The organism is Sorangium sp. So ce726, assembly GCF_051521405.1.
Classification (GTDB): domain Bacteria; phylum Myxococcota_A; class Polyangia; order Polyangiales; family Polyangiaceae; genus Sorangium.
The window spans coordinates 10,907,501-10,965,171 of record NZ_CP150349.1 but is presented as its reverse complement, the minus strand read 5'-3'; the positions used below and the strand labels follow the sequence as shown (position 1 = coordinate 10,965,171).

General features: G+C 71.6%; 45 protein-coding genes (2 of these 45 running past the window's edge). 28 read left to right on the top strand and 17 right to left on the bottom strand.

Annotated elements, in window-relative coordinates; translation table 11 throughout:
- A protein-coding gene (locus WME79_RS40775) for a hypothetical protein (RefSeq protein WP_437526223.1) crosses the window boundary here: on the top strand, window positions 1-1,415 show its 3' portion. It extends 1,360 nt beyond the left edge of the window; the window shows 1,415 of its 2,775 coding nt (coding positions 1,361-2,775); the start codon falls outside the window, past its left edge; the stop codon is at window positions 1,413-1,415.
- Window positions 1,416-1,490: 75 nt separating this feature from the next.
- Here the strand turns inward: WME79_RS40775 and WME79_RS40770 are convergent, their stop codons facing one another.
- Window positions 1,491-2,843, bottom strand: coding sequence for a PAS domain-containing protein (locus WME79_RS40770; RefSeq protein WP_437526221.1), 1,353 nt, complete (start codon window positions 2,841-2,843; stop codon window positions 1,491-1,493).
- A gap of 778 nt (window positions 2,844-3,621) precedes the next feature.
- Here WME79_RS40770 and WME79_RS40765 point away from each other — a divergent pair.
- From WME79_RS40765 to WME79_RS40705, 13 genes are all read left to right on the top strand, one after another.
- Window positions 3,622-4,836: an ATP-binding protein gene (locus WME79_RS40765; RefSeq protein ID WP_437526219.1), complete on the top strand. Its 1,215-nt coding sequence runs from the start codon at window positions 3,622-3,624 to the stop codon at window positions 4,834-4,836.
- Window positions 4,837-4,927: 91 nt separating this feature from the next.
- Entirely contained in the window at window positions 4,928-6,301 is a 1,374-nt protein-coding gene (locus WME79_RS40760) for an MEDS domain-containing protein (protein WP_437526216.1), read from the top strand.
- Between the two features lie 32 nt (window positions 6,302-6,333).
- Complete coding sequence (locus WME79_RS40755) at window positions 6,334-6,741, top strand: response regulator (RefSeq protein ID WP_437526214.1); 408 nt, start codon at window positions 6,334-6,336, stop codon at window positions 6,739-6,741.
- A gap of 289 nt (window positions 6,742-7,030) precedes the next feature.
- On the top strand, window positions 7,031-8,590 hold the full coding sequence (locus WME79_RS40750; RefSeq protein ID WP_437526211.1) for a cation:proton antiporter: 1,560 nt from the start codon (window positions 7,031-7,033) through the stop codon (window positions 8,588-8,590).
- 1 nt (window position 8,591) lies between these two features.
- Window positions 8,592-9,296, top strand: a complete 705-nt coding sequence (locus WME79_RS40745) for a potassium channel family protein (RefSeq protein ID WP_437526209.1) — start codon at window positions 8,592-8,594, stop codon at window positions 9,294-9,296.
- 17 nt (window positions 9,297-9,313) lie between these two features.
- Window positions 9,314-9,478, top strand: a complete 165-nt coding sequence (locus tag WME79_RS40740; protein ID WP_437526207.1) for a hypothetical protein — start codon at window positions 9,314-9,316, stop codon at window positions 9,476-9,478.
- A gap of 318 nt (window positions 9,479-9,796) precedes the next feature.
- Window positions 9,797-10,225 (top strand): hypothetical protein, encoded by a 429-nt coding sequence (locus WME79_RS40735; protein ID WP_437526204.1) that lies wholly within the window; start codon window positions 9,797-9,799, stop codon window positions 10,223-10,225.
- 217 nt (window positions 10,226-10,442) lie between these two features.
- A complete protein-coding gene (locus WME79_RS40730; RefSeq protein WP_437526201.1) occupies window positions 10,443-10,832 on the top strand; it encodes a nuclear transport factor 2 family protein in 390 nt (129 codons plus the stop codon).
- Between the two features lie 54 nt (window positions 10,833-10,886).
- Window positions 10,887-11,561 (top strand): hypothetical protein, encoded by a 675-nt coding sequence (locus WME79_RS40725; protein ID WP_437526198.1) that lies wholly within the window; start codon window positions 10,887-10,889, stop codon window positions 11,559-11,561.
- Window positions 11,562-11,743: 182 nt separating this feature from the next.
- Entirely contained in the window at window positions 11,744-15,940 is a 4,197-nt protein-coding gene (locus WME79_RS40720; protein ID WP_437526195.1) for an nSTAND1 domain-containing NTPase, read from the top strand.
- Between the two features lie 130 nt (window positions 15,941-16,070).
- Window positions 16,071-17,069, top strand: a complete 999-nt coding sequence (locus WME79_RS40715) for an ADYC domain-containing protein (RefSeq protein WP_437526192.1) — start codon at window positions 16,071-16,073, stop codon at window positions 17,067-17,069.
- 242 nt (window positions 17,070-17,311) lie between these two features.
- Complete coding sequence (locus WME79_RS40710) at window positions 17,312-18,475, top strand: ferritin-like domain-containing protein (RefSeq protein ID WP_437526189.1); 1,164 nt, start codon at window positions 17,312-17,314, stop codon at window positions 18,473-18,475.
- Window positions 18,476-18,763: 288 nt separating this feature from the next.
- Window positions 18,764-19,954: a hypothetical protein gene (locus tag WME79_RS40705; protein ID WP_437526186.1), complete on the top strand. Its 1,191-nt coding sequence runs from the start codon at window positions 18,764-18,766 to the stop codon at window positions 19,952-19,954.
- A 16-nt stretch (window positions 19,955-19,970) separates the two neighbouring features.
- On the opposite strand, the gene WME79_RS40700 is transcribed toward WME79_RS40705, so the two are convergent.
- Entirely contained in the window at window positions 19,971-20,117 is a 147-nt protein-coding gene (locus WME79_RS40700; protein ID WP_437526183.1) for a hypothetical protein, read from the bottom strand.
- A gap of 480 nt (window positions 20,118-20,597) precedes the next feature.
- On the opposite strand from WME79_RS40700, the gene WME79_RS40695 reads away from it, so the two are divergent.
- Window positions 20,598-21,068: a hypothetical protein gene (locus WME79_RS40695; protein WP_437526180.1), complete on the top strand. Its 471-nt coding sequence runs from the start codon at window positions 20,598-20,600 to the stop codon at window positions 21,066-21,068.
- Window positions 21,069-21,195: 127 nt separating this feature from the next.
- Window positions 21,196-21,891: a hypothetical protein gene (locus WME79_RS40690; protein WP_437526178.1), complete on the top strand. Its 696-nt coding sequence runs from the start codon at window positions 21,196-21,198 to the stop codon at window positions 21,889-21,891.
- 51 nt (window positions 21,892-21,942) lie between these two features.
- Here WME79_RS40690 and WME79_RS40685 read toward each other — a convergent pair whose 3' ends face one another.
- Window positions 21,943-22,524, bottom strand: a complete 582-nt coding sequence (locus WME79_RS40685; RefSeq protein ID WP_437526176.1) for a peroxiredoxin — start codon at window positions 22,522-22,524, stop codon at window positions 21,943-21,945.
- 372 nt (window positions 22,525-22,896) lie between these two features.
- Here WME79_RS40685 and ypfJ point away from each other — a divergent pair, with 372 nt between their 5' ends.
- From ypfJ to WME79_RS40670, 3 genes are all read left to right on the top strand, one after another.
- Window positions 22,897-23,739 (top strand): KPN_02809 family neutral zinc metallopeptidase, encoded by an 843-nt coding sequence (gene ypfJ / locus WME79_RS40680; RefSeq protein ID WP_437526173.1) that lies wholly within the window; start codon window positions 22,897-22,899, stop codon window positions 23,737-23,739.
- Between the two features lie 138 nt (window positions 23,740-23,877).
- The gene (locus WME79_RS40675; protein ID WP_437526170.1) at window positions 23,878-28,515 is read left to right on the top strand and encodes a capsule biosynthesis protein CapB; all 4,638 of its coding nucleotides are present in this window, start codon (window positions 23,878-23,880) and stop codon (window positions 28,513-28,515) included.
- Between the two features lie 71 nt (window positions 28,516-28,586).
- Entirely contained in the window at window positions 28,587-29,192 is a 606-nt protein-coding gene (locus WME79_RS40670) for a Uma2 family endonuclease (protein WP_437526167.1), read from the top strand.
- A gap of 98 nt (window positions 29,193-29,290) precedes the next feature.
- On the opposite strand, the gene WME79_RS40665 is transcribed toward WME79_RS40670, so the two are convergent.
- From WME79_RS40665 to WME79_RS40645, 5 genes are all read right to left on the bottom strand, one after another.
- Window positions 29,291-30,031 (bottom strand): 2OG-Fe(II) oxygenase, encoded by a 741-nt coding sequence (locus tag WME79_RS40665; protein WP_437526166.1) that lies wholly within the window; start codon window positions 30,029-30,031, stop codon window positions 29,291-29,293.
- Entirely contained in the window at window positions 30,028-31,101 is a 1,074-nt protein-coding gene (ada, locus tag WME79_RS40660; protein WP_437540041.1) for a bifunctional DNA-binding transcriptional regulator/O6-methylguanine-DNA methyltransferase Ada, read from the bottom strand. Before ada ends, WME79_RS40665 begins: the two co-directional genes overlap by 4 nt.
- 186 nt (window positions 31,102-31,287) lie before the next feature.
- Complete coding sequence (locus tag WME79_RS40655; protein WP_437526163.1) at window positions 31,288-32,046, bottom strand: NAD-dependent deacylase; 759 nt, start codon at window positions 32,044-32,046, stop codon at window positions 31,288-31,290.
- Window positions 32,047-32,231: 185 nt separating this feature from the next.
- Window positions 32,232-32,594, bottom strand: coding sequence for a GFA family protein (locus WME79_RS40650; protein WP_437526160.1), 363 nt, complete (start codon window positions 32,592-32,594; stop codon window positions 32,232-32,234).
- Window positions 32,595-32,816: 222 nt separating this feature from the next.
- Window positions 32,817-33,584 (bottom strand): SDR family NAD(P)-dependent oxidoreductase, encoded by a 768-nt coding sequence (locus WME79_RS40645; protein WP_437526157.1) that lies wholly within the window; start codon window positions 33,582-33,584, stop codon window positions 32,817-32,819.
- Between the two features lie 73 nt (window positions 33,585-33,657).
- On the opposite strand from WME79_RS40645, the gene WME79_RS40640 reads away from it, so the two are divergent.
- Together WME79_RS40640 and WME79_RS40635 are read left to right on the top strand one after the other, a co-directional pair.
- Window positions 33,658-34,611, top strand: coding sequence for an ABC transporter substrate-binding protein (locus WME79_RS40640; protein WP_437526154.1), 954 nt, complete (start codon window positions 33,658-33,660; stop codon window positions 34,609-34,611).
- 121 nt (window positions 34,612-34,732) lie between these two features.
- A complete protein-coding gene (locus WME79_RS40635; RefSeq protein ID WP_437526151.1) occupies window positions 34,733-35,146 on the top strand; it encodes a hypothetical protein in 414 nt (137 codons plus the stop codon).
- A gap of 67 nt (window positions 35,147-35,213) precedes the next feature.
- Here the strand turns inward: WME79_RS40635 and WME79_RS40630 are convergent, their stop codons facing one another.
- The 3 genes from WME79_RS40630 to WME79_RS40620 form a co-directional block, all read right to left on the bottom strand.
- On the bottom strand, window positions 35,214-36,398 hold the full coding sequence (locus tag WME79_RS40630) for an aldo/keto reductase (protein WP_437526148.1): 1,185 nt from the start codon (window positions 36,396-36,398) through the stop codon (window positions 35,214-35,216).
- A 30-nt stretch (window positions 36,399-36,428) separates the two neighbouring features.
- On the bottom strand, window positions 36,429-37,742 hold the full coding sequence (locus tag WME79_RS40625) for a putative metal-binding motif-containing protein (RefSeq protein WP_437526145.1): 1,314 nt from the start codon (window positions 37,740-37,742) through the stop codon (window positions 36,429-36,431).
- A 239-nt stretch (window positions 37,743-37,981) separates the two neighbouring features.
- On the bottom strand, window positions 37,982-38,443 hold the full coding sequence (locus WME79_RS40620; protein ID WP_437526143.1) for a PIN domain-containing protein: 462 nt from the start codon (window positions 38,441-38,443) through the stop codon (window positions 37,982-37,984).
- A gap of 238 nt (window positions 38,444-38,681) precedes the next feature.
- Here WME79_RS40620 and WME79_RS40615 point away from each other — a divergent pair, with 238 nt between their 5' ends.
- From WME79_RS40615 to WME79_RS40605, 3 genes are all read left to right on the top strand, one after another.
- A complete protein-coding gene (locus tag WME79_RS40615; RefSeq protein WP_437526140.1) occupies window positions 38,682-40,076 on the top strand; it encodes a hypothetical protein in 1,395 nt (464 codons plus the stop codon).
- Between the two features lie 160 nt (window positions 40,077-40,236).
- Entirely contained in the window at window positions 40,237-40,794 is a 558-nt protein-coding gene (locus tag WME79_RS40610) for a hypothetical protein (RefSeq protein ID WP_437526138.1), read from the top strand.
- Between the two features lie 105 nt (window positions 40,795-40,899).
- Entirely contained in the window at window positions 40,900-41,208 is a 309-nt protein-coding gene (locus tag WME79_RS40605) for a hypothetical protein (protein ID WP_437526135.1), read from the top strand.
- Window positions 41,209-41,262: 54 nt separating this feature from the next.
- On the opposite strand, the gene WME79_RS40600 is transcribed toward WME79_RS40605, so the two are convergent.
- Window positions 41,263-42,660, bottom strand: a complete 1,398-nt coding sequence (locus WME79_RS40600; RefSeq protein WP_437526132.1) for a cytochrome-c peroxidase — start codon at window positions 42,658-42,660, stop codon at window positions 41,263-41,265.
- A 480-nt stretch (window positions 42,661-43,140) separates the two neighbouring features.
- On the opposite strand from WME79_RS40600, the gene WME79_RS40595 reads away from it, so the two are divergent.
- Both WME79_RS40595 and WME79_RS40590 read left to right on the top strand, forming a co-directional pair.
- Window positions 43,141-45,930, top strand: coding sequence for a protein kinase domain-containing protein (locus WME79_RS40595; RefSeq protein ID WP_437526129.1), 2,790 nt, complete (start codon window positions 43,141-43,143; stop codon window positions 45,928-45,930).
- A gap of 5 nt (window positions 45,931-45,935) precedes the next feature.
- Window positions 45,936-47,783, top strand: coding sequence for a PEGA domain-containing protein (locus WME79_RS40590; protein ID WP_437526127.1), 1,848 nt, complete (start codon window positions 45,936-45,938; stop codon window positions 47,781-47,783).
- A 19-nt stretch (window positions 47,784-47,802) separates the two neighbouring features.
- Here WME79_RS40590 and WME79_RS40585 read toward each other — a convergent pair whose 3' ends face one another.
- Entirely contained in the window at window positions 47,803-48,294 is a 492-nt protein-coding gene (locus tag WME79_RS40585) for an FHA domain-containing protein (protein WP_437540039.1), read from the bottom strand.
- A 338-nt stretch (window positions 48,295-48,632) separates the two neighbouring features.
- Between WME79_RS40585 and WME79_RS40580 the strand changes: the two genes are divergently transcribed.
- A complete protein-coding gene (locus WME79_RS40580; protein ID WP_437526124.1) occupies window positions 48,633-50,579 on the top strand; it encodes a ribonuclease R family protein in 1,947 nt (648 codons plus the stop codon).
- 19 nt (window positions 50,580-50,598) lie between these two features.
- On the opposite strand, the gene WME79_RS40575 is transcribed toward WME79_RS40580, so the two are convergent.
- The 4 genes from WME79_RS40575 to WME79_RS40560 all read right to left on the bottom strand — a co-directional run bounded on the left by WME79_RS40575 (window position 50,599) and on the right by WME79_RS40560 (window position 56,624).
- On the bottom strand, window positions 50,599-52,464 hold the full coding sequence (locus WME79_RS40575) for a hypothetical protein (RefSeq protein ID WP_437526121.1): 1,866 nt from the start codon (window positions 52,462-52,464) through the stop codon (window positions 50,599-50,601).
- 35 nt (window positions 52,465-52,499) lie between these two features.
- Complete coding sequence (locus WME79_RS40570) at window positions 52,500-54,743, bottom strand: protein kinase domain-containing protein (RefSeq protein WP_437526118.1); 2,244 nt, start codon at window positions 54,741-54,743, stop codon at window positions 52,500-52,502.
- Window positions 54,744-54,851: 108 nt separating this feature from the next.
- Window positions 54,852-56,243, bottom strand: a complete 1,392-nt coding sequence (locus WME79_RS40565) for an ABC1 kinase family protein (RefSeq protein WP_437526115.1) — start codon at window positions 56,241-56,243, stop codon at window positions 54,852-54,854.
- 42 nt (window positions 56,244-56,285) lie between these two features.
- Window positions 56,286-56,624: a DUF3634 family protein gene (locus WME79_RS40560; RefSeq protein WP_437526113.1), complete on the bottom strand. Its 339-nt coding sequence runs from the start codon at window positions 56,622-56,624 to the stop codon at window positions 56,286-56,288.
- A 241-nt stretch (window positions 56,625-56,865) separates the two neighbouring features.
- On the opposite strand from WME79_RS40560, the gene nadA reads away from it, so the two are divergent.
- Window positions 56,866-57,671, top strand: the 5' portion of a protein-coding gene (gene nadA / locus WME79_RS40555) for a quinolinate synthase NadA (protein ID WP_437526111.1). The gene runs 154 nt beyond the window's last position; only the first 806 of its 960 coding nucleotides appear in the window; the start codon lies at window positions 56,866-56,868; its stop codon lies beyond the right edge, outside the window.

Below are 57,671 nucleotides of genomic sequence, written 5' to 3'. Positions count from 1 at the left end.
GCGGCCGCCTCTACGTGCTCACGCGCTTCGACAACTCCATCTCGGTCGTCAACACGACAACGAACGCCGAGACGGCGCACCTCGCGCTCCACAACCCCGAGCCGGAGAGCGTGGTCCGCGGGCGGAAGTTCCTCCATGACGCGAGCTTCTCGTCGGCCCACGGCGACTCATCGTGCGCGAGCTGCCACGTCTTCGGCGACGTCGATAGCCTGGCATGGGACCTCGGCAACCCCGACGGGGAGACCGTGACGAACCCTGGGCCGTTCACGAACATCAACCCGCCGTTCCCCGCCGATACCTCGCTGAAGCCCATGAAAGGGCCGATGACGACCCAGAGCCTGCGCGGCATGGCCAACCACGGCCCGATGCACTGGCGCGGCGATCGCACGGGCGGCAACGACGCGTCCACCGCGCAGCCGGACAGCGGGGCCTTCAACGAGCGCGAGGCGTTCAAGAAATTCCAGGGCGGCTTCACCAACCTGCTCGGCCGGCACGCGCCGATCCCCGACGAGGACATGGAGGCGTTCACGGACTTCATCCTCCAGCTCGAGTATCCGCCGAACCCGATCCGGAACCTGGACAACTCGCTGAACACCGATCAACAGGCCGGGCGCGATCACTTCTTCCGCGAAGGCGGCGCCGGGACCTTCTCATGCAATTCCTGCCATACCCTGGACCCGGACGGGAACGCCAGTACCAGCGATTTCCCTGGCTTCTTCGGGACGGACGGCGCGAGCATCGGCCAGGAGAACGGCCAGAGCTTCAAGATCCCGCACCTGCGCAACATGTACCAGAAAGTCGGTATGTTCGGCATGGCCCCTGTCCTGAGCCTCTTCCACCCGGGAGACAACGACTTCAAGGGTGACCAGATCCGCGGCTTCGGGTTCATGCACGACGGCGTGATGGACACGCTCTTCCGCTTCCACCAGGCGATCGGGTTCGAGCAGAGCGAGTTCTCGCCGAACGGCTTCCCGCCCGGCGCGCCTGGCGAGCTCCTCCGCGAGCAGGCCGTGGAGTTCATGCTGGCGTTCGACACGAACCTCGCCCCGATCGTCGGGCAGCAGGTCACGCTCGGCTCGCACAACGCCACGGCGGCCTGGCCGCGCATCGACCTGCTCCGCCAGCGCGCCGAGGTCGGGGAGTGCGACCTCGTGGCGAAGCTCCCGTTCCTCCTCGAGGAGACCGGCCTCCTCTATATCGGAGGTGGCCAGTTCACCACGGCGCGCGCCGCGGCCCCGCCCTTGAGCGATCTCGTCCTGCGCTCGCTCGCCGCGCTCACCGGGCACCCGGTGACGTACACCTGCGTGCCGCCGGGCTCGGGCACGCGCATCGGCATCGACCGCGACGGCGACGGGTTCCTCGACGGCGATGAGTGCGACGCGGGCACGGATCCCGCGGATCCGACGAGCCACTGAGTCGCCACGGAGTCGACCGAGTCGAGCTAGCGCCGCGCCGCACCGCGCTCCACGCGGTGCGGCCGGCGCGGCGCCTCAGCGGCGCTCCGCGCGGTACGGCGCGGCGCTTCCACCGCGCCGGGCGCCCATGCACCAGCGCAGCGCCTCTTTCAGGCTGCGCAGCGTCTTGACCTGCGAGAGATCGAAGCCGAGGCCGACCATCGTCTGCGCGACCGGCGGGCGGATGCCGGTGACCACGCCCTTGCAGCCGAGCAGCGTCAATCCATTGATGATCTTGATGAGGTGCTGCGCCGTCGTCGTGTCGACCGAATCGAGCCCGGTGAGATCGAGGATGGCGAAGGCGGATTGCTTCTCCACCACGCTCGCGAGCAGCGACTCCATCACCATCGCCGCGCGATCCGCGTCGACCGAGCCGATCAAGGGGACGATGAGCACGTCCTGCCAGACCTCGATGATGGGGCTCGACAGCCGCGCGATCGACTCCTGCTGATCCTGCGTCAACCGCAGCTGCTCCCGGAGCTGCTGCTCGACGCGGAGCTGCTGCGTGATGTCCTCGCAGATGGCGCCGACGCCGGTGGTCTCCCCGAGGACGTCCTTCTGGGGAACGAACCTCGTCCGCCAGATCCTGTCTCGCCGGAGCTGCTCGACCTGCGCGATCTCCCCGGAGAGGGCGTGCTCGAAGGCAGCGCGCACCTCCTCCGTGTCGCCGCACAGCTCGCGCATGTGCTTGCCCAGCTCGCCTCGCTCCGTACAACCGATCTGCGCGAGCGCCCCGCCCTGCGCGATCACGCAGCTGCCGGCCCTGTCGAACGCCAGGATGGCGATGGGCATGCTGTCGATGCAAGCGCGGAGCAGCTCCCCCTTCACGGCGAGCCTGACGTCGTCGGCCAGGTTGATGCCGAACGTCTGGACGCCCACGATCTCGCCGTCATCGTCCCGGCGGGGCGCGTAGTGCACGATCCAGTGCACGCCCCCGGCCACGGTGTCTGTGCGGACCGGCTCCCCCTCGAGGACGCGGTTGCACAGGCCCATGATGTCCGCGTCCGCGCCGTAGAGATCGAACATGTTCATTCCGACGAGCTGATGGCGTTTGAGCCCCATGCTCTCGAGCCCGTTGCCGTCGGAGACATGGAGCGTGCCCGCCCGATCGCACCACCAGACGATCGCATCCATCGTCTGGAACACGTCGACGAGGATGCGCGCCTGAGCCTCCCACGCCCCGCGATCGGGCTTCACGGCAGCCCAGAGCGCCGTGTCGTCGGCTCGCCACAGCGTCCAGTGCAGCGGGACGCTCTCCCCGCGGGCGCCCACGACGCGCGCCGCGGCGGAGACGCTGCCCGCGGCGGCGCGCGCGCCCGTGATCCGGGCTGACAGCTCGCCCCGATCGTCCTCGTGAACGCGCTCGAGGAGCCGCCCGGACGGGCCCACGCAGCGCTCCCAGGCCGCGTTGCAGGCGACCACCTCCCCCGCGCTGGAGAGCAACGCCAGCGGTGTAGGTGTGCCGTCAAGCAGTGTCTTACATGAGAGCGAAGCGAGCCTGTCGTCCATTGAGTCCTTGCAAGGGGCCAGAAGCGACGATCCTCGGCGCGCCAGCCCCAGACCTCTCACGGTGGGTGAACCAACGCGCTGTGAGCGCCGCCACAACACCGGGTGCGAAGAGGTGGGATGCTGCTCTGATTCTCGGCGCTGGGGTCCTCGAGCCTGGCACCATGGCGAACCGTAACGTGGTGATATCATGTGAGGGTGCCGAGACGCCAGCCTCATCGCTAGACGCGCTGCGGCGGATCGAGGCCCGCGCGACCCCCGCCGGAGAGCGAGCGCCCGCTGCCCCACCACATCGCCCCTCGGCGCTCGGCATGAAGCGATGGCCGACAGCGGTTCTGGCGGAAGGAGGGTTCTGCTGCTTGTGCGAGGACGCGAGCGGGCGGGGCGCTCGAGGACGCGCGTGCGTCCGTCGAGAGGTCGGCCTCGGGGTCGCCGCGTGGAGAGCGGCCGCCGCTGCACGGCCGCCGAGCGCGAGGCGGGCGCGCGGACACTGGCGGCGACCTGCGCTGGGGAACGTCGTTTGACGCGTCGCGCTCGCCTTGTCGTGCGCGCCAGCGCGCGTTAGACACCGTACCAGATGGAACCCGAGGGCCACGAGAGATTCGCTGACTCGGACCCGAGTTTCCGACAACTCCATCCTTGCGAGCGCCTCATCAGCGTCGTGCAGGACCTCTCGCTGGCCCGCGACCTCCAGGCGATCATGCAGATTGTCGATCGGGCCGCCCGCGACCTCACGGGCGCCGACGGCGCGTCCTTCGTGCTCCGCGACGGCGACCTCTGTTACTACGCGCAGGAAGACTCGATCGCCCCGCTCTGGCAGGGGAAGCGGTTTCCGATGTCGGCGTGCGTCAGCGGCTGGGTGATGCTGAATCGGAGGCCGGCTGTCATCGGCGACATCACGCGCGATCCCCGCGTCCCGCTCGACGCCTATCGGCCGACCTACGTGCGGAGCATGGCGATGGTGCCGATCCGCGCGCGCGCTCCTCTCGGGGCGATCGGGACCTACTGGAGCTCCCTACGAGAGATCCCGCAGAGCGAGGTGTCGCTGCTCCAGGCGCTCGCCGGCAGCGCCGCCGTGGCCCTGGAGAACGTCGCGCTCCACGACGGCCTGGAGAAGGGCAAGGCGCGGGCGCGCGAGGTCGAGGCGGCGAACCGCGATCTCGAGGAGAGGCAAAAGGCCCTGGAGGAGCTCCACCGGCAGAACGAGGCGCTGAGCGAGTTCCTCGCGCACGATCTCAGGAGTCCCGCCGCCGGCATCATCCTCGCCGCGCAGGCACGCCTGAAAAAGCAGGATCTCCCGGAGCCGGAGCGGCGCCGGTGGAGTGCCGTCCTCACCTCGGCCGAGGTCATCCAGCGCACCGCGCTGAACCTGCTCGACGTCGGGAGTCGCCAGCACGGGATGTTCGTGCTGCGGCTCGCCGAGCTTGACCCGGCGTCGCTGTTCGAAGGTGTGGCCGAGATCCTGGCGCCGCTCGCTGCGTCGCGTGGGCAGCGCATCGAGCTCTGCCCCGCCATGCCGAGCTGTCTTGTCCGAGCCGATGAGGAGCTCGTGCGGCGCGTCCTGCTGAACCTCGTCGACAATGCGCTCCGTCATAGCCCGCCCCACGGCGCGGTGCGCCTCGAGGCGCGGTGGCTCGACCCGGGCTGGGTCGAGCTCAACGTGTGCGATGAGGGCCTGGGGATCCCGGTCCACCTGCGCGACCGCATCTTCGACAAGTACGCGCGGCTCGCCGACGGGGGCGCGATCTCTGCGGCCGGCCGCGGCCTCGGGCTGACGTTCTGCCGGCTGGTCGCCGAGGCGCACGGCGGCAGGATCGACGTCAGGGACAACGAGGGGCGGGGGAGCCGGTTCTGCGTTCAGCTGCCGGCAGGCTGACAGGACGGCAGAACCAGAATCGCCCCTCGCTCGGCTTGCGGACTCTTTGCGTCGGCGCCACAGCGCATGACGTGAGGGGCGCATACGGAACATGGAAGCTGCCGGCGTAGAGAGCGGCATCCCCGGGGTCGGCCTTCTTCCGTGGGGTTCGCATTTTTGTCAGTTCTACGAGTCGCAGCGGGATCTCGCCGATGCGCTCGTCCCGTATTTCCGGGCGGGGATCCGCGGCAACGCGCAGTGTGTCTGGGTCACGGCGGCGCCGCTCCAGGCAGACCAGGCGCGCGAGCTGTTCAGAGCGGCCGTGCCCGACGTCGACGCGCTCGAGCGCAGCGGGCAGCTCGAGATCATCGATTATCGCGACTGGTACGCGAAGGCCGGCGGCCTCACCACCGAGAACCTTCACCAGATGTGGATCGAGCGAGAGAAGCTCGCGCTCCAGCGTGGCTATTCGGGGCTGCGGGGGAGCGGGAACTCGTCCTTCCTCGAGGTGCGCGACTGGAAGAGCTTCGCTGATTACGAGATGAGGCTGAACGGGGCGCTCCAGGGGCACCGGGCCATCGGCCTCTGCGCTTACTGCCTCGGCAAATGCCACCCCGAGTGCGTCCTCGACGCTGTGCGGAGCCATCAATTCGCGCTCATCCGGCGCTGCGACGCGTGGGAGCTCATCGAGAGCTCGTCGCTCAAGATCGCCAAGGAGGAGCTGCGCAAGCTCAACGAGGAGCTCGAGGAGCGCGTCCGCCTGCGCACGGCGGAGCTCGAGGAGGCCCTGCGAATGCGCGAGGATTTCATCTCGATCGCGTCCCACGAGCTGAAGACGCCGCTCACCTCGCTCCAGCTGTACCTCGAGGCCCTGCTGCGGGCCGGCGCGAAGGGGGCGTCCTCTGCGGGGCAGCTCGCCGAGCGGCTGGCGAAGGTCAAGGCGGAGTGCAGCAGGCTGGAGAAGCTCGTGAACTGCCTCCTCGACTTCTCTCGCGCCATGTCGAGCCACCTCGCGCTCACCTACGAGGAGGTCGACCTCGCCGAGATTGCGCGGACGACCGCCGAGCGCTTCTCCGAGAGCTTGTGCCAGGCAGGCTGCGCGCTGTCGCTGCGGGCGGACGCGCCGGTCGTCGGCACCTGGGACCGGATGCGGGTCGAGCAGGTGGCGGTGAACCTCCTGGCGAATGCGGTCAAGCACGCGCCAGGAGCGCCGATCGAGGTCAGCGTGGCCGAGCGAGACGGGCGCGCGGTCCTCTCGGTCCGTGACCACGGCCCCGGGATCGCGCCGGAGGATCAAGGCCGGATCTTCGAGCGGTTCGTCCAGCTCTCCCCGACGGAGCGGCACCGCGGCGGGTTCGGCCTCGGGCTCTGGATCGCCCGCAAGATCGTCGACGCGCTCTGCGGCACGCTCGACGTCGAGAGCGCGCCCGGGGAAGGGGCGACGTTCCGCGTGACCCTGCCGCGCGTTCCGGCGCCGTCGCGCTGACCCGCGCGGCCGCCGCTGTCGAGGGGGATCGCGTGAACGAGGAGCACCAGGACGCCGCGTGGGGGCCGAGCCGGTGTCACCCCGGCACGGTCCTCATCGTGGATGACGACCCGGGGGTGGTCGATGCCCTGACGTTGCTGCTCTCGGACGAGGGCTATCGCGTGGTGACCGCCTCCAACGGGCGCGCTGCGCTCTCGTATCTCGCCCAGCACGAGGCGCCCGGCATCATCCTGCTGGACATGATGATGCCGACCATGGACGGCTACGCGTTCCGCGTGGAGCAGCGCCGGCACCCGGCGCTCGCGGCGATCCCGGTCGTCGTGATGACGGCAGGCGCGCAGAGCGCGCGCGTCGACGAGATGTGCGCCACCGGCTTCTTGAGCAAGCCGGTCGACGTCGACGCGCTGCTCGCATTGCTGAAAGAGCATTGCGAGCGCTGAGATCCGGTATCGGGGATGCTGCACGATGAGGACGCGAGGACGTCGCCGATGTCGTGTTATGTGATCTGTCGATATCGCACGTCTTCCCGGGCGGCCGGGCGAGATGCGCACACGCTTGCGCGCCTCTCGCCCGGCTGCCCGGCGGTGCCTCTCGCGTCTTGCGATTCCGGAGGCGATCAGGTAGCGCAGGATCCACGGTGAGCTCTCCCGCGGACCCCGTGCACATTGCGCTACGCCCGCCGCGCGCGTCGGTCCTCTTCGTGCCGCCGCCGCGGCCGCGAGGCGCCCCATGAGGGAGCGGCTCGAGAGCCTGCTCCTCGTCCTGGCCGTCGGCTCGGCGGTCGCGATCGGCGCGAAGCGCGTCGCGATTCCCTACAACGTCGCGCTCGTGCTCGTGGGGCTGCTGCTCGTCGTCGTCGACGTGCTCCCGAAGGCGCCGATGGACCCGGAGGTCATCCTCATCGCGTTTCTCCCGGTGCTCGTCTTCGAGGGCGCCCTGTTCGCCGACGCGGACAGCCTGAGGGGCGCGAGCCGGCCGATCCTCGCGCTCGCCGTGCCGGGCGTGCTCATCTCGCTGCTCGGCACCGCCGCTGTGGCGACGCAGCTGCTCGCGCTCCCGTTCGCCGCGGCGCTCCTCCTTGGCGCGCTGCTCTCGATCACCGACACCGTGAGCGTGCTGCTCGCCTTCCGCAGCGTCCGCGTGCCGCACCGGCTGGCGGCCATCATGGAAGGCGAGAGCCTCTTCAACGACGGCACGGCGCTCGTGCTCGTGGTGCTCGCGTCGCAGGTCCTCGTGAGCGGCTCCTTCGACGGCGCCGAGAGCTTCCGCGCGCTCGCCCTGGCCATGGCCGGCGGCGCGGCCGTCGGGGGCGCGCTTGGCGCCGTCGGCGCGTCCCTCCTCCGCCGCACGCCGGATCACCTGACCGCGATCCTCGCCTCCATCGTGCTCGTCTTCGCCACGGCCCTGCTCGCCGAGCGGCTCCACGCCTCGCCGGTCATCGCCGTCGTGGTCCTCGGGGTGATCGTCGGCAAGGCCGCGCGCCGCATCCTCGAGCCCTCGCGCGTGCTCGCGCTCCAGGGCTTCTGGGAGACGAGCGGCTTCTGCCTCAACGTGCTGCTCTTCGAGCTCGTCGGCATGCAGATCCAGGCCGAGATGCTCGTGCGCGAGGCGGCATCCATCGGCCTCGCGCTGATCGCCCTGCACGCGGGCAGGGCGGTGGCCGTCTACGGCTGCTTCGGCGTGCTCCGGGCGCTCACGGGCGAGGTCGTGCCCTTCCGCTGGCAGCACGTGATGCTGGTCGGCAACATCAAGGGCGCGCTGTCGATGGCCGCCGTCCTCAGCCTCCCGAGCGGCCTGCCGTACCGCGACCGCCTGATCACGATCGTCTTCGGCGTGACCTTCGTCACGCTGGTCGCGCAGGCGCTGCCGTTCGCGCGGCTGCTCAAGGTCCTGGGGGTCGCGATCCCGACGGCGGACAGCGTGCTCGACGCCGCGAAGGCCACGCTCATCGCCGCGCGGCGCGGCCAGTCCGAGCTCGACGATCTGCTCGCGGCGGGCCTCGTGTCCCGCAAGGAGCACGCCGAGCGCCGCGCCGCGTTCCAGCGGCAGGTCATCCAGGCGGAGGTGGCGCTCCAGACGCCGCAGGGCGAGGTGGTCCGCGACCACCTCACCGATCTCGCCCTCCTCTCGGCGCAGAAGGCGGCGGTGCTCGACGCGGCGAGGCGCGGCCTCATCGCCGCCGACACCGCGCACGCCCATGTGAACCAGATCGACAGGGCCATGGTGGAGCTCCCTGGCGGACACGCCGCGCACGGCGGCCCCCCCCACGAGCACGAAGGAGAGAGCTGACATGCGCGTTCTCATCGCGGGCGCCGGGCGCGCAGGGCTCAGCGTCGCGGTCCACCTCGCGAAGATGGGCCACGACGTGACGATCGTCGATCGCGACGAGTCGATCGCGAACAGCGCCTTCGAGCGGCACGGCCTCGTCTCGCTCGTGGGCGACGCGACCGACGCCGGGCTCCTCCAGGAGGCCGAGGTGGCGCGCGCCGACGTGGTGGTGGCGATGCTCCGCCGCGACGCCGACAACCTCGCCGTGGCGCTCCTCGCGCAGGCCGGGGGGGCCAAGCGCGTCATGGTGCGCATGCGGGACCCCGCCTACAGGGGCGTGTACGTCCGCGCGGGGGTGCACAGGATCCTCTCCGAGATCGACGTCTTCATCGGCGCGATGGCCACCGCCATCGAGCACCCGGGCGTCCGCCATGCGATGGTGCTCGGCACCGGCGAGTCGGTCGCGTTCGAGCTCGACGTCCCGGTCGACTCGGTGATCGCGGGCCGCACGGTGAGCACCATCGCGGGCAGCGCCAGCTTCCCTTCGTCGTGCGTCTTCGCCGGCGTCTACCGCCCGGATGGCCGCGTCGAGGCGCCGCGCGGCTCCTCCGTCGTCGCGGGGGGCGCCACGGTGCTCCTCGTGGCCGCGCGCGACGAGCTCGCCGAGGTCATCGCGTTCTTCCTCCGGCGCGAGCCCGCGAGCGGCGGGGTCCACGAGCGCCGCTGACACTCGCCGAGCCCAAGGTGCTCGAGCCGGGCGACAAGCTGTCGATCGACTGCCACTGGGACAACACGCCCGAGAAGCAGCCGATCATCGACGGACAGCCGCGGGTCCCCAGGGATGTCGTCTGGGGAGAGGGCACGACCGACGAGATGTGCCTCGGCACGTTCTACATGACCGGGCGCTGAGCGCCGGCTTCCCGGCGGCTGGAGCCTTCGGCAGGGCTGACCAGGCTCGCGCAATTACGCGCGTCCTGCCGGAATGATTTCTCTATTTCCGCCCAGCAGAGTGGTTATTTCAAGTGCGCTTGTGCCCGAGCATCGATATCAGAGCCGTGTGGGAAAGCTGGACCGGTTCGCGAAGCAGACGTTCGCGGAGGAAGCGGCGCGGGTCACGGGCGGCGCCGCCGCATGGCAGGAGGCGCCAGAGGTTCGCCTCGATCGGGTGCAGGCCGACGGCTACCTCCGGGTGCTGCGGCCCGACGGCCTGGCTCCCCTGGCTAGCTGGTGCCGTTCCTGGTGGCGCGCTCGGGACGGGCGCTGGACGAATTCGCCCGGTGGGTCGCACCGCGGCGGGAAGTGGAATGGGTGCTCTCCATGCTACAGTACATGCCGATGTCACCGTGGACCCAGGAGGAATTGAAGCGGCGGTTCGCTCGCTCCGATGATCCGGAGATCGAGGCGCGCCGGCAGGGGATCCTGCGCACCTTGCTCGCCGATAGCCCGGAGGTGAAGGAGGAGCTCATCGAGGAGGGCCAGCAGGAAGGCCGGCTGACCGAGGCGCGCGCTGCGCTGCGCACGGTGCTGGCGCGGCGTGGGCTCGCGCTCAGTCCCGCGCTGGAGGCACAGATCGACGGCTGCGTCGACGTGGCCACGTTGCACCGATGGCTTGAGCAGGCCGTCACCGCGTCCAGCGCAGAGGAAGCTCTGACGTAGATCGCGACGCGTCGCAGCTGCTTCCTTTCACGTCTACAGGTCTGACGATCATGGCCTTGTCCTGGAGCCTGGCCGGGAGAGGGCTTCCCACCAGAGGACGAATCCACGCACTCGCGATCCAGCAGACGACGTCGCGCGCCGCAGACGTCGCGTTGGCTCGACGGGTCGAGCCCCCTGCGCGTCGCCACGCGAGCCGCGCTGCGCGCCCCGGACCCCTATGACCGACGAATACCCCGCCTTCGAGAAAGCCATCCGCGACATCATGGAGCGCCGCGCCTGCGCCCTGGTGACGCGCGACCTCGCCGAGCTCGCGCTTCTCCTCGCAGACGACTTCTCGTACGTCAATTCCCAGGGTGCCCTCTGGGGGAAGACCGAGTACCTGACGGCGGTCGAGAGGGGCGCGCTGCGCTGGAGCGCGCAGACAGCGGAGGAGGTCAGTGTGCGCAGCTACGGCGAGCTCGCCGTGGTGACCTGCGTGGTGCGCGACGAAGGGACCTGGCATGGCGAGCCGTTCAGCGCGCGGTTCCGATCCACGCAGGTCTACGCGCTCCGCGAGGGCGCATGGCGCTACATAGCGGGCCAGTCGACCGGCCTGGAGCAGGGTTGAGCGCGCAGGGCGGAGGCGGGGGGCAATGGGTTATCGTTCGCGGGTGGAGGACCCTTGTTCGTCGAGTGCGCCATCTTCGCCTTCTCCCTGACGCTGGTCATCTCCTGCCTCTGGCGCCTGGCCGACCAGCCCTCGGAGGGCGAGAAGATCCTCCGAAGGCTGCGGGCGTCTCCGCAGACACGCGTCGGCGACGTCGCGGAGCAGGAGACCGCGCGGCTCACGGGCAACGTGCGGAGCGCTGGCGAGGGGCTCCGCGCGCCGCTGTCGGGCCGTAGCTGCGTCTACTACAAGATCACGCTCGAGAAGCTGCTGGGCGGGGCCGGCTGGCACGAGATCCTCTGCGAGCAGAAGGCGGTGGACTTCCTCCTCGACGACGGGACGGGCCGCGCCCACGTGCGATCGGCGTCGATGAAGACCGCGGTGCCCGCCGACAGGGAGCAGGGATCGAGCTGGTTCAGGGACGGGGATGAGGAGCTCGAGGCCTTCCTCCGGGAGCGCGGAGACCCGAGCAAGGAGTGGCGCTACGAGAGGGTGCTCCGCTGTCGCGAGCACCTCATCGCGCCCGGCGATCGCGTGACGGTGCTCGGCGCCGTGAGCTGGGAGCAGGATCCGGAGCCGTCGTCCGCAGGGAGGGGATACCGAGACGCGCCGAAGCGGGTGGTGCTCTCGGCCCTGCCCGAGGGCAGCCTGATGGCGAGCGACAGGTCCGACCTGGTCCACGACGCCTGACACGCGCTCGAGCGTCGCGGTGGGGGGGGCCCGCGCGGGCCAGCGCCTCGGTCACGAACTGCCCGGTGGTCTTCTCGAGGAAGACCCGGTAGCCCCTCGTTGCGTGGCGTCAGGCTGCGGACCCCACGGGGAACGCTCAGCTCGAGTATAGTCCCCGGGCGCTTGGCGCGAGGCGGGCCCTCGTGAAAGAGAAGATTGCTTCAACCCTCTCGCAGGCGATCCTGCGCCCCGGCGGCGCAGAGACGCAGGCGCGGGCGGGCGACGTCCTGCCGCCGTCGAGCTTCGGCCCGGAGAGCCTCGCCCCGTCGAGCTTCGGCCCGGAGAGCCCCGGCCCGTCGAGCTTCCACCCGCCGAGCCGGTTCGAGGAGTACCGGCTCCTCCACAAGCTCGGCAGCGGCGGCATGGGCGACGTGTACCTCGCGCACGACACGCTGCTCGACCGCATGGTCGCGGTGAAGTTCATCCGCGCGGCGACCGCGGACGCCGAGGTGCGCGCGCGGCTGCTCGCCGAGGCGCGCGCGGCCGCCCGCATCCAGCACCCGAACGTCGTCGCCGTCTTCCGCGTGGGCGAGCTCCGGGGGCGGCTGTTCGTCGTCTCGGAGTTCGTCCGCGGCCAGAGCCTCGACCGCGTCGACATACCGATGCCTTCGCGCCGCGTGCTCGAGCTCGGGGCGGGCCTTGCGCGGGGCCTCGCTGCCGCCCACCGCCGGGGGGTGCTGCACCTCGACATCAAGCCGGCCAACGCGGTGCTCACCGCGGAGGGCGAGGCGAAGCTCCTCGACTTCGGCCTGGCAAAGCTCCTCGAGCCGGCCGCGCGGCCCGACCCGCGCGGGGCGCGATCCGACGTCCCAGGAGGGCGATCCGACATGCCCGGAGGGCGATCCGACGTCCCAGGAGGGCGATTCGACGTCCCAGGAGGGCGATCCGACATGCCCGGAGGGCGATCCGACGTCCCTGGAGGCCGATCCGACATGCCCGGAGGCCGATCCGACATGCCCGGAGGCCGATCCGACATGCCCGGAGGGCGATCCGACTCGCTCGGCGCGGACGCGCTCTCTGATGGCGAGGCCCTGCGCTCCTCGCAGGGCGACGCCGACGCGGCGATCGCGCCCGGCGATGAGCCGCTCGAGGGCGAGTTCCGCGAGGCGGCCGAGATGGCGGCGCGGTTGCTCGACGCGACGACGAGCGTCGGCGGCGGCACGCCCCACTACCTGCCGCCCGAGCTGTGGCGCGACGAGCTCGCGACGCGCCGCTCCGACGTGTACTCGCTCGGCGCGCTGCTCTTCGAGCTCTGCGCCGGCGTCCCGCCGCACCACGACGTGCCGATGACCGAGCTCCCGCTCGTCGTCCAGAGCGAGGCGCCCCGGCCCCTCGCCTCCCTCGCGCCGGGCGTCGACCCGCGGCTCGCGGGCGTCATCGAGCGGTGCCTCGAGATCGATCCGGCCGACCGCTTCGCCTCGGGCGACGAGCTGCGCGACGCGCTCGAGCAGCTGCTCGCCAGGAGCCGCCACGCCTCCGTCGCCCCGGAGGGCAACCCGTACCGCGGGCTCCTCGTCTTCGATCTCGAGCACCGCGCGGTGTTCTACGGGCGCAGCTCCGAGACGGGGACGATCCTCGACCGGCTCCGCTCCGAGCCCATGATCGTCGTGGCCGGCGACTCGGGCTCGGGCAAGTCCTCGCTCTGCCGGGCCGGCGTGCTCTCGCTCGTGCTCGAGGGCGCCCTCGGCGGCGGCCGCGCCTTCCAGGCGGCCATGATGGTGCCCGGCCGGCAGCCGCTCGCCGCGCTGGCCGCCGCGCTCGAGCCGGTGCTCGGCGCCCCCGCCGAGCGCATCGCCGAGGCCGTGCGCGCCGCGCCGGGCTCCCTCGCCCGCGACCTCCGCGCGCGCCTCGGGGAGCGCGGCGGGCTCGTGCTGTTCATCGACCAGATGGAGGAGCTCGCGACGCTGAGCAGCCCGGGCGAGGCGGCGCTCGTCGGCGAGGTGCTCAGCGCGTTCGCGGCGCGCTCGCCCTCCCTGCGCCTGCTCGCCACGGTGCGCGGCGACTTCCTCGCGCGCGTCGCCGGCATCTCCGGCCTGGGCGACGACATCGAGCGCGCGCTCTACCTGCTCCGCCCGATGTCGGCGGACAAGCTCCGCGAGGCCATCACCGGTCCGGCGCGGGCCAAGGGCGTCGCGTTCGAGTCCGATGCGGTCGTCGACGCGCTCGTCGAGTCCACCGCGCGCGCCGAGGGCGGGCTGCCGCTCCTCCAGTTCGCGCTCGCCGAGCTCTGGGACGCCCGCGCCGCGCCCGACGCGCCGCTCAGCAGCGCCGATCTCGCGCAGATCGGCGGGGTCGAGGGCGCGCTCGCCCGCCACGCCGATCGCGTGCTCGGCCGCATGCCGCCCGAGGTCCACGCCGCCGCGCGGCGGCTGCTCGGCGCGCTCATCACCCCGCAGGGCACGCGGGCGCGGCGCGCCGAGGGCGAGCTCGCGGAGAAGGGCGGCGACGGGGCGGCGCGCGCCGCGCTCGACGCGCTCGTGCAGGGCCGCCTCCTGTTCGCCCGTGAAGGGGAGCAGGGGACGGTCTACGAGATCGCCCACGAGGCCCTGATCCACGGCTGGGGGACGCTGCGCCACTGGCTCGAGGAGCAGCGCGAGCAGCGCGCGACGCGCCAGCGCCTCGACGCGTCGGCCGCCGAGTGGGAGCGGCTCGGCCGGCGCCGCGACGCGCTCTTCAGCGCGCGCCAGCTCAAGGAGGCGAGGGGCCTCGATCCGGCCGACCTGCCGCCGCGCGAGGCGGCGTTCCTGAGGGCGTCGCGGCGCGCCGTCCTGACGCAGCGCGCGGTCCGGTGGGCCCTCGTCGTGGGCGTCCCGCTCATCGCCGCGCTGCTCTACGGCGCGCTGGAGCTCAGGGCGGCGCGCCAGCTCGCCGCGCGTGCGGACAGGAAGATCCACGAGGCCGCGCTCACCTCGGCCGCCGCGGCGCTCGAGGGCGCCCAGGCCGAGGCGCTCCGCGTGGAGGCGCTCTCGGCGTTCGATCGCCGGCGCCGCGACGAGGGCGAGGCGCTCTGGGAGCTCACGCGCAGGCGCGCCGCCGAGGCCGAGCGGCTGCAGCTGCAGGTGAGCCAGAAGCTGGAGGCGGCGCTCACGCTCGACGGCGCCCGCAACGACGCGCGCGCGCGGCTCGGCGACGTGCTCTACGAGCGCGCGCTCGCCGCGGAAGCGCGCGGCCACGCCTCGCTGCGCGACGAGCTGCTCCAGCGCATGACGACGTACGATCCCGACGGCGTGCGCCGGCAGCGATGGAACGCGCCCGTCGAGGTCGCCATCGAGACCGATCCCCCGGGCGCGGACATCACGCTGGAGCGGTACGAGAGCGACGCGGAGGGGCGCCGGCAGCTGGTCGGACAGCACCTCCTCGGGACGACGCCCTTCGCGAGCATCGCGCTCGCGCAGGGCTCCTACCTGCTCACCTGCGAGGCGCGGAATCGCACCATCGTGCGTTATCCGTTCCTGGTCCAACGCGGAGAGTCATTGAAGCTCTCCATCCCGCTGCCGCACGCCGGGGACGTTCCTCCCGGGTACATCTACATCCCGCCGGGCCGGTTCCTCTTCGGCGCCGCCCTCGACGACATGTACCGGTGGGCGTTCCTCTCCACCGTTCCTCTCCACGAGATCCGCACAGGCGCGTACCTGATTGCGCGACACGAGACGACGTTCCAGGAGTGGCTCGACTACATCCAGGAGCTCCCGAAGGAGTCCCGCGGTAGCTCATCCATCCAGGCGGGCAACGGCGCCATGACAGGCGCCCTGGGGCTGCGCCGCCTGCCAAATGGTGTGTGGCAGCTCACGATCCAGCCCACGGTACAGGCGTACACGGCGCGCGCAGGGGAGCCGCTCGTGTACCCATCGCGGGCGGTCCGCGCGCAGCAGGACTGGCTTCGTTTCCCTGTCACGGGCATCTCCTTCGCTCAGGCCACCGAGTATGCCGCGTGGCTCCACAGGACAGGCCGCGTCCGCGGAGCCCGCCTCTGCACCGACTACGAGTGGGAGCGCGCGGCGCGGGGCGCCGACAGCCGCATCTTCCCGCACGGGGACAGGCTGTCTCCCAGCGACGCCAACTTCGATGAGACCTACGGCAAGGAGAGCTCCACGATGGGGCCGGATGAGGTGGGCTCGCACCCTGCCTCACGTAGTCCGTTCGGGGTCGATGACATGGCGGGAAACGTGCTGGAGTGGGCCATCTCTTCGATCGAGACCGACAAAGTGCTGTTGCGAGGTGGTGCTTATATCTATGATCAAACCTCGGTCCGAAGTGACAACCGGACCGTCGTTGATGGCACCTTCCTCGACCCGGTGATCGGGCTCCGCATCTGTGCCTCGTTTCCTCCACCACCGTGAAGGCGACGAGGCCTGCGGCGCTCGAGCCGACGCGGGCTTCATCGCTCGCGTGATCGGGGCCCGACCGCTCGAAGGAAGACCGTCGATGCGCAAGGCGTCACGGCTTTAGCGGCAGCGTTCGGAGGCGATCATGGTGAAGCGAGGGTTCCTGGCAGGGGCGATGGTCGTTCTGATATCGGTCGGCGCCGGCTGCGCCGCGGAGATCGACGGCGGCGAGGACGAGGAGGCGCTGGCGGAGAGCTCGTTCGCCATGAGCCGGCTCAACGGCATGAACCTCAACGGGGTCCGCTTCAACGGGGTTCGCTTCAACGGGGTCCGCTTCAACGGGGTCCGCTTCAACGGGGTCTCGCTGGACGCGACGACGCTGGTCGGGACGCGCGAGGGCGACGGCGCGCCGGTCGCCGGGGCCGACTTCATCGGCGCGGACGTCGAGGCGGTCCTGGACGATGGGTCGTCGGTGGTCGTCCGCGTCACGAACGTCGTCGAGCGCGACGGGATCCAGTACTACACGGTGAAGTACAACGCCGGCCTCGGGGTCTCGGTCAACATCTGCGGCGAGGGCCTCGACGCGATCCCGGTGAAGGGGACGTGGGACGCGGTGACGGGGGCCCACTCGGACGACGAGGGCATGTTCACGTTCGCCTGTCAGGGCGCGGCGATCGGGAAGTGCGCCGAGTGGGGCTACAGGGAATGGATGGCCGAGGCGGAGTGCAATGAGAGCGGCTGCGAGGACAGGGATCTCTCGTACTTCCATCAAGCGTGCATCCGCATGGTGCGCGCGGACTACTGCGGCGACGGCGTGCCGCACACGCAGAACGGGACGGCGATCGACGTCTGGGATGCGCTCGGCATCCAGACCGAGACGGTGGGCTCTGGCATGAGCCTCGAGGCCGAGTGGACGGTGGACGGCGCCGCCTGCATCAAGCACACCCGGTGGAACGGCCTCGGCAGCAGCAACCCGGATCGCGACTACATCCTGGCGCATTGCCCGGAGCGGTGGGCCGGGGACGATCCGAGCTGCGGCGGGAGCACCTCGACCTTCCACAAGGAGAACGGCTTCACGACGCCGCTCGGCCAGCGGCGCCTCCTGCGGAACGCGTCGTTCACGACCAACGTGAGCCCCCTGTAGGGGGCGCTGTCGCGCAGGTTCCGTCACGGTCGCGCCCGGGCGGGGGGGCCGGAGTGTGTCAGCGCTGCGGCGCGACGATCGAGGGGAGTGCGCCGCGCGCCCCGGAAAACCGCTGGTCTCGACGCGATCGAGCTCCGGCCGGCGGTGGACCATGGCTTGCGATAGCGTCCCGCACAAGCCGCCCTGCTCCGAGCTCCTCGCCGCGCGCATGAGGCAGCAGGCATGGGCTGGAGGTGCACGTCATGCTGCTCGACCGATCCTTTCGACGAACGCTCATCGCGCGTCTCCTGCAGAGCGCTGGCCCCTCGGCGGCCGCAGCGCTCCTTGTCGCAGCGCCCGGCTGCGGGGAGCCTGCGGCCGAGGCCGAAAGCGCCCCCGACATCCGCTGCTTCGAATGGTTCGACGAGCTCGGGGCGTGCCTGGACCGCGCGCAGGCGCTGGACGAGCTCAGGACCATCTACCGGAACTGCGAAGACACGAACGAAATCATCGTGTCGGTGGAGAGCGACCCGGAGCTGCGAGAGGGCGCGTGCTGCTACGAGGTGACCACCCATGTCTGCCCCAACCTGGGCCGGCCCTTCACGCTGGAGGGGCACCGGGTCACGGCGGCTCCGCGGCTGGCCGAGGCGGGGTGGCTCGCGCGCGGGCAGGCGAGCGGCGCCGGCGGGCAGCAGCCTTCGCTGGCGGATCTGACGGACGAGGAGCGGGAGACGCTCGCGGACGGCTGGCTGCGGAGCGCGCTGGAGGAGCACGCATCGGTGGCGTCGTTCGCGCGCTTCGCGCTGGAGCTCATGGCGCTCGGCGCGCCGTCATCGCTCGTCGAGGCGGCGCACATCGCCGCGCTCGACGAGGTCGGTCATGCGCGGCTCGGGTTTTCGCTCGCGACCGCGTACCGGGGCGCGCCCGTGGGCCCGGCGGCCTTCCCGATGCCGCCGGCGGTGCCGATCGCCGCGGATCTCGCGGCGCTGGCGCGCGCCGCCGCGGAGGAGGGCTGCGTCGGCGAGACCGTGGCCGCGGTGATCGCGGCGGAGCAGCGCGTCCGCGCCGAGGATCCCGCGGTGCGGGCGGCGCTCGAGGTGATCGCGGAGGACGAGGCGCGGCACGCCGAGCTCGCCTGGCTCACGGTGGCGTGGGCGATCGGGGCGGGCGGCGAGCCTGTGCGCCGCGCCGTGGCCGAGGTGTTCGAGGCCGCCGCGGCGTCGCTCGGACGCCCGCTCCCACCGGGGGCCGAGCCGGGCGGCGGCCGCGCCGTAGCGCTCGCGGCGCACGGCCACCTCGACGGCGCCGAGGCGCGCGCGCTGCAGGGCGCGGCGCTCGCGCAGGTGGTGCTGCCGTGCGCGCGCGCGCTGGGGCTCTGGAGGCCCGCGGCCGCCGCGGGGGTGGCTCGGCCGGCGGCGAGCGCGTAGCGACCTCCGGAGGCGCTCGGCCCTTCGCGGCGGCGAGGACCGCCGTCGTCGCGCTGGTCCAGGCGCGGTCACGGCAGCGCCCGGGCCGGGGAGTGCCGGAGTGTGTCAGCGCTGCGGCGCGACGATCGAGGGGAGGGCCGCGCTCCCCTGAAAAACCGCTGGTTTCGACGCGATCGAGCCCCGGCCGGCGGTGGTACATGGCTTGCGATAGAGCAGGTCACAAGCCGCCCTGTTCCGAGCTCCTCGCCGTGCGCATGAGGCAGCAGGCATGGGCTGGAGGTGCACGTCATGCTGCTCGACCGATCCTTTCGACGAACGCTCATCGCGCGTCTCCTGCAGAGCGCTGGTCCCTCGGCGGCCGCAGCGCTCCTTGTCGCAGCGCCGGGCTGCGGGGAGGCCGCGGCCGAGGCCGAAAGCGCCCAGGAGTTTCGTTGCTTCGATTGGTTCGACGAGCTCGGGGCTTGCCTGGACCGCGACGCAGCGCTGGATGAGTTCAGCACCATCTATCGACCCTGCGACGGCAAGGACACGGAGCTGGAGAAAGACACGATCGTGTCGGTGGAAAGCGACGCGACCCGCCGTGACGGTGCGTGCTGTTACGAGGTGATCGTCGAGGAGAACACCATCGACTGCGGCGCGGTGGGACGGCCTTTTTCCCTGGAGGGGCACCACCTCACGGCGGCTGCGCGGCCAGCCGAGGCTGGGTGGCTCGCGCGTGCGACGGCGAGCGGCGCCGGCGGGCAGCAGCCTTCGCTGGCGGATCTGACGGACGAGGAGCGGGAGACGCTCGCGGACGGCTGGCTGCGGAGCGCGCTCGAGGAGCACGCGTCGGTGGCGTCGTTCGCGCGCTTCGCGCTGGAGCTCATGGCGCTCGGCGCACCGTCATCGCTCGTCGAGGCGGCGCACATCGCCGCGCTCGACGAGGTCGGTCATGCGCGGCTCGGGTTCTCGCTCGCGGCCGCCTACCGGGGCGCGCCCGTGGGCCCGGCGGCCTTCCCGATGCCGCCGGCGGTACCGATCGCCGCGGATCTCGCGGCGCTGGCGCGCGCCGCGGCAGAGGAGGGCTGCGTGGGTGAGACCGTGGCCGCGGTGATCGCGGCGGAGCAGCGCGCCCGCGCCGAGGATCCCGCGGTGCGGGCGGCGCTCGAGGTGATCGCGGAGGACGAGTCCCGGCACGCCGAGCTCGCCTGGCTGACGGTGGCGTGGGCGATCGGGGCGGGCGGCGAGCCGGTCCGCCGCGCGGTGGCCGAGGTGTTCGAGGCCGCTGCGGCGTCGCTGCGGCGTCCGCCCCCGCCGGGGGTCGAGCCGGGCGGCGGCCGCGCCGCGGCGCTCGCGGCGCATGGCCACCTCGGCGGGGCCGAGGTGCGGGCGCTGCAGGGCGCAGCGCTCGCTCAGGTGGTGCTGCCGTGCGCGCGCGCGCTGGGGCTCTGGAAGCCTGAGGCCGCCGCGGGGGCGGCTCGGCCGGCGGCGAGCGCCTAGCGACCTCCGGAGGCGCTCAGCGCTTCGCGGCGGCGAGGATCGCCGAGGCGTGCTCTTTTGGAGCCACCTCGAGCCAGACCTGCTTGATCTTGCCGTCCTTGCCGACTTCTTCAAGCCTGGCAGCGAGGCGCCTCAGGGGTTGGACAAGAGCCGCCCGGTGCATCGGGCCTCGTCCCCTGACGTTCGCCCGTTGGCGCAATCCTCCTCCCGCCGGTGACCGGCTGAGAGCATGCAGGCCGTGGAGCCTGGAGGGCCACCTCGATCCCGGACGTCCCGAGAGGCTCATCGCCATTTGAGGCAGCGCAGAGCGCCGGTACAGCGAGGCCACCGCGTCGCGCCCAGCGTCAGCGATGAAAGCGGATGTTACGCCGGTGATACACCGCGTTGCGCCGCGGAAACCCCGCCGCACAGGTCCCCCCGTAACGGGTTGGACGCCCCGCCGTTACGCCGCGCAGCGCTGCACCTCCCCTCCATGGGATTCCCGTGGAGGAGATCGCGTTCCTTTCAGGGGGCGGGCGCAGGTCCTGCTCGTCAGCAGTGCCCCCACTCCGCGCCGGCGCGCGCAGGCCCGCGCCTTGCTGGATACGAGCGCGCGGCCCGCTGGACGGCCGCGCTGACGAAACGAAAACCACAAGGGATCACCATGAAGACGATGATCAAGACCCTGGGCGCGATTGCATGTCTCTGCGCGGGTTCGCTCGTGATGCTCGACTCCGGCGACGCCTCGGCGGCGGCGTTCCGGCGGCTCGGCGTTGGCTACTGCGGATACGAGGGCCCGTCCGTGGTCAACGCCAACCTCTCCGGCTCCACCAAGATCACCTGCACGCTGCCGTCGGACAGCACGCTGGAGCACTCCGACATCGTGACCCTGAAGGTGTACGTCCTCAACCCCTTGGGGAGCCTCTCGAGCGCGAGCGCATGCGTCAGGACCCCGACGGGCACGAGCTTTGTGTGCGGTGGCGACGATGATTCGAACGACGCCACCGCCATTCTGCAGCCCGCCGTCACCTCCAGCGTCCTGCTGAACCCGAGCTACGCGAGCTGGTTCCCCTACGTCAACGTGACCCTCGGCGCCATGAGCTCCCTCAACGGTATCAAGGTCACCGACTACTGAGCAGCGCGCCCGCATCCGCGGGCCGCGCCCGCTGGCCTCGCGGGCCGGCGGGCGCGGCCCCGGCTGCGCCATTCCCCCTGCATCGATTCCAGCTCGCGACCTCCGGCACGAAGGGAGAGGAACGAAGATGAACGACGAACGAACCCGCCTGCGCTCCTCGCGGACAAGCCTCGCCGTGATGGGGATCTCCACGGCGGCGCTGCTAGCCTCGCTCGTGAGCCTGCTCAGGACCGCGCCCGCCGAAGAGCAACCCCCACGGGAGGCATCCTCGCGCGGAGCGCGCGTGATCCAGGACCCGGCGCGCGAGCGCGCCGCGGGCCAGGGCGACGCCGAACGGGTGGGGCGGCTGGAGCGCCGCGTCGCCGATCTCGAGAGCGCCGCCGAGCCGCAGGAGGAGGGCTCCGAGGCCGCCCCGAGCGAGGGGCGCGAGGGCGCGGAGCCACCCGACCCCGAGGCGATGCGCCGCGAGGAAGCCGCCTGGTGGACGGGCGTCATCGAAGCGCACGCGCAGCAGCGCCGCGACCCGGGATGGGCCGGGAGGGCGGAGGAGAGCTTCCAGGCGGACCTCGGCGCGATCGCGCCGGGCCGGACGCTCGAGGTCGTGGGCGTGGACTGCCGCACGACCTCCTGCGCGGCCACGATAAGGTGGCCCGCCTACACACCCGAGGTGATGAAAGACGCGGGCTCCCTCGCCGGGCATCCCTATCGGGAGAGGTGCACGAAGAGCATCTCGGTGCCCCCGCCCGAGGACCCCTCCGCGCCCTATCTGGCGCAGATCGTGTTCGACTGCGCGACGCAGCGCGCCGGTCTCGCCCGCCGCTGAACCGCGGGAAGGCTCGGCCGGCGGCGAGCGCGTAGCGACCTCCGGAGGCGCTCAGCTCTTCGCGGCGGCGAGGATCGCCGAGGCGTGCTCCTTCGGATCCACCTCGAGCCAGACCTGCTTGATCTTGCCGTCCTTGCCGATGAGGAAGGACTGGCGCGCGGCGAAGTCGTTGCGCAGCGGCACGCGGAACGCCCTGGCGACCGCGCCTCCGGCGTCGACGACGAGCGGGAACGGGAGCTCGTATTTCTGGATGAAGGCCTCGTGGCTCTGCGCGTCCTGGGTCGAGACGCCGTAGATCTCGAGCCCGGCGCCCTGGAGGTCGGCCCAGCCGTCGCGCAGGCCCTTGGCCTGGACGGTGCAACCCGGCGTATCGTCCTTGGGGTAGAAATAGACGAGCACCTGCTTGCCTTGCAGGCTCGAGAGCTTCACGTCCCTGCCGTCGTGCAGCGTGAAGGTCACGTCGGGCGCGGCGTCGCCGGGCTTGAGCGCGGCGGTCTGGGCGGCCCCGGATGCGCCGGCCTGCGAGGGCTTCTCCGCGGCCCCGCCGGCCGCGCCGGAGGGCTCGTTGCAGCCGGCGGCGAAGGCCAGCGCCGCGAGCGCGATCGTGCGGGCGAGGTGTGCTCTGCTCTTCATGGCGCGCATGGTCTCATCGGCTTCCGGGGACGACAAGCGAGCATCGGTCGGCGGCGCGTGCCGCTGCCGAGGGCGACGCAGCCTCCGTGGCGCTGGCGGGCGGTGAAAACGGCAACGGTAGAGGAGTGCTGGCCAGAGCACCGGGCGAGTCGAGGAGAGATACCGCCGGGACCCCTGAAGGCGCAGAGAGGTGTCTGCTCGAGAGACACCGAGAGAGGCCTCGTGTTCTTCGTGGCAAGGCGCAGGCGGCGATTCGCTCGCTCGCGCGCCGTGCGACCTGGGCCGGCGCCACCAGGCGAGCAATACCCCAACGTCCTGACCGAAAGCTAAGGTACCACCCGATGCGCAGTCCACGCTATACATGCGCTGGCCATGCGCTGGACACCTGGGAAACGTAGTGAGAACCTCCGAGACCTCCGCGGCACATCCGGTGCATCCGGTGGAGCGAAGCTCGGTGTCGGCGGGACGGTGATCCTGCTCGTGCTCTCGCTGGTCTTCGGGAAGGATCTCCTGTCGGGGCTCGGTCAGGGGGTCGCGACCCCCGGCGCGCAGAGCGGGCGCACGAGCTCGCCCGAGGAGGAGCGGCTCGTCGACTTCGTCTCCTTCGTCCTCGATGACACCGAGGCCGTGTGGACGCAGGTGTTCAGCCGGACGGGGCAGCGCTATCCGGCGCCCCTGCTGACGGTGTTCACCGACTCGGTGAGGTCGGGCTGCGGCATCGGCGAGTCGGCGATGGGCCCGTTCTACTGCCCGGCGGACCGGACAGCGTACATCGACCTCGGCTTCTACCGCGAGCTCAAGGCGCGGTTCGGCGCGCCAGGCGACTTCGCCCAGGCGTACGTGCTCGCCCACGAGATCGGCCACCACGTGCAGAACGTGCTCGGGACCGAGCGCCGCTTGCGCCAGCTGCAGGCGGCGCGCCCGGGCGAGAAAAACGCGCTCTCCGTGAAGATGGAGCTCCAGGCGGACTGCTTCGCCGGCGTGTGGGCCCACTCCACGGCGAAGCGCGACCTGCTCGAGGCGGGCGACGTCGAGGAGGCCCTCCGGGCCGCGTCCGCGATCGGCGACGACCGGCTGCAGAAGGCCGCGACCGGCAGGGTCAACCCGGAGACGTGGACGCACGGCTCGTCGGCGCAGCGGGTCACCTGGTTCAAGCGCGGCATGCAAGGCGGCCGCGTCGAGGACTGCGACACGTTCGCCGAGAGCTCGCCCTGAACAGGCGCTCTAGAGCGGCGGCTCGCGACAGCTCCGCGCGACGGTGTACGCTGCTCGCCCGCCGATGGTCTCGCCGCACGGTGCCCCTCGCTCCCCGACGCAAGGCCTCCTTCGCCCTCGTGCGCTCGCGGAGGCGCCGTGAGCTCGCGCGAGTTGCCTGACTCCTGGACCGCCGCGCCGCGGTCGATCCTGGAGGTCATCGAGGACAGCCTTCCCCAGATCGAGGTGCGGCTGCGCCCGCGCGCTATCGCCACGGTCGTTGCGCGTGTCACGGCCGACCTGGGCGACGAGGAGTACCCGAGGCCCGCGCTGCTCGCAGCGCTTGCCCGGTGCGCCGATGGCGCGGCCGCCGAGGTCGATCGGCTGCGCAGCGCCGAGTCCGCGCTCGTGCTCGCCTACCAGTCGGCCGCCACCCCTGCTGAGCGGCGCGAGCTCCTCGGCCGGCAGCTCCGCGTCTGGGCGCGAGAGCGCGAGCAGCGCGAGAGGAGCGGCGCCGCCTCCCTGCTCGGCTGGGCCGCCGCGCGCGTCGAGCAGGCCGGCGACCTCTCGGCGCTCGGCCGCAACCTCGACCTCGAGGCGGCCCAGGAGCGCTTCGCCACCGCCATCGCCGACCGCCTCGACGAGATCGAGATCGCCTACCACGCCCTCACCCACCTCGCGCAGCACCTCGACGACCCGTCCGACGCGGTGCACGTCGCCCGCGACGGCGGCGTCCTCCGGCTCGCCATGGCGCACGCCGAGCCGAGCCGCCCCGCGCCCGTCCGCCGGGCCGCGCTGCTCGCCGCCGTCGCCCTCCTGCACCGCCTCCCGGCGCGCGAGCGGCTCGGCCACCTCGGGCTCGACGCGGCCCGCTCCGTGCTGGCGTGGTCGCGCGGGGTCAACGCGTCCCGCTGGGTGCAGATCGCCGCCCTCGAGATCGGCGTCCTCCTGTTCCCCGACGAGGCGTTCTCCCTGCTGGCCGAGCGCCTGCGCGCGCGCGACGCCGCCGACAAGGACGGCCCCATCCTCCGCCGCAACGCCCTGCGCCTCCTCGGCGCGGCGGCGCGCCCGTCCGCCCCGGTGATCCCGCTCGACCGCGCGGCGCGCCTCGCCGGCGGAGCGCGGGACCCGCGCCGCTGGAACGGCGCGCAGGCCAGCCGCGCCAGCCGGTCGAGCATCGCGCCGGAGACCGCCGCTGCCTCCGGAGGTGCCCGCGAGGGCTCCGAGGGCGCCGAGCCGCCCGACGCGCCCGCGCCCGACTCGGCGCCCCGGCTCAGCGCCGATCCCGCCACCGGCGCGCCGCCTGCCCGCGTGGCGCCCGCGAGCGTGGACCCGCTCGCCATCGCGCTGCTCGCCCGCGACGATCCGAGCGAGCACGTCCGCCAGGAGCTCGTGCGCCAGCTCGTCGAGCTCAGCGACGCGGAGGCCCTCACGGCGCTCGTCGAGATCGCCGAGGGCGACGGGTCGCCTCGCGTCCGCGGGTACGCGCTGCGGGAGCTCTCGCGGCACGCGACCGACCACGCGGACGCCGCCCCGTTCGCCGAGCGCGCCGTCCGGTTCGCCCTTGCGAAGCCAGGCCCGCCGCTCGCGTCCCGCGCGGCCCTCGAGGCGGTGCGCACGCTCTGCGCCGGGCCCTACGCCCCGCTGCCTCCGGGGACCTTCGTCGAGCTGCTCGCCGAGTTCGCGAGCCGCCCTGCGATCTCGCCGGACCTGTCCGACGAGGCGGCCTCCGCGCTGCGGCTGCTCGAGGTCGAGAGCCGCCCGCTTGCCGAGCACATCCGCCAGACGCTCCTCGCCGCGGCGTCGGAGCTCCTGGAGGGCGAGAGCGCGCCGGTCGAGCTCCCTGCCGACGCCGAGCCCAGGGACGTCGAGCGCGCGCTCGCGGTCGCGTCGCGCGGCGACATGACGTACACGCTGCGGCGCCGCGGCCGGGGACGGTACCTGCTCACGCGGGGCGAGCCGCGCGGCTTCCGCCTCTGGCGGCTCGTCCACGAGATGCGCACGCCGATGCCGGACAAGCGCAAGGGGTGGATCCACACGAGCGGCCGCCTGTTCGCGGGCGAGCTCGTCGCGCCGCCGGTCGGCATGGCGGAGGTCACGCCGACGCGCGTGCCCGGCGAGCGCCACGTCTACCCGCCCGTCGGCGGCTGGGGGCCGTTCGTCCCCCGCATCGACGACCTGCTCGCCGCCGCCAGCCTGACCCAGCGCGAGATCCGCCTCATCACGGCGCGCGGCACGGTCACGGTGCGCGGCCCGGCCAAGCTCGCGCACCGGCTGCGCGCCCGCGCCCTGCTCACGCTGCGCTACGACCGCTACGCCCAGGCCCGCATGCGCGCGCTCGTGGCGCAGGAGCCGGCCGAGCAGAAGAAGTTCACGCTGATGATGGGCGAGCTCGGCTTCACGGTCGCGCTCGGCGACACCGGGGGCGAGGTCGAGGGCCGCCCGTACGCGATCGAGCCGCACCTGCCGGGCAAGTACCTCGCGGTCGCGCTGCCGCCTTTGCTCCAGAGCGGCCGCGACTGGCTCGCCGGCCCGTCGGTGCCCGTCTGGATCGACGGCTTCTTCTCGTACCTCGTCTCGCCGGCGGGCAACGTCCCGACGCAGCTCGCGTGGATCGTGTTCCTCGTCCTCGCGTACATGGTGCTGCGGGCCGCGTGGATCGCGGCGCAGATCGAGCGCGCGCGCCGGGGCATCCCGCTCACGATCGGCGGCTGGGGGACGCGCGGCAAGAGCGGCTCGGAGCGGCTCAAGGCCGCGCTGTTCCACGCGCTCCGCTACGACGTCGTCGTGAAGACGACCGGCTGCGAGGCGATGTTCATCCACGCCATGCGCGACCTGCCGGCGCAGGAGATCTTCATCTACCGCCCGTACGACAAGGCGACGATCTGGGAGCAGCGGAACATCCTCACGGCCGGGCGGAACCTCCGCGCCCAGGTGTTCCTGTGGGAGTGCATGGCGCTCCAGCCGCTCTTCGTGGACACGCTCTGCTCGGAGTGGATGCGCGACGAGATCACGACGCTGACGAACGCGTACCCGGATCACGAGGACATCCAGGGCCCGGGGGGCGAGGACGTCGCCCGGGTGATCGCGCGCTTCATGCCCACGGACGGGCTATCGTTCACGACGGAGGAGCAGATGCTCCCGCTGCTCAAGGACCAGGCGCAGCGGAAGGGGACGAACCTCGTCGCGATCCCGCCGATCGACGCGGATCTCCTGCCGGTCGATCTCCTGGATCGGCTCCCGTACCAGGAGCACCCGCGCAACGTGGCGCTGGTGCTGGCGCTCGCGGACCATTTCGGCGTCGATCGCGAGTTCGCGCTGGTCGAGATCGCGGATCACGTGATCCTCGATCTCGGCGTCCTGAAGACGTACCCGACGGTGCAGTACCGGGGGCGGAAGCTGACGTTCTCGAACGGGATGAGCGCGAACGAGCGCGCCGGGTTCATGTCGAACTGGACGCGGCTCGCGTTCGACAAGCACGACATGGACGCGACGCCCGGCAAGGCGACGGTGATGGTGGTGAACAACCGCGCGGACCGGGTCGCGCGGTCGCGCGTGTTCGCGCAGATCATCGTGGAGGACATCGGGGTCGATCACGTGGTGCTGATCAACTCGAACCTCGGCGGGATGATGCAGTTCATCACCGAGGGGCTCGACGCGCGGCTCCGGGACATGGTGATCACGGGCGACGGGGGCAAGGAGCGCGCGCTCGAGCGCTTCGACGAGCAGATGAAGAAGCTGGGCATCCCGGCGCGGGCGGGCGCCTTCGAGGAGGATCTCACCCGGATGCTGCGCGCGCTGCCGGCGATCGACGAGGCGGCGGCGGCGGCGATCGTGGGCGGCCCCGGGGTTCTGGGGAAGAAGGGGGAGCCCGAGGCGATCGAGGCGGCGGTGAAGCAGGCGCTGGAGGCGCACGCGCCGCCGGCGGGCGAGGACGACATCCGCCCGGACATCATCCACCACGCGGCGCGGCTGTCGCGCCGCCTCGCCCGCCGCGACAAGGCGCGCGCGGAGGTGGAGGCGGCGCTGTCGCGGGGCGCGGACGCCGAGGCCAACCAGGCGTTCCGGGTGGCGTTCCGCGAGCTGTGCCTCGAGCGCATCGCGGTCCTGTGGAACGCCGACGCGAAGGGGGACAAGGTGATCGACTTCATCACGCGCGAGATCCCGCCGGGGTTCGACGCGCGGCTGATGGGGTCGCAGAACATCAAGGGGACCGGGCTCGACTTCGTCTACCGGTGGCTCTCGATGGATCGCGTGAGGACCGCGATCGAGCGGATGCAGAGCAACGCGTCGGCGCGGCGCGAGGTGCTGACGTTCTTCCTGTCGTACTCGGATTTCGGCCTGATCGATCTGCGCGAGGCGCTCGCCGCGACGCGCGCGGCGAAGGAGCAGGGCGGCGCGGGGTGGGCGGAGCACGCGAACCTGATCGACGGGGCGATCCGCAGGCTCGAGGCGCTCGACAAGGAGAAGACGGCGGCGCTCGTGGTGACGGGCAAGACGGGGGTCGGGACGAAGGTGCTGCTCCGGATAGAGCAGTTCGTCGATCACATGGACTCGGTGCGCCGGACGCGGTGGGCGAAGATCGTGATGGACGATCTGTTCGCGATGCGCATCGGCCACGGCCAGGCCGCGCTGCTGCTGCGGGAGATCGTGGGGCGGCAGAAGGGCGGCTGGCTGGCGAAGGACCTCGCCAAGTGGGTGGAGAAGCGCAGGGCGTGGCTGGAGAGCCGCCGGAAGAAGCAGCCGAAGAAGGCCGAGCCGGCCGTGCCGCCGGGGGCGGCGGCGGAATCGGGGTAGGGGAGGGCGCGCCGGGCAGGGGAGCGCTGCTGCCGCCGGGGGGTGCAAGCGTGCTATCCTCACAAGCCGTGATGGCTGGCGCCGCCGTTGCTCTGGACAGCTCGGACCGTCTCAGCGATGAGGCTTGGCTGGAGCTCGCCGAGGACGAACCGGGCGAGCTCGTCGGTGGCGTGCTCGTGGAGGAAGAGGTGCCGGACTGGATCCACGAGACCGCCGTCATGTGGCTCATCCGGGTGCTCGGCGCGTGGGCGGCGGCCCGCGGGGGCTTCGTGGCCGGCTCGGAGCTCAAGTACCTCCTCCGCAAGGGCAGCGGGCGCAAGCCGGACGTCTCCATGGTGCTGCCCGGGCAGAGGCCCCCGCCGCGGCGCGGGCCCATGCGGCGCCCGCCGGACGTGATGATCGAAGTGGTCTCGCCGCGGCCGCGCGATGTCCACCGCGACCGTATCGAGAAGCTGCGCGAGTATGCGGCGTTCGGCGTGCGCTGGTACTGGCTGCTCGATCCGGCGACGAGGATGCTGGAGATCTATGAGCTCGGGCCGGATGGGCGCTATGTGTGGGCTCAGGGAGCCGCGGGCGGGCGCGTCGAGGCGGTGCCGGGGTGCGACGGGCTGGTGGTCGACCTGGACGAGCTCTGGGGCGAGCTCGACCGGCTGGGGGAAGAGGAGCCGGCCGAGTAACAAGCCGGACGAGGCGATCGGCAGGCAATAGCAACGAGGTTGCCGCACGACGGACTCGCCTGCGCTGACGGACTCGCCTGCGCTCCCCTCGCGCGCCATCACGCCGCGTCGTGGAAGATGATGCCCACCGTGCGGCGATGCCCCGAGCGCACGCGGCTGACGCCGTGCCGGACGTTGACCCGGTACACCCCCCGCGCGCCCTGCACGGGTCGATGACGGACCGCGAACACCGCCGCATCACCCTGGCGCAGCGGCACCACCATCGGTCGAGACTGCATGCGCGGGCGCTGCTCCGTCATCACGAGCTCGCCGCCCGCGAAGTCGCGCTCGGGCTCGGAGAGAAGCACCGCGACCTGGAGCGGAAAGACGTGCTCCCCGTAGAGGTCCTGGTGCAAGCAGTTGTAGTCACCCTCGCCATACTGCAGCAGGAGCGGTGTCGGCTGGACCTGGCCCGCGGCATGGCAGCGCTCCACGAAGCGCGCGTGCTCCTCCGGATACTGGACCTCGAGGCCCATCGCGGCGCTCCAGCGGTTGGCGACCGGCACGAGGCGCGGGTAGATGCTGGTCCGCAACGAGGCGATCAGCGCGGGCAGCGGGCGCGCGAAGTATTTGTATTCCCCGCGCCCGAACCCGTGCCGCTCCATCACCACCCGGCTGCGAAAGAGCTCATCGCGCGCGTACAACGCGGCCAGATCGTCGCACTCGGTCCGGGCGAGGAAGCCCTCGATCACCGCGCAGCCCTGCGCGTCGAGGTCCTGCGACACGCGCGCCCAGTCCGCCGCCGCCACCCGCTCGTCCACGCCGCTCGCGGTCGGGACGTCGTCGCGGCGCGCGCTCAAGCGCCCGCCTCCCGGTCGAGCAGCGCGCGCTTGCGCTCGACACCCCAGCGATAGCCCGACAGGCCGCCGTCGTTCCGCACCACACGATGGCACGGGATCGCCACGGCCAGCGCGTTGGCCGCGCACGCCTGGGCCACGGCCCTGACCGCCCTCGGAGCGCCGATGGCGCAGGCGATCTGCGCATAACTCGCGGTCGTACCGCCAGGGATGTCCCGCAACGCCTGCCAGACGCGCTGCTGGAACGCGGTGCCGCGGATGTCGAGCGGCAGCTCGACCGAGGCGCGGGGGCGCTCCACGAGGCTCACCACCTTGGCGACGAGCTGCTCGAACCCGGCATCGGCGCCGAGCAGGTGGGCCCGAGGAAACCGGCGCTCGAGATCGTGCGCCAGCTCCGCCGGGTCGTCGCCGAGCAGGATGGCGCACACGCCTCGCGCCGTGGCGGCGACCAGGATGGAGCCGAGCGAACACTCCCCGATCGCAAACCGGATCTCCATCTGTGCACCTCCCGCGCGATACCTCGTGGGCGTCATGCCCAGCACCTGGTTCGATTGCTCGTAGAAGCGCCCGCCCGAGCCGTACCCGGCCGCGTAGATCGCCTGGGTCACGGTGCCGTTCTTGCCGAGCTCGGCCCTCATCCGCCTGGCGCGGTGCGCCGCTGCATACGCTTTCGGCGTCACCCCCGTCACGGCCTTGAAGACACGATGCGTGTGGAAGACGCTCAGCCCCGCATGGCGCGCCAGCTCCTCGAGGCTCGGCACCTGCTCGCTGCTCTCGATGAGCCGGCACAGCTGGGCGACCTGGGCCGCCTGGCGCTCGGCCAGCGGAGGCTGGTCGGGTTTGCAGCGCAGACACGGCCGGAAGCCTGCCCGCTCGGCGGCGGCCGCGGTCGGATGAAAGCCGACGTTCTCGGGCCTCGCGGGCCGGGCGCCGCAGGACGGACGGCAGTACACGCCTGTCGTCTTGACCGAGTAGAAGAACTTGCCATCGGCGCTCGCGTCGCGGGCGATCACGGCTGCCCAGCGAGGGTCGCTCTTCACCCCGACGGCGAGCGCATGGGCCTTTCCCGACATGTCGTCTGCCTCCTTCCGGCGCTTCTTGCGGGTCACGAGGCGAGCTTAACGCGCGCGAAGATCGCCGCACTCCGGGTCTTGCTCTCGAATCCGTCGGTGCCCGCGGGGCCCCCTGGCTCGATTGTACGTGCGGGCGGCCCCAGCTCGCCGACGTCCTGCGCGGGCCATGCGCCGCGTGCGGCGAGGTCAGCTGCCGGGCTCGATGCGGGAGAGGATCCCCTCCAGCGCCTCGACAGCGCGCATCGGAAGCCGCACCGAAACGGCGGTGGAGATCGCGGTGAGCGCCGGGTTGATCTCGATGGTCGGAACTCCGGAATGCGCGGCCTCCAGGACCGGCCTCGTGATGTAGGGGAACAGGCTCGACGTCCCGATCGAGACGATCACATCGAAGCCCCGCGCGAGCTCTCGCCGGAGGATCTCGACCTTCTCCAGGGGGAGCATCTCCCCGAAGAGGACGACATCGGGCCTGAGCACGGCGGCGCACGCCGGGCAGCGCGGGCACGGGGCGAGCTCCGCGTAATCGTCGACGTGCGCCTCGTAAGGGCAGCGCGTGCAGAGGATGCGGTGGAGATCTCCGTGGATGTCGATGACGTTCATGGAGCCTGCGCCACGGTGAAACCCATCGACGTTCTGGGTGAGCACCCAGCAGCGCGCGAGGCGGCGCTCGATCCGGGCGATCGCCGCGTGCGCGGCGTTGAGCCGCGCGCCGCGGCACGCGCGCTCGATCTGGTGGACGTACTTCCACGTGACCTCGGGGCGCCGCTGGAACATCTCGCCCGAGAGCGCCTCCTCGATGGCGAGCCCTTCGTCGGTCGCCTTCTCGCTGTAGAGCCCTCCGATCCCGCGGTAGGTGGGGATACCAGAGGCCGCGGAGACCCCCGCGCCGGTGATGAAGAGGGCTGAGCGGGCCGAGGCCAGGAGCGCGCTTGCTTGTTCGATCGACATCGGGCGCCCAGTCTACCCGTGTGGCCGGGGCTTGCGCCTGCGGGTTGGCAAGGGGCGCGGGCGGGAGGTGCGCGAGCGCGCGCACAGGGCCGGCGATGGTCGGCTGCGGCCCCGCCGTCCGGGCCTGCGGCCCGGTGCGCTGGCCGCGGCCGCGGTCACCGCGGACCCGGCCAGCCGGGGCGCGACTACAGGCTCTTCCCGTCGAATTTCATGGTCTTGAGCGTGTCGATATCGACGTCATCCAGACAGCGGACGTTGATGGCGCACATCTCCTGTCCGTTGGGGCCGACGCCCCGCGCGAACGACTCGATACCGCAGACCGAGCAGAACACATGGTGAATGACCTTCTTGTTGAACTGGTAGTCGGTGAGAAGATCGCCACCCTCCTTGAGCGTGAGCTGGTCCACCGGCGCGAAGGCCAGCATCGCGCCCAGCTTCGAACAGCGCGAGCAGTTGCACATGACCACAGGAGCGCTCAGGTCCACCTTGACCTCGTAGCGAACCTTCCCGCAGTGACAGCCACCTGTATAAGTCTTGATCTCCGTCATGCGCGCATGGTGCCACAAGGAGCTGGCTGCGTGACGCAAAAATGCGATGTGTCGTGGCGGGTTACGCGAGTTACGTCTGAGCAAAAGATGTTCCGCGCCGAGGCATCGCAGCGGCAGGTCGCCGGCACCGGTCTCGGCCGCGCTGCATTGCATCCTGTCGGAAACTTTTGTCGGCTCAGGCTGTCGAACGACGTCGCTTCTCGGCGAGGGGCCGTGCCCCGCCTACTGCTCCTCGTAGTTCCACGTCAGCCCGCCATCGACGAAGTATGTCGAGCCGGTCACGTAATCGGCGTCCGCCGAGGCGAGGAACACGGCGAGCCCGGCCACGTCCTCTGGCTTTCCCAGGCGGCCCAGCGGGATCTGGTCGAGCAGCGCGCTCAGCTTGTCGCGATCCTTGAGCAGAGCGGCGTTGATCGCCGTCTCGATCGCCCCCGGCGCGATGGCATTCACGGTGATCCCGGTGCCGCGCAGCTCCACAGCGAGCGTTCGCGTGAGCATGCGGACGCCGCCCTTGCTGGCGCAGTACGACGCGAAGTGGGGAAACGGAAGATCCTCGTGAACCGAGCTGATGTTGATGATCTTGCCCGGGCGCCCCGCCTCGCGCAGGTGACGGACCATCGCCTGGCTCCCGAAGAACACCGCCTTGAGGTTGGTGTTCATGACCGCATCGTAGTCCTCCTCGGTCACCTCCCAGAACGGCGCCCGCTTCTCCAGCCCGGCATTGTTGACCAGCACGTCCAGCCGGCCGAAGCGCGCGACGGCCTCCTGGATGAGCCCTTGCACGCTCTGGACGGAGGCGACATCGACAGCGAACAGATGACCTCGCCTTCCTGCGGCCTCGACCTCTGCGAGGGCTTCCTCGGCGCCCTCCTTGCTCTTGTGGTACGTGAGCGCCACGTCGGCGCCTTCCCGGGCGAACCGGACAGCGATGCTGCGGCCGATGCCCCGGCTGCTCCCTGTGACCAGCGCGATCTTGCCTTGCAGTCTCATGGGGACCTCCTGACTTCACGAGCATTGTGCGCACCGCGCCTCGCGGGGATCGCCAGGAGATAGAATACCACGCATGCGCATCGCCTCCCTGCTGCCGTCCGCCACCGAGATCGTCTGCGCGCTGGGCGCGCAGAGCGAGCTCGTCGGTGTCTCTCACGAGTGCGACTTCCCCGAGGGGCTGACCGGCCTCCCGGTGCTCACGCGCCCGCGCCTCCGGCCGGCGCGCTCCAGCCGGGAGATCGACGCCGCCGTCCGCGACGTCCTCCGGGACGCGCTCGCGGTCTACGACATCGACATGGACGCCCTCCGGGAGGCGCGGCCGGACGTGATCGTGACGCAGGACCTCTGCGACGTCTGCGCGGTCTCTTTCGATGACGTCCGAGCGGCCGTCGCCCGCCTTGCGCGGCAGGACGTTCGCATCATCAACCTGCACCCGACGCGGCTCGACGACATCTGGGCCGACATTCGCCGCGTCGCCGAGGGGATCGGCCGCGCGGCAGGCGGCGAGGCGCTCGTCGAGAGGCTGCGCGCGCGCGTCGCCGCCATCGCCGCGCGCGCGGCCGCGGCGCAGGGCAGGCCGCGCGTGCTCGCGGTCGAGTGGATCGATCCTGTCATGATCGGCGGCACGTGGATGCCGGAGCTCATCGCCCTCGCGGGCGGGGAACCCCTCGTGACGCGACCCGGCGAGCACGCGCCCACGCTCTCGCCGGCCGCGCTCGCCGCGCTCGATCCCGACGTGGTGATGATCAAGCCGTGCGGCTTCACCCTCGAGCGCACGCTCGATGAGCTCGACCTCCTCCCCCGCGTGCTGCCCTGGGCGACGTATCGGGCGGTGGCGCAAGGCCGCGTGTACGTCGCCGACGGCAACGCCTTCTTCAACCGCCCTGGTCCCCGCATCGTGGAGTCGCTCGAGATCCTCGCGGCCTGCGCCCACCCGGCCCTGTTCGCCGACGCGCGCCGCGCGCACGCCCGGTCGGTCGTGCGGATCGACGCGGAGCTCCGGCGGCACGCCTTCGAAGACGAGTGACCCCGGCCTGACCTACCAGGGGAGGATGTCGAACGACCGCAGGAGGCGGCAAGAAGCGTGCGCTGTCGGCCGTTCTTGCTTTTGCAACGCCGGTGCTCGCTCCTCAGGTATCCTGGGCGGCATGTCTCCGCGTCCCGCGCTGGCGTCTTTCGCTCTCGTGACGGGCATCGTGCTGCTCCTGGGCGGCACCGCGCACGCGGCCTGCGTCTTTGCCGGCGTTGCGAAGAAGGGCGTTGTTCCGCACGCGGATCGGGCTGCTCATCTCGCCTTCATCAGCCTCGCCCAGTGGACCGCAGGCGCGCTCGATGTGCTCGCCGCCCGCGGGCTGCGGCGAGGCGAGCCGTGGACGCGCGGGCCGCTGACGATCTCGGGGCTCCTCGTGATCGGCTGGGCAGGCGTGGCGCTTCCGCTGCTCCTCCATGCCTCGCTGACATTGCGGGCGATGCTCGTCCTCTACGCGGCCGCGCATCTCGGCATGCTGGTGGCCCTCTGGAGCTCGCGGGGAGCTCGCCTGGAAGTCAGCGCGCCTCCGTGACCGACAGCGGCGTGCGTCCAGCTCACCCGCCGAGGCGCCATTTGCCGGGCTGGCGCGAGGCCCCGACTCAGTGTTTGCCGAGGCGCCTGACCTCTTGCCCTGCGAGCAGCGCATGCGCCTCCGCCAGCACCTCGGGGATGCGGTGCCGCTGCGGCGCGCCCGCGAGGGCCTGCGCGAGGTCGAGCTCCCGCACGCGATCGGCGCGGTTTCCCGGGAACCAGTGGTCGCCGTTGCCAAGGAGGTTGTACCGCATCTTGCCGTAGGCCGTCATGTCGAGCGCGCGGGCGAAGTTGTACAGCCGCAGGATCTCGCGGATGTTGACGTGCCCGGGGACGGCCTCCCAGTCGGGGAGGCCGACGTGCCATGTGTCGAGCCACGCGCGGCCGAGCACCCGCTCGAGCTCTTCGTCGATCCTGCGCAGGATCGGCGCCAGCGCAGCCGGCGCGGCGCCCTCGCGGTCGAGCAGCGGCAAGGCCTTCATGTGCTCGTCGAAGTCGGACGGGCGCGCCGCCCCGACGCTGATCGTGTGGACCTCGGGACGAGCGAGGCAGAAAAGGTCGTTGAACACGATCGGCGAGAGCGGGTCGCAGAGCCGCACGAGCTTGTCGCTCGGCTCATACAGCTTACCCCCCTTGTCGGTGGGGCTGATGATGAAGACCCCCATGTCCTGCTCGGCCGCAGCCTGGATGCACGGCCAGGCGAGCTGATTCACGTAGTACCAGTGCAGGTTGACGTAATCGCAGCGGCCGTCCTGCACCATGGCGGTGATCACGCGCGGCGCCGCGTGCGTCGAGAACCCCACCGCGCGCACCCGGCCTTGCCGCTTCAGCTCGAGCGCAGCGTCCAGGCAGCCGCCTTTGCGCAGCGACCAGGAGAGGCGCGTCTCGTCGTTCACGCCGTGGAGGGCGAACAGGTCGACGTGATCGAGGCGGAGGAGCTTCATCGACCGCTCGAACGTCGCAAGGAACTTCGCTGGATCCGCCTCGGGGCTGACCTTCGTCTGGACGATGATCCGCTCGCGCGGCAGCGACGGCAGGATCTTCCCGAGCTGCTCCTCGCTCGTGCCGTACCCTCGCGCGGTCTCGATATGATAGATCCCAAGCTCGAGCGCCCGCTCGATGCACGCCTCGAGGTTGCGCTGGCTCGCGGGCGAGATGGGGTCCTTGTCGTTCCAGGATTGCTGGTACCGCATCCCTCCGCACGAAAGGACAGGCATCTTGATCTCGGTGCGACCGAAGCGGCGGTAGAGCATGCGTCTTGACCTCAGGCTCGGAAGAAAGGCTTACCGTAGGGTGCCACTCTTCCGCAGGCGCCGCAACGCGAGGAGGGCGAGCGGCGAGGCGATCGTGATCAGCCGCCACGGAGACCCGCCGCGGGGGTCGCCGGCGTCGATGGCGCAACCGCCGCTGTCCGCTCCTCCCTCGTCCGGCGCGCCGCCGCCTGCGGAGCCCGCAGAGCCAACGGCGCTGCCGGCGCTTCCGGCGCTTCCGGAGCTTCCCGCGCTGCCGGTGCTGCCGGCGCTCCCGGCCGTGCCGCCGCCGGTCCCGCTGCTGCACGTGCCGCTCGGGCAGCCCTCGCCGGGCGCGCAGAGGCCTGGGTCCTCGTCGACCTCGCCGTCGCAGTCGTCGTCGAGCGCGTTGCACACCTCGGCGCTCGGTTCGCCGGGCGTGCACGACCCGGGGGTGCACGCGGTCGCTTCCCGCGCGCACATCCCGACGCCGCACACCTCGCGCACGCCCTCGTCGACGCGGCCATCGCAGTCGTCGTCGGCGAGATTGCATGTCTCGGTCGCGTCCGGGTGGACGTCAGGGGACCTGTCGTTGCAGTCGTTGGAGCTCGGCGCGTACCCCTCGGGGGGGCACTTCGCCGTGACCGTCGCGCCGAAGAACGAGCCGTACCCGTCGCCGTCGGCGTCTTCATACTGCGTGGTGATCGCGAGCTCCTCGTCGACCTCTCCATCGCAGTCGTCGTCGATCTCGTTGCAGGCTTCTTCCTGATCGGGATGGACGTTGACGCTGTAGTCGTCGCAATCGTCGCCGCGTTCGGCGTGATCGGCCGGCCGGGTGCAATCGACCCTGGGGACGCTGGAGTCGCCGTATCCGTCGGCGTCGCGATCGAGGTAATACGTCGTCCCGGTGCATCCGTAAGCAAACGCGGTGTCGGCGGACGAAGCGCCGTCTCCGCGCGGGCCGTTGTCGCCGTTGGCCCCGACAGCCCACACCTGGATGACGGCCCCGCCCGGCGCGCCCGGCGCGATCCACTGCGCGTCGAAGCGGACGACCCCGCCGCTCGCCCGCTTCGGCGCGTCGTGGACGAGCTGGTGCTCGTCGAGCAGCTTGGTGCCTTGACCGTTGATGGGGGAGAGCCGACCTGATTCGGTGCGGAGATAGATGCCCCCGGCGCTGACGTTGGCAGACCGGATCTGCACCTGCAGAGTCACCGTCTCGCCGGCCGCCGGGTTCTTGGGGTTATAGTCGATGGTGATATCCGGCACCGCGCCGCCGGTATGGCACCCGTTGCACCCCTCCACCGCCGTCCCGGCGCGGCGGGCGTGGGCCTGCGACGCAGCCAGGGTGGTCAAAAGGGCCAAGCTCACCGAGAGGATCGGTGAAGAAAGCGATGTACTTCGCATGCGCCTCGCCGCGCAGCCCAGGCTCGCGAGCTCCGCGCGCTCCGCTGCGACGCTCAGGGATAGCTGCCCTCGCCGGGTGGGACAAGTGAGTATGCGCGGAGTGTAAACTTGTGCCGTGACCATCTTGTTGTCCGGCATGGCTGTTTCGCGACGTTTCCGGGACGGCGGGTATCGCGAAGTGCAATGCCGCTCGCTGCAACGCGTTATCCGAAGTCGAGCCGAACGTGCTGCGGCCTTGTCACATCACAGACGACACCGTGGTACTTGAGGAGCCCTTCGTCGAGCGTCACCACGGTCGCATCCGCGCGGTGGGCGGCCCACAGATACACGAGGTCGGTCGCGTTGGCGAAGGGCCTGCGGCCGCGCATGCGCCTCGTCAGCTGGTCGAGGAACTCCGTGATGGCGCCCGCGTCCACGGGCGCGACCAGCTCGATCGCGAGGCCTGCCAGCGGGCTCGCGGCCGCTGGCGCGGTCCGTCGCGACACCGCGAGTCGTTGCTCGGCGACGTACACCTCCAGCCATAGCTCGGGCGGCCCGAGCACGCGCGCCGCGCCAGCGGCCACGGCGGCGCGGGCGCGCTCGAGAAAGGCGAGCGCGTCCGCGTGCCCGGGCTCTGCGGGCTTCATCGAGGCGATGGCGACGGAGCTATCGAGAACGATCCGCATGAGGCCTCATCGGTAGGGACGCACCATCGCACCCCTCCAGATCTGCCCGGCGGTCCGGGTGGTTTGGTGACATCAAGATCCGGTATCCAGGGCCGTGGCCGGATGGAAGGTCCACCGGCGGCATGGGCCGAGGCTGCATGGAGGACGACAGGGCGATGGCACACGCTGGCACGGCGGGCTCGCTCGGCGGCCGAAACCACGTGTGTTCGCCCGGTACATGCCTTGCTTGTCGCCGTCCATGCGAAACTTCCTGCTTCGAATCCTGGTCGCGTCCCAGTGGGGCGCGAGCCTTGCGCTGGTGTCGGGCTGCGGCACGCACGTCGAGTCCGGCGCCAGCTCGAGCTCGCCTGAAGGCGCGACGTCAGGGGTCAGCTCCAGCTCGAGCTCGACGGGAGGCGCGACATCGGGGTCCAGCTCGAGCTCGACGGGAGGCGCGACATCTGGGGCCGGCGGAGGTGGCGAAGTCGATCCTCCTGACGCCTCGGCGCCGCTCGATCCCTATCCGGATCCCACCTGCGTCGGACCGTTTCACGACGGTGGTTATTACGGCCAGTGTTGCTACGAGGTGCACTGCACGGCGCCGGTCGGCGGCGCCTGCCCTGCGGCCTCCGAGGCTGCACCGCACCTCGATGACCTGCCGCCCGGCTCGGGGACGTGTACGTGCAGCGCCGAGGGGGAGGGCGCGGCCGGGTGGATCCAGGGCCCCTACGCGAACCGAACCGCGCCGGATCCGGCGAGCTGCTGCTACCTCGTCGGTTCCATCTCCTGTGAAGGGCGCCCTCTCCTGGTCCGGGGCGAGCCCCGCGTCGCGCCGCTCGCGCACGCCCCGAGCGCGTGGTCGCAGACCGACATGCGGCGCTTCGAGCACGCGCTCGCCGACACCGACCTGAGCGAGCTCGCGCCCGCGGAGCGCCGCGAGCTCGCCCGGCGCTGGGCCGAGCGTGGCCAGAACGAGCACGCCTCGGTCGCCTCCTTCGGCCGCTTCGCGCTCGCGCTGATGGCGCAGGGCGCCCCTCCCCAGCTGCTCGAAGCGGCGCACCGCGCGGCGCTCGACGAGGTGCGGCACGCCCGCGTCGCGCTCGCGATCGCGTCGGCGTACGCGGGGAAGCCGGTGGGCGTCGGCCCGCTGCCCCTGCACGGCGCGCTCGACGACCTCGGCTCGCTCGAGGCCCTCACCCTGGCGACCGTCGTGGAGGGCTGCGTCGGAGAGACCCTCTCGGCCATCGAGGCGGAGGTCGCGGCGCAGGCGGCGCAGCCGCCGGCCGTGCGCATGGCGCTCCAGGCGATCGCGCGCGACGAGGCGCGCCACGCAGAGCTCGCCTGGGCGTTCGTCCGCTGGGCCGTCACGACGGGCGGCGCGCGCCTTCGAGAGCGCGTCGCCGCGGCCTTCGCGCGCGCGCTCGACCAGGTGGGCACCGGAGCGCCGGGCATCGCAGACCGCGATCTCCCGCCCTCCCACGGGTTCCTCGCCGCGGGCGAGCTCCACCGGCTGCGGCAGCAGGCCGTGGCCGACGTGCTCCGCCCCGCCGCCGCCGCGCTCGTCAATGGGCGTGGTTCATCCGCCGAACGAGAGTTCAGCGGCGCTCGCGGGAATGCCGTGCTCCGCGGCGGCGCGGCGTACCTGTCGACGTGAGCTCGCGCCGGGCAAACGCCGTTCTCTGGCGGGCGCCGGGCCCGACCTCGCGGGCGCCGGCGCGCTGCCGAGACGGCGCGCCCGCGACAGCCTGGATCATGGCGCGCAGTCAAGCCCTGGGCACGATCTTGCTTGGTGCGTCGCGACGAGGTGGAACGACATGGCTACACTCTCGACGTCTGCATGGGTGCTGCATGAGCTCGGTCTGGCCGCGGGGTTCGGCGGCCCCCTCTTCGGTCGGCTGGCGTTGCGCCAGGCGGTCAAGGACATCCATTCCGAGGCCGAGCGCGGCAAGGTGCTCTCTGACGCCTGGCAGCGGTACAACCTCGTCAATGCGATCTCGCTCGGCACCGCCGCGGCCACCTGGTTTATCGGGCGGACGGTGATCTCGGGGCGCTCGATCGATCGTGAGACCCGCGATCTGGTGCGCTTGAAGGACATCCTCTTGGGCGCGACGCTCGCCACGAGCGTCGCCAGCATGGTGGGCGGGCGGCAGATGCGCGAAGAGGCGCCCGAGCGCGGGGTGCCCCTCCTCAAAGAGGGCGAAGCGCCGGCGCCGCGCGCGCCCGCGAAGGCCGCGGCGCTGCAGCGGCTCCTCGGCGTCATGGGGCCGCTCAACATTGCCCTCACGGCGGGGGTGATCGGCGTGACCACGGTCCTGGCCATGAAGTCCGGTCGTTCGGCGAAGTGGAGCCTCCTCTCCCGGCTGCTGCCTTGAGCTGCGCCCTCCCGGGAGCGGTCGCCGGAGAGAGCCGCTGCTGCCCGCTGGCGCCCACCTGGGCCGCGCCAGCGCGCGGCGTCGCTCTCGTGATACGGTGGGCCGATGAAGGCAATGACAATGATGGTGCTCGCCCTCGTCGCCCTGGGCTGCAGCGACGAGCACGGCGAGGAGGGTTGCCCCGAGCTCTGTGAGCGAGCCGTGGAGTGCCCGGGGGACGCCACGACGGAGCAGAGCTGCCTCTCGATGTGCAGCGCCGATACGGAGGCCGCCGAGGACGCTGGTTGTCACGACGCGTGGGAGTCGTACCTGGAGTGTCGCAACCACGCCGAGGACAACTGCGATCCAGCGAAGTACGACGAGGAGTGCAGCATCCAGAAGGAGTCGCTCAGCAGCTGCCTGAACCGCAGCTGAGCCGAGGTGCCGGCGGGCGCTCGACCGGGTGAGCGCCGCCTGCCCGGCCCGCGGCTACTCGAAGCGGTGCACCTCGCGCCCGCTCGGGAGCTCCTCCGGGATGAGCGCCTCGAGCCGCTTCGGCGTCGCGCGCGGGTCGAGCAGCGCCTCTCCCACGAAGGCGCAGAGCCAGCTGATCTCCTCCTCCGTGAGGTCGATCGGCTGCTGCAGCAGCGGGTCGACGGCGGCGAGGACCGGGGCGAGCGGGCCCATCTCACCCCGCAGGTCGCGGTCGAGGTGCTTGTTCGTGTACTCCGTGGCCGACGTATAGACGTCGAGGTGGTGGCGGATGGCGCCTTCCAGCGACGTGAACGAGCCGTTGTGGAAGAACGTGGGCTGGAGGGCGACGTTGCGCAGCGGCGAGGTCCTGAACTTGTACCGATCGGCCGGATCCCCCGTGACCTGCTCCAGGCCGAAGTCCTCATCGGCGTTCGGGCCGTCGAAGACCACGTTCGAGTGCGCCGGATCGTCTTTCGGCGCGATCTGCGGCACGCCGATCGCGTGCTGCTGGAAGTCGCTGAACATCTCGTTCGACTCCCCGGACACCGCGTGGCACCTGACGCACCCCGCCTCGCCGAAGAACAGCAGCGCGCCGCGCTTCTGCTTCAGCGTCATCGCGTGCCGGCGGCCGCGGGCGAACCTGTCGATGGGCGCGTCGGCGAACGTGAGCGACATCTCGAACTCAGCGATGGCGGCCGCGATCATCTCGTAGGTGATGTCGTCCCCTCGCTTCACCGCCCGGAAGCTCTTGGCGAACCGCTTCCGGTACGCCTTCACGTCGTTCACGCGCTCCGTGACCTCCCCGCGCACGACATCGTGCGACGGCGGCGCCTCGTACCCGGTCATCTCGGTGACCTCGGTCGGCGGGATGAACGCCTGGGCGTTGAGCAGGTGCGGCAGGGAAGAGAGCGACATCCCCTCCGGCGCGGTGAACGAGAACCCCTGGCTGTTGTCGAAGGGGTCGCCGGACACGGCGAAGAACCGCGAGTTCCACATCAGCGCGGGATAGAAGGCCGTGTTGATGATGGTGGGCGTGCGGCGCTGGTTGCGCGGCCCTGTGCGGTGCGGCCCGACGACGCCGTTGTTCTCGATGCCGATGGCGATCGACTGGGTGTCGGCGAAGCCCGTGGTCGGCGCGTGGCAGCCTGAGCACGAGTTGTCGTCGTTCAGGCCGAGGAGGCTGTCGAAGAACAGGTCACGCCCGAGCTTCGCGAGCTTCTTGTCGAGCTTCCGCCCGAGCCTCGACTCCAGCGTCGACTCGATCTCTCCGGTGAAGCCGTGTCGGGCGAGGACCTTGGCGAGCCGCTCATCGACGGAAGAGCCCTTGGCGCGCGCCGGCCGCGCCAGGACGAGCGTGAGGACGAGAAAGGCCGTCAGGGCGGCGAGCGCGCGCCCGAGGGATCGCAGGGTCATGGTGCCTCCAGGTCCCCCGGCGGGGGAGGCGCACATCAGGGTGCGCGCTTGAGATCAACCAGTCCTGCCCAGATCCTGACCGAGCGGCTGTGAATCGGATGATGGGAATCTAAACTCGTGAGCTTTAGGTCGGCAAGACAAATTAGACAAATATTCCATGATTCAAAGGGCTTACTACGTGTCCTTGCGTATCCTTGCGTATCACCGCGTATTCTTGCGTGTCCTCCCGTATCCCCTCGTACTCGTGCGTGTCCTCGCGTATCCCCGCGTGCTCTTGCGTATACGGCGGTCCGTTCACCGCGTTATCTGCGGTTGTCGCGCCTACATTTGGCGGGGGCGCCGCGGCGCGGCGCGCGTGGCGTCGTTGTAGGTGCGTGGCCGGCGCTCCGCGACGGTGCGGCGCCCGCGCGCAGCGCGCCTCCGAGGTCGCGTGACACTCATGCTTTGTGGGGCGCGATGGGCCGTCGTATGCTTGAGGACATGGGCCGGACAGCACCTCTGGCGGATCCGACGGCGCTCGTGGGGGGCGCGCTCACCGGTGGATATCGGATCGTCCGCGTCCTCTCCGCGCAGGGCTTCGGTGTCGTGTTCGAGGCCCGGGGCCCCTCGGGTCGCCGCGTCGCGCTGAAGGTCTTGCGGCCCGAGGTCGTCACCGAGGACACGCTGTCACGGCTCACCCGCGAGGCGAGCGTCACCGCGAAGCTCGACAACGCGCATGTCGTCCCGATCGTCGATGCCGGCCACGACCTCGAGCGCGATCTCGCCTACCTCGTGATGCCGCTGCTCGACGGGACCGACGTCGCCGCCCTGCTCGCCGAGACGGGGCCGCTCGCGCCCGACGTCGCCGTGCGGATCGCGCTCCAGGTCGCCGCGGGGCTCTCGGCGGTGCACGCCGCGGGCCTCGTCTACCGCGACGTGCGGCCGCCGCGCATCTTCCTGGAGCACCTCCCGAGCGGAGAGATCCTCGTCCGCGTCTTTGGCTTCGGGCTCTCGAAGGGCTGTGACACGGCCACCTCCGCCCCTGGTAAGGCGGCGAAGAGCACCGGTCCTCTGCGCGATGAGTCGGGGCCGCGGGACCGCACCGCGGACGTGCGAGGTGACGTGTTCGGCCTGGCGGCGACGCTCTACGAGATGCTCTGCGGCGTCTCGCCGTGGGCCGAGCTCGACGTCACCGCGGACACGGCCGAGCTCAGCCCGGCGGACACGGCGGCGGACGCGCCGGCGTCGTCCTTGGCGCAGTTCCCGTCGATCCAGGATCGCGCCCCGTGGATCGAGGCCCGCCTCGCGACAGCGCTCTCGCTCGCGCTGCACAGCGACGTGGACCGGCGCTATCCGTCGATCGAGGCGTTCGCCGAGGCGCTGCGCGCCGCGTCGGGCAGCGAGGAGCGCATCACGATCGACATGCTGAGGCCGCTCGATCCCGAGCTGCGCGAGGCCATCGCCGAGCGCGCTGGCGCCGAGATCGATCCGCTGGTCGGCCGCGAGCTCGGCGGTCGGTACGCGGTGCGCCGGCTGATCGGGCGCGGCGGGATGGGCGCCGTCTACGAGGCGGAGTCGCCCGAAGGGCGGCGGGTGGCGGCCAAGGTCATCTTCAAGAGCGCCGTCGGGCAGGACGACCACGCCGTGCGCCGCTTCATCCGCGAGGCGCGCGCGGTGACCGCGATCCAGAGCCCGCACGTGGTCAAGACGTTCGAGCTCGGCATGGATCTCACGCTCGCGACGCCGTTCATCATCATGGAGCTCCTGCACGGCGTCGACCTCGCCAAGCTCCTCAGGATGCGCGGGCCGCTGGAGCCGGAGCCCGTCGTGCGCGTGTTCATCCAGGCGGCGCGCGGGCTCGCGGCGGCGCACGCCGAGGGGATCGTGCACCGCGACATCAAGCCGGCGAACCTCTTCCTGCACGCGCCGTTCGAGGGCGCGGCCCAGCGACCGTCGACCTCGATGGCGCCGCCGTCCACCCGGCGCGGCCCGCTCGCTTCGGGGCCGCCGTCCACCCGGCGCGGCTCGCTCGCTTCTGCGCCGCCGTCCACCCAGCGCGGCTCGCTCGCCGCGGGGCCGCCGTCGGTGCGGCGCTCGTCCGGCTCGGTCCGCCCGCCGCCCTCGGGGCGGCGCCCGTCCGGATCCATCCGCCCGCCGTCGTCGAGCGATCGCAGGATCGTGGTCAAGGTGTGCGATTTCGGCATCGCGAAGCGCACGGGTGATGGCGCCTCGCACGAGCTCACGCGCGCCGGCGGCGTGCTCGGGTCGCCCATCTACATGTCTCCCGAGCAGGCGAAGATGGCGAAGGACGTCGATCACCGCTCCGACATCTGGAGCCTCTCGGTCTCGCTCTACCAGGCGCTCTGCGGGAGCTGCCCCTGGGATCCCAACGCCTCGCTCGCCGAGCTCCTGCTCGCGATCTGCACCGAGCGCGTGCCGCCGCTCTCCGGGGCCGCGCCGTGGGTCTCCCCGGCGCTCACGGCCGTCGTGCACCGCGGCCTCCAGCGGGATCCTGCGGAGCGCTGGCAGAGCATGGAGGAGCTCATCGCCGCGCTCGAGCCGCACGCGGAGGGCACCGGCGTCGTCACGCTGGATCAGCTGCGGGGCATCGACCCCGAGCGGCGCGCTGGCGCCACCCCGATCTCCGCGCTGCGCGAGTCCAAGCTCTCGCGATCGGCCGAGGGGGAGGAGCGATCCATCGGCGGCAGCTCCTTCACGGCGGTGAACGCGCCTTCTGGCGCGACACGGCGGCGCTTCGTCGGGGCGGCGGTCACGGTGGTCGCCCTGGCCGCGATCGGCGGCGGCCTCGCGCTGCGCGCTTCAACGGGCGACGAGCGGCTCGCGTCGCCCGCCGCGCCGAGCGAGCCCGCGCTGCCCGTCGTGGCTGCGCCCGCGCCTGCGCCGGCGTCCTTCACCGCCGTCGTGACGCTCCCGAAGGAGGCGACGGTGCGGGTCAACGGCGCGGAACGTCCGGTGAGCGATGGCCGGCTCGACCTGACGGGCAACGCCGGCGACACGTTCGAGATCGAGGTGACCCGTGGCGGCGCGACCACGAAGGAGACGGTGTTCATGCTGAGCGACGGCACGATCCGCCCCGATCGCATCGATCTCCAGCCGCCCGCGCCGGCCTCTGCGTCGGTCGCGGCCTCCGAGCCTGCCCCGCGCCGTGACAGGAAGACCCGCGCCCCGCGCGGCGCTCCTTCCGTGGCCGACCCTGCCACGCCCTCCGCCACGGGGGCGTCTGCGGCTCCGCCGGCTCCGACCGCGGTGGTGCCGGTCGACCGGTGGTGAGACCGATGCCGCGCGCCGGTCGCGCCCTGTGGCGCTGCTTTGCGGCGTGCGCGCTCGCCGTGGCGAGCGCGGCGCCTGCGTCTCCGGCCCGCGCGCAGCCCCCGGCGGCGGCCGCTGTCCCGACCGCGCCACCCGAGCCGCCTTCCTCAGCGCCCGCGTCGCCCGCGTCGACGGACGAGGCGCTCGCCCGCGCCAAGGCGCTCTTTCAGGAAGGGAACGAGCTGCGCAAGATCGGCGACTTCCAGCGCGCGCTCGAGCTCTACCTGAGGTCGCGTCAGGTCGTCGCGTCGGTGCCCAACACCCTCAACGCCGCGTTCTGCCTCGATCAGCTCGGCCGTTACGACGAGGCGCTCGAGCTCTACGAGGCGCTGCTCACGGAGCTCCGCGCGGAGCTCGGCGAGCCGGAGCGCCGGAGCGTCGCGTCCGCGATCGCCACGCTGCGAGCGCGGATCGGCAGCGTCCTCATCTCGTCGAACGTCGATGGCCTGGTGCTCATCGACGGGCGGCAGCGCGGTCGGCTCCCCCTCGCCGGCCCGATCCGGCTGCTCCCCGGGGATCACACGCTCCGCGTGGTCAAGGACGGCTGGCACACGTTCGAGCGGATCGTGACCGTCGGGGTCGCTGAGACCACGTCGGTGGACGCGAAGCTCGATCCGCTCGCCAGCACGGGCCGGCTGAAGGTCGAGGACGAGCGGCTCGTCGGCGCCGATCTCACCATCGACGGCGCGCTGATCGGCCAGCTGCCGTGGGAGGGCGCGCTCGCGCCTGGCCCGCATTTCTACTCGGTGCGCAAGGGCAATTTCGGCTCTGCGCCCCGCGAGGCGAGCGTCATCGCGGGGCAGCTCTCCGTCGCCACGGTCGAGGCAGGGCCGCTCGGCGAGGAGGTCCGCGTCGTCGCCCAGCCGCTGAGCGCGGATCTGACCATCAACGGCGTCCCGGTCGGCAAGGGGCAGTGGCGGGGGGCGCTGCCGCTCGGGCGCCACACCTTCGAGGCGCACGAGCCGGGCTATTTCTCGCGCACGCTCCGCGCGACCGTCGACAAGACGACGAGGGGCGACATCGTCCTGCCGCTCGCCATCGACGACGCGCACCCGCGCTGGGGTCGGAGGGTCGGCATCTTCCGGCTGGAGGCGACCGGTGGTTATGCCTTCGCCTCGTCGCTCGAGAGCGACGCCGAGCGGAGCTGCGGCAGCTACAGCTGCTCGGGCATCTCGCGCCCGTCCGGCGTCCTGGCCGGCGTGCGCGGCAGCTACGAGTTCCCGAGCGGCGCCGCCATCGAGCTCACGGCCGGGTACCTGAGCCTCCACACGACGCTCGATCGCTCGCTCGACGCGACGTACGCCGCTCCGCGCGGGGGCAACGAGAGGCTCCCCATCCGCTACAGCTTTCACGACGACATCGGTATGGCCGGCGTGACGGTGATCGTCGGCGGCAGCTATCATTATGGGCTGTCGTCATGGCTCGACGTCGGCGGCGCGCTCGGGCTCGGCGTGGTGCTGGCCGAGATGAGCGACGAGGTGACCGGCACGGCGTCCGACGCGGAGAGGACCGTCAGCGTGGCCGTGCAGAACGCGGGCAGGGCCGTCCGCGCCGCCGCCCCGTTCGCGATGCCCGAGCTGAGGCTCCGGCTGAAGCTCGGGCGCCTCAGCGCCAGCGCGGGCCTCGGCGTCGGCTTCTTCCTCGTCGACGGCCCGCCGCTCGAGACGGGCAACACCTACGTGGTCGGGGCCGAGTGCGACGAGGCGCACCCCACGGTCGACTGCGCGCCGGGCAAGAAGGTCGTGTTCGAGGAGCTCGCCCACGGCACGTTCACGATGTTCTTTCCGAACGTCTCCGTGGGATACCGGTTCTGAGCGCCGCCGCGCGCGGCGCTCACCGGTTCGCCTGGTCCCTCGCGAGGCGCGCCTGCTCGCGCACGAGGTCGAAGAGGGCCGCCGCATCGAGCAGCGACGTCGTGAGCCGGCCGAACTGGATCACGTCGCCCACCGAGACCTCCTGCGGCTCGCTCTCGGAGAGCACCTTGCCGTTCACGCGGGTCCCGTTCTGCGAGCCGTTGTCGATGAGCACGAGCTGCCCCTGCTCGCTCCGCCGGAAGTGCGCGTGCAGCTTGGACACCGAGGGGTGGCGCAGCACCACGTCGCAATTGCGCGTGCGACCCACCGAGATCTGGTCGAGATAGGGATTGCCCTTGGCCTTGACGAGCTGGAACACCTCGCTCGCTGGACCGGGCGTAGGCGGCGGTTTCCGGTGCGCCGCTGGCGATGCGGCGACCGTCCGGAACGCGATCTGCTGGTTGTCCGGACCAGCCTCGGACACCACGAGGAGCAGGTTCGTCACCTGGCGGACGAAGCGGTCCCGAGGCATCACACGCGCTAGCTCGATGATGTCCCCTGAGTCTTCCACGATGTGTCGAGTATAAGCCGATCCGGCGCCGCGGACCGTCCACGGAGCCACTTTTGCCGTGGCGTCCCGCCACGCGCGGGGTCTCCGGCGCACGTGGAACCGCGAAGCCGCCCGCACGTCGTCGCAGCGCAGCGCGAGGCACCCTGGGCCCCTGAGCGCATCTCGGCAGCGAGCGCGCGATGCCGCGACGTCGCGCCGCTGCTGGGTTTACCGTGTTGTAGTAATTCTGTTGTGTCAATGCGAGCTCAACGGGCAGCTTGTGCTCGAAAGCGCCGGGATCTGGCGTACCTTCCGCGCCTATGCACGCACCCGTTCGTGGACGCATCTCGGTCAACCCCCGTGGCTTCGGGTTCCTGAACATCGAGGCCTCTCCGGAGAAGGCGGGGGGGCCGGGCAGGCCGGGCTGGGCTGCCCTCGGCTCGGCGACCGCCTTCATCGCGCCGCCCGATCTGAACCCGTTCCTTGACGGCGACGTCGTCGACGCGGTGGTCGTCGAGGCGGAGCCGGGCCGCTTCAGCGCGTCGCAGCTCGCCCTCGTCCAGCGCGATCGCTCCGAGCTCTTCGGGACGGTCGTATCGCACGCGAAGCGGCCGCACCTCCGGGTCGATCGCCTCGTCTCCAACACGGACTGGCCGTTCAAGCCGGGCAGCGCCGACGATCTCCCCGAGGGCGCCGCTGTGGTCGCCACCATCGACGGCGCGGCGGTCGTCCCGGCGCGCGTCGTCGCGTCCGGCGCCGACCTCGGCATCGAGCGTTGCCTCGCCCGCAACGGCGTGCGCGCCGTGTTCTCGGGTGAGGTCCTCGAGGCGTCGCGCGCGGCGGTCGCGGCGGTGTCGGTCGAGCGTGAGCTCGCGCGCGGCCGCCGCGACCTGCGCGACGTCATCACCGTCACGATCGACGCGCCCGTCACCACGGACATCGACGACGCCGTCGCCGTGCTGCCCGCCGGGCCCGACGGGGCGCTCCGCGTCCTCGTCTCGATCGCCGACGTGGACGCGTTCGTCCCCGAGGGCTCGCCGCTCGATCTCGAGGCCCGCGCCCGGGGCACGAGCGTCTACCTGGCTGGCCGCGTCATCCCGATGCTCCCCGACGCGATCTCCAGCGAGGCGGCGAGCCTGCTCCCGGGGGTCGATCGGCTCGCTGTCACGGTCGAGCTGCGCATCGACCCTGAGGGGGGCATCACGTCGATCGACCTGCACGAGAGCGTGATCCGCTCGCACGCCCGCCTCTCGTACGACGCCGTCGAGGAGTTCCTGACGACGGGCCGCTCCGCCAGCATCCCCGAGGCGGCCCGGCCGGTCGTGCGCTGGCTCCGCACCGCGGCCGCGCGGCTGTCGACGGTCCGCGCGGCGCGCGGCGGCGTCGAGCTCGATCGCGAGGAGGCGTACGTGACGCTGGACGCCGAGACGCGCGAGCCGACCGGCGTCTCGCCGCGCTCCGACACGGGCGCGCACCGCCTCATCGAGCGGCTGATGGTGGCGGCGAACGAGGCGGTGGCCAGCTGGCTCGTGGCGCGCGGGCTCCCCTGCGTCTTTCGTGTCCATGACGAGCCGACCGAGGAGCGCGTCCGCGCGCTCGAGCAGTTCGCGCACAACTTCGGCGTCGAGGCCGGCTTCGGCGCGCGCCTGAGCCCCCTCGGCCTCGCGGCGTTCGAGGCGCAGTACAGGGGCTCCGAGCTCGCGCCGGGCATCCGCACCGTGCTCGGCAAAGCGCTCGGCCCTGCCCGGTACACCGCCGCCGGAGGCCTGCATTTCGGCCTGGGCGCCCCGCTGTACCTGCACTTCACGTCCCCGATCCGCCGCTACGCCGACCTCGCGGTGCACCGCGTGGTCAAACGCTATATCCAGGGCCACCGCGACCAGCGCGTCGACTCCGAGGCGCTCGCGTCGCTCGCCCACCACCTGAACGCGCGCGCGCGCAGCGCCGCCAAGGCCGAGACGGAGCGGCACCGCATGCTCGTGGCGCGCCTCTTCGCCTCCCGCGTCGGCGAGGAGATCGAGGGCAACATCGTCTCCATCAAGCCGTTCGGCCTCGTCGTCCAGATGGTCGAGTCCGGCGCGACGGGCACGATCGCGCTGGAGGCGCTGCCGGGCGGCCCTTATCGGATCGACGTCGCCGCCCAGGCGCTGGTCGGCGCGAGCCGTCGCTACGGCGTCGGCGAGCCGATCCGCGCCGCCATCGCGGCGACCAACGAGGAGCTCGGCCGCGTCGACCTCGTCCCTGCGGGCGCTCGCGGCGCCCCGTGACCGGGGCCGCGGCTCCGGTCTACGGCGACAGGAGCACGACGAACGCGTCGGTGCCGTTCGCCTGGTGCTCGCCGAGGCCGAAGTCGATCTTCCCCTCGGCGGTGCCGCAGAGCGCGATGACCCCCGTGCTCGGTGCGATGGCCGCCGCGTTCGACTTCTGGTTGCCGGCGGCGCCGAGCACCTTCCCCCAGAGGTGGTTGCCATCGGCGTCGAGCTTCGCCACGAAGGCGTCGAAGCCGCCGCCGCTGGGCAGCGGCCCGCCGCCGAGGTCGACCACGCCCTGGACCGAGCCGGTCACCACCACGCCGTTCTCCGCGTCCGCGACGACCGACGTGCTCTCCTGCGTGCCATCTCCGGCGAACCACCGCGCCCACACGGGCACGCCGTCGGGGGCGAGCGACGCCACGAACGCCGTCTGCGCATCGTTGGCGGGGAGCGTGCCGGCCGCTCCGAAGTTGAGCTCGCCCATGTACGTCCCGGTCACGAGGACCGCGCCCGAGGGAGCGACGGCGATCCCGGTGCCTGCCTGCGACGCCGTGTCGCCATAGTCCGAGAGCCAGACGCCGTTCCCGCTGCTGTCGAGCTTCAGGACGAACAGGTTCGGCCCGAGCCCGGTGTTCTTCACCTGCCGGGAGCCGACGGTCAGGGTGCCGTTGTACCTGCCGGTGACGAACACGCTGCCGTCGCTGCCGACGGCGGCGCCAATCGCGAACTGGTTCTTGTCGTCTCCGTAGATCCTCGTCCACAGGACGGCGCCGAGCGGATCGTACTTCCGCACGAAGATGTCGGTGCCGCCTGCGCTGGTGGCGCAGACCGGGACGGGAGGCGACGAGCAGAGCAGCGATCCGCTGAAGTAGCCGGCGATCGCGATGTTGCCGGCGGGGTCCACCGCGATCGAGCGCAGCGTCTGATCGGCCGCGTCGCCGAGCTGGCGTGCCCAGCCTTGCTCGCCCTTCTCTCCGGTCATCGTGACCACGAAGGTATCGAGCGCGTTGACGCTGCTCAGCGTCGTGCCGCCGAACGTGAACGAGCCGTAGAACGTCCCGCCGAGCACGAGGTTGCCTTCCGGCGTCACAGCGAGCCCGTTGAGCGTCTCGGCGCCGCTGCCGCCGAACCTCACGCTCCAGCGGTGCTGTCCGGAGGGGTCGAAGCTCGCGACGTACACATCGGAGGTGCCGATGCTGACGAGGGCGCCCGTCTCCTTGCCGGTCAGGTTGATGGTCCCCGAGAAGGTGCCGCCGATATAGACGTTTCCCTGCGCGTCGACGCCGACGCTGGTCGCGCTCTGGGTGTTCTGGTCACCGTAGAGGGCGGCCCAGAGCGGCGTGCTGCAGGCGAAGCCGTCGCAGTCCTCGTCGGTGTCGTCCGTGCACGTCTCTCGTTGCGGGGTGACCTGGCCGCCGCACGGCCGCCATGACGTGCCGGAGAGATCGCACATCTGCAGCCCCACCGCGCAGAGCCCCACGCCGCTCGTCCCTTCGGGGCCGCTGTAGCAAGTCTTGATCTGGCCCGGGGTACACACGCACCCTGCGTCGGGCTCGTTCGTCGCGCCGTCGCAGTCGTCGTCCACGGTGGTGCTGCAGTCCTCGGGCCTCGGGACCAGGGCGCCTTCGCACTCGCCGAAGCTCTGGCCGTCTGGCTGGCACCTCCGCACGCCCGCCGCGCACACGCCGACACCCTCGGTGCCTTCCGGGCCGGGATAGCAGGGTTGCACGTCGCCCAAGCTGCAGAGCGGCGGCGCGCCTCCGCTGCCGCCTCCACCGTCGCCGCCGGCGTCGGGACGTGGGCCGATCGGCACCGGGTCCGAGCACGCTCCCGAGAGCGTGAGCACCAGCGCAGACCCGACGAGCATCGATCGAGCGCGCGGGGTTGTCCTCGTCACCATGAGGGGGCGGAGCTCCATGTTCGGCGAATGTGACTTCAGTCCTGGCGTGATTTTCTCGTCCGCTGCTTCTTCTTGGTCAAGTCGATGATGAACGTGCTCGCGGGCGGCGCGCTCGCCGGAGGGTTCGGCGCGTCCGCGCGCATCGTCTCTGGCTCGTTCACGTTGCTCCGTGATCCTGGCTCGTTCACGTTGCTCCGCGATCCTGGCTCGTTCACGTTGCTCCGCGATTCGTCGGTGCTCTCCGACGACGGGGAGAGCTGGGTCGGCCCGGCGCTCGCGCTCTGGGCCGGCAGCAGATCGTGCTGGACCGCGTCGTTCTGGGGTTCGTCGCGGAGCGCCATCCAGATCGCGAGCACGCTCACGATCACGAGCGCCACGCCGCCGAGCGCGAGCGGGATCACGAGCTTCGGCGGCAGCCTCGGCGGAGCGTGGCGCGGCGCCCACGCGGCGGCCGGCTGCTCGCCGTAGGGCGCGCTGGCGCTGTGCGGCGGCGCGGGCGCGCCGTAGGCCGAGCCGGTGTTGTGCAGCGACGAGCCTGTGTTGTGGAGCGAGGCGGGCGCGCCGTGCGGCACGCCGGCGCTGTGCCGCGGGGCAGGCGCGCCGTAGGCCGGGCTGGTGTTGTGCAGGCCGGAGCCTGTGTTGTGGAGCGAGACGGGTGCACCGTGCGGCACACTGGCGCCGTGCGCCGGAGCAGGCGCGCCGTAGGCCGGGCCGGTGTTGTGCAGGCCAGAGCCTGTGCTGTGGAGCGAGACGGGCGGGCCGTGGGGCGCGCTGGCGCCGTGCGCCGGGGCGGGTGCGCCGTAAGCCGGGCCGGTGTTGTGCAGGCCGGAGCCTGTGTTGTGGAGCGAGACGGGTGCGCCGTGGGGCGCGCTGGCGCCGTGCGCCGGGGCAGGCGGGCCGTGGGGCGCGCTGGCGCCGTGCGCCGAGGCGGGCGCGCCGTAGGCCGGGCCGGTGTGATGCAGGCCCGAGCCAGTGCTGTAGAGCGAGGCCGGCGCGCTGTGGGGCGCGCTGGCGCCCTGCCGAGATGGGGGCGCGCCGTGCGCTCCGGCGTGGCCGGCTCCGGTGTTGTGCAGGGCCGACGGCGGTCCATTCGGAGCGCCGGGGACGGCCTGCGCCATGTTGGCGTGGCCTCCGTGCGCCTGGGCCGCATCCATGGCGCTCCCGCGCGGCGCTCCGTGCGCCGCCATCGTGGCGGCCTCCCACGAGGACGCCCCGCTGTTGCCTGGGCCGAGCTCCGACCCGATCGCGGGCGCCGAGCCCATCTCGTTCCATCTCGCGCCCGACGGGGCCGCGGGCCGCGGCGGAGGCTCGGCCTGCGCGTCCGCCGAGGCGGCCGCCGACAGGAGCATCGGGGAGAGCGGCGGCGCGCCTGCCGACGGCACGTCGCCCGCCGCGAGGCGCGCCGACGCGTGCGGCGGCGGCGCTCCATGCAGGAGCGCGCGCACGTCGGCCTGCATCGTGCGGGCGTCCGGGTAGCGCCGGTCGCGATCGAACGCGAGCGCCCTGTCCACGACGAGGCACAGGCCGTGCGGCGTCTCCGGCGCGACGCTCGCGAGCGGCGGCGCCGCCATGGTCGCCATCTTCACGAGCAGCTCGGACTCGGTGCGCGCCTCGTGGATACGCCGCTTCGCGAGCACCCGGAACATGGTCGCGCCGACGGCGAAGAGGTCCGCCCTGTGGTCGACCGAGATGCCGCGCACCTGCTCCGGGGCCATGTACGACACCGTCCCGAGCGTCGCGCCCGTGCGGGTCCGCATCGCCGTCTTCACGCCGTCGCGCATGCGCGCGATGCCGAAGTCGAGCACCTTGAGGCGCCCGGTCCTCTCGACGAAGAGGTTGTCGAGCTTGATGTCGCGGTGGATGATCCCCTGCTCGTGCGCGGCGCCGAGCACGTCGAGCAGCTCATCCATGAGCCGCAGCATCTCGCCGGTGTCGATGCTGCCGAGCCGCTGGATCCGGTCGGCGAGCGACTCGCCGTCGAGGAGCTCCATCACGAGGAACGGCGCGCCGTCCTCGGTCACGTCGATGTCGCGGATCTCGACCACGCCGGGGTGCTGGAACCGATTGACGGCCTGCGCCTCGCGCTCGAACCGGGCGCGCAGGTCCTTCGAGCGCGCCACCTCGGGGTGGAGGATCTTGATCGCCTCGCGCCGCCCGATCTTGTGGGTCGCGGCATAGACGGCGGCCATCCCGCCGATCCCGACGAGGCGATCGATCGTCCATTTGCCCCGCAGGGTCGTTCCTACGCGCCTTTCGCAGGCCGCCCTCTCGTCGTCCATGCCCCGATCGAATGTCACAGCGTGCGGGATCGAGGTCAAGGTGAGAGCCGCGGCGGAAGCGACCTCGGCGCGCCTCTCCGCGCCGACGAGCCTACCAGCGATCCTCGCTCAATCGGGGACAGGGTGCACCCCGTCGCGCACCCAGGGATCGATGGTCCGCCGGAACGCCGCCTCGGTCCGGAGCCCCGCCAGCACGGACGCGAGCCCCCACTGCAGGCGATTCACGAACGTGAAGTCCTGCGGCATCTTCGGCACGTGGGGGATGGTGGGCATCTTCTCTCCCTCCTTGAGGGCGAGCCCCCGGATGCCGCGGGTCAGGTACGCCACGGTCTCGCGCGCCTTCTCCGGGGAGCACTTCCAGGTCCCGTGCGTGCACAGCGGGACCATGAGCTCCATGGTGTAGCTCCGGTAGAGATCCCAGCTCTCGTCGGCCGGGTCGTAGCCGAGCACCTCCACGCACGCCCGGTCGAACTCCTTCCAGTCCGCGTCCATGGCGGCGCGCATGTAGCGCTTCATGCCCGCCACGAGGTCGGGCGGGAGCTGCTTCACGCAGCCGAAATCGAGGATCGTGACGCGGCCATCCTCGTGGAAGCGGTAGTTGCCCGGGTGCGGGTCGGCGTAGAGCCAGCCGTACCGGAGCATCGAGCGGAAGGTGAAGCGCCAGATGGAGAGGCCCGCGCGGTTCTTCGCCTCCTGGCTGCCGCGCTCGCAGAACTCCGCGTAGCTCATGCCGTCGACGAACTCGAGGGTGAGGACGCGCCTCGTGGTGAGGCTGTGGTGGATACGAGGGATGGAGACGTCCTCGTCCCCGGCGTTCATGCGGCGGAACAGGTCCGCCATCTCGGCCTCGCGCGCATAGTCGAGCTCGGACAGGAAGACCTTGCGGAACTCGTCGACGGTCTGCCGGGCGTGCAGCTTCTTGGCGAGCGGCGCCATCATCGCCTCGAGCATCGAGACGCTCTTCAGGTCGTTCTCGATGGCCCTGTCCATGCCGGGGTACTGCACCTTCACCGCGACCCGCTCCCCCGACCTCGTCGTGGCCCGGTGCACCTGTCCGATGCTCGCGGCCGCGAACGGCTCGCGCTCCCACGCCGCGAACACGTGCTCGGGCGGGGTGCCGAGCTCCTCGCGGATCATCTGCTCCGCGGCCTCCGGCGACAGGGGCGGCGCCTTGTCGAGCAGCTTCTTCAGCGTGGCCTGGAACTTCTCCTCGTATCCCGGCGGCGCGAGCCCGTCGATGTAGCTCGCCATCTGGCCGAACTTGAGCGGAAGGCCCTTCATCTCGCCGAGCGTCTTCAGCATCGCCTCGGCGGTCTTCTTGACCTCCTGGGCCATCCGCCGGCGCGCTTCGGCCTCCTCCTCCTCGGTCCGGGTCGCGCCGAGGACGCGCTTCGCGCCCTCGATGGCGAACGGGATCGTGCGGGGCGCGAGGCCGGCGAGGCGCGCGAGGCGCCCCAGCTTGGAGGTCGGCGGATTGTCTCGGGGTTTGTCGTCGGCCATGCAGGACTGACTCGCTAGGGTGGAAATGTCGGCGCGGAGGGGTCATGCGCCCACGCGGCGCTTCGGGGCCGCGCGGATCTTCGGAACCGGCCACATGGAGACGGTGTTCCTCAGCTGCTGAGCTTGCTCGGGAGAGATATCCCCTTCCACGTGGACCCGGGCGCGCCGGTCCTCGACAACGACCCGCACCGCGCCCCGCCCGACCGGCGCTGCGCGGAGGACGTCCGTGATGTCGTCGAGCAGCCGCTGCGGCATCCGGCCCCGGAGCAGCCGGACGTTGCGCCCCTCGACGTGCACGCAAAATAGCTCATTTGCGCGCAGGAGCGCCACGACGAGCGGTACGACGAGGGCGAGCAGGGCGACGGGGATCAGGAGGGACATGGGTGGCCGCCCACGACGAGAGCTCCTCCCCAGGCCCACCGCGGGCCTCGATCGTGAACCGGTGCCGGCCGTTGTCAACGATGATGGACGCGGCGGGCTGTGCGGCTGGAGCGCGCTGCGTGGCTGGAGCGCCGGCGAACGCCGCACCGGCTGCGTGGCTGTGGATGAAGCGCGCCGGAGTTCGCCGCGCGGCTCGGGGGGCCCTGGTCAGCGCCCCGCGCGGTGCCTACCTTAGGTAGCCATGACGAGCGCCGCGCCCCAGCCTGCCGCCATCGATCCGCGCCTGGATCTGCACGACGAGATCAGCCGCCTGAAGCGGGAGAGGAACGCCGTCCTCCTGGCCCACTACTACCAGGACGGCGACATCCAGGATCTCGCAGACTTCCTTGGCGACTCGCTGCAGCTGGCCCAGCAGGCGAAGAAGACGACCGCGGACGTCATCCTGTTCGCCGGCGTGCATTTCATGGCCGAGACGGCGAAGATCCTGAACCCCGAGCGCATCGTCGTGGTCCCCGACCTCGCGGCGGGCTGCTCGCTCGCCGACGGCTGCCCCGTCGACCGCTTCCGCGCCTGGCGCGCCCGGTACCCCGGCGCGGCCGCGATCTCGTACATCAACTGCTCCGCTGAGGTGAAGGCGGAGAGCGACTACATCTGCACGTCGTCGAACGCGGAGAAGATCGTCCGCGCGATCCCCGAGGGGCAGGAGATCCTCTTCGCGCCCGACAAGAACCTCGGGCGCTGGCTCGTCGAGCGGACGGGTCGCCCGATGCGCCTGTGGCAGGGCAGCTGCGTCGTTCACGAGACCTTCAGCCTGCGCAAGATCGTCGCGCTGCGCGAGCGCCACCCGGACGCGAAGCTCATCGCGCACCCGGAGTGCGAGGAGCCGATCCTGCGGATGTCCGACTACATCGGTTCGACGACCGCGCTGCTCAAGTACACGACCGCGGACGACGCCCTGAAGTACATCGTCGCGACGGAGAGCGGCATCGTGCACCAGATGCGCAAGGCGTCGCCGCAAAAGGAGTTCATCGAGGGGCCGCCGGAGGG

Excerpts from the sequence above, each read along its gene's own strand:
- WME79_RS40760 (WP_437526216.1), top strand. The coding sequence starts at position 4,928 with ATGGAAGCTGCCGGCGTAGAGAGCGGCATCCCCGGGGTCGGCCTTCTT.
- WME79_RS40750 (WP_437526211.1), top strand. The coding sequence starts at position 7,031 with ATGAGGGAGCGGCTCGAGAGCCTGCTCCTCGTCCTGGCCGTCGGCTCG.
- WME79_RS40745 (WP_437526209.1), top strand. The coding sequence starts at position 8,592 with ATGCGCGTTCTCATCGCGGGCGCCGGGCGCGCAGGGCTCAGCGTCGCG.
- WME79_RS40730 (WP_437526201.1), top strand. The coding sequence starts at position 10,443 with ATGACCGACGAATACCCCGCCTTCGAGAAAGCCATCCGCGACATCATG.
- WME79_RS40715 (WP_437526192.1), top strand. The coding sequence starts at position 16,071 with ATGGTGAAGCGAGGGTTCCTGGCAGGGGCGATGGTCGTTCTGATATCG.
- WME79_RS40710 (WP_437526189.1), top strand. The coding sequence starts at position 17,312 with ATGCTGCTCGACCGATCCTTTCGACGAACGCTCATCGCGCGTCTCCTG.
- WME79_RS40705 (WP_437526186.1), top strand. The coding sequence starts at position 18,764 with ATGCTGCTCGACCGATCCTTTCGACGAACGCTCATCGCGCGTCTCCTG.
- WME79_RS40700 (WP_437526183.1), bottom strand. The coding sequence starts at position 20,117 with ATGCACCGGGCGGCTCTTGTCCAACCCCTGAGGCGCCTCGCTGCCAGG.
- WME79_RS40695 (WP_437526180.1), top strand. The coding sequence starts at position 20,598 with ATGAAGACGATGATCAAGACCCTGGGCGCGATTGCATGTCTCTGCGCG.
- WME79_RS40690 (WP_437526178.1), top strand. The coding sequence starts at position 21,196 with ATGAACGACGAACGAACCCGCCTGCGCTCCTCGCGGACAAGCCTCGCC.
- WME79_RS40685 (WP_437526176.1), bottom strand. The coding sequence starts at position 22,524 with ATGAAGAGCAGAGCACACCTCGCCCGCACGATCGCGCTCGCGGCGCTG.
- ypfJ (WP_437526173.1), top strand. The coding sequence starts at position 22,897 with ATGCGCTGGACACCTGGGAAACGTAGTGAGAACCTCCGAGACCTCCGC.
- WME79_RS40670 (WP_437526167.1), top strand. The coding sequence starts at position 28,587 with ATGGCTGGCGCCGCCGTTGCTCTGGACAGCTCGGACCGTCTCAGCGAT.
- ada (WP_437540041.1), bottom strand. The coding sequence starts at position 31,101 with ATGTCGGGAAAGGCCCATGCGCTCGCCGTCGGGGTGAAGAGCGACCCT.
- WME79_RS40655 (WP_437526163.1), bottom strand. The coding sequence starts at position 32,046 with ATGTCGATCGAACAAGCAAGCGCGCTCCTGGCCTCGGCCCGCTCAGCC.
- WME79_RS40650 (WP_437526160.1), bottom strand. The coding sequence starts at position 32,594 with ATGACGGAGATCAAGACTTATACAGGTGGCTGTCACTGCGGGAAGGTT.
- WME79_RS40645 (WP_437526157.1), bottom strand. The coding sequence starts at position 33,584 with ATGAGACTGCAAGGCAAGATCGCGCTGGTCACAGGGAGCAGCCGGGGC.
- WME79_RS40640 (WP_437526154.1), top strand. The coding sequence starts at position 33,658 with ATGCGCATCGCCTCCCTGCTGCCGTCCGCCACCGAGATCGTCTGCGCG.
- WME79_RS40635 (WP_437526151.1), top strand. The coding sequence starts at position 34,733 with ATGTCTCCGCGTCCCGCGCTGGCGTCTTTCGCTCTCGTGACGGGCATC.
- WME79_RS40630 (WP_437526148.1), bottom strand. The coding sequence starts at position 36,398 with ATGCTCTACCGCCGCTTCGGTCGCACCGAGATCAAGATGCCTGTCCTT.
- WME79_RS40620 (WP_437526143.1), bottom strand. The coding sequence starts at position 38,443 with ATGCGGATCGTTCTCGATAGCTCCGTCGCCATCGCCTCGATGAAGCCC.
- WME79_RS40615 (WP_437526140.1), top strand. The coding sequence starts at position 38,682 with ATGCGAAACTTCCTGCTTCGAATCCTGGTCGCGTCCCAGTGGGGCGCG.
- WME79_RS40610 (WP_437526138.1), top strand. The coding sequence starts at position 40,237 with ATGGCTACACTCTCGACGTCTGCATGGGTGCTGCATGAGCTCGGTCTG.
- WME79_RS40605 (WP_437526135.1), top strand. The coding sequence starts at position 40,900 with ATGAAGGCAATGACAATGATGGTGCTCGCCCTCGTCGCCCTGGGCTGC.
- WME79_RS40600 (WP_437526132.1), bottom strand. The coding sequence starts at position 42,660 with ATGACCCTGCGATCCCTCGGGCGCGCGCTCGCCGCCCTGACGGCCTTT.
- WME79_RS40595 (WP_437526129.1), top strand. The coding sequence starts at position 43,141 with ATGGGCCGGACAGCACCTCTGGCGGATCCGACGGCGCTCGTGGGGGGC.
- WME79_RS40590 (WP_437526127.1), top strand. The coding sequence starts at position 45,936 with ATGCCGCGCGCCGGTCGCGCCCTGTGGCGCTGCTTTGCGGCGTGCGCG.
- WME79_RS40585 (WP_437540039.1), bottom strand. The coding sequence starts at position 48,294 with ATGCCTCGGGACCGCTTCGTCCGCCAGGTGACGAACCTGCTCCTCGTG.
- WME79_RS40580 (WP_437526124.1), top strand. The coding sequence starts at position 48,633 with ATGCACGCACCCGTTCGTGGACGCATCTCGGTCAACCCCCGTGGCTTC.
- WME79_RS40575 (WP_437526121.1), bottom strand. The coding sequence starts at position 52,464 with ATGGTGACGAGGACAACCCCGCGCGCTCGATCGATGCTCGTCGGGTCT.
- WME79_RS40570 (WP_437526118.1), bottom strand. The coding sequence starts at position 54,743 with ATGGACGACGAGAGGGCGGCCTGCGAAAGGCGCGTAGGAACGACCCTG.
- WME79_RS40565 (WP_437526115.1), bottom strand. The coding sequence starts at position 56,243 with ATGGCCGACGACAAACCCCGAGACAATCCGCCGACCTCCAAGCTGGGG.
- WME79_RS40560 (WP_437526113.1), bottom strand. The coding sequence starts at position 56,624 with ATGTCCCTCCTGATCCCCGTCGCCCTGCTCGCCCTCGTCGTACCGCTC.